This is a genomic window from Stutzerimonas sp. C6.4V (assembly GCF_058536345.1).
Genome location: NZ_JBZUBM010000001.1, coordinates 650,253 through 707,207, shown reverse-complemented (window position 1 = coordinate 707,207; position 56,955 = coordinate 650,253). Strand labels below are relative to the sequence as shown.

The window sequence follows — 56,955 nt, the reverse complement described above, 5'->3', positions numbered from 1 at the left end:
CAACGATGGCCATCCGGCGATATCGAAGCGGAAAAAAATGATAGCTAGCCGCTGGGCAGCAAAGTTCTCACGTGGCACTGAAGGCTTCATGACTTATCAGATACCCGATTGCGCAGCGAAGTGAGGCACAACAACTCGTAAATCTTCTGTCGAAGGCCAACTCAAAAACCATCGACAACAAACGAAACGTTAAACAAGTGCGGCGCCATTCGGCGCCGCACTGCTTGGCCACTTAGAAGTTATAACCCAGACCGACGCTATAGAAGAACGCGCCATCATCGTAACGATCCCGCGCGTCGCTTCCGCTCTTGAACAGAAACTGATACTCGGCCATTGCGGTGATGAAAGTTTTATCCTGCACCCAGTACTTGATACCCAGTTCAGGACCACCCATGAACGTCTCGTCTACTTCCTCCCCGTAGATACCGCCGAGGCTTACTCCGACGAAAGGACGGGTTTTGCCGCTGCCGAAGTGATAGTCGTAGAACACTCGGGTCGAGCCATCCCAACGCACGCTCTCGCCTTCTGAATCACTTGCGTTGACGGTCTGGCGCACCCCCCACATGGACGATTCATCGAGGTAAGTACCCCAACTGCCCTGCACGGAGAAAACAGTGTCGTCGAAGTTCTTATCGCTGCTGCCCGCGCCACTCAAAGTAACTTCCCGATCGCCAGCCACGGGAGCGGCGATTGCAACTGCGGGGAGCATGGCAGCTACCAACAGGGATGTTTTGAAAAGTCGGTTCATGACAATACCTCTTGTTCTGCGATGGCGGAATACGCAAAGAGCCAATGCAATGCGTAAGGTAAAGACCCAAGCGAGCTGAGACTGTTCAATTATTTTTAGAAGTAGGCCGCAACCATCTATCAGACAAGGATTTTTTTATTTCAAGCCGCCTCGCTAGTTTGCCCGGCTCAGTCGCCTGATGGCCTCCACACCTTCCAGATAACAAACAAGCGAAACGGTTTATTTGAGCGATTGAACAATTAACCACCTGCCTGAAACAGTTTCTAGGCCAGCGCGAAAGTTGCGCCGTTATTTGACGGGGCCGCCATGACCTACCACAACATCTTCCTCCAGCGTCTCGTTTACAGGGTCAGTATCGAACTCGTGCCCCATGGCGATGCGCAGCCACACGGGGACCAGCAACAAGCCCAGCGCGAGGCAGATCCAGCTGATAAGCGAATTTCCATCTGGCGGTGGGAACATCAGCCGGCCGACGCCTACCAACAGGGAAAACAGCGAAACAGCAGTCACCGCCACTGCAAACAGCCGGGTGCCCAACGCGCGCCTGGAAACATGCGCAGCCACTCCGTTGAGCGACGCTGCATGTCGCCAGAAGCCGAAAGGTCGCACGCGATGGTAGAAGCGCTTGAGTGTGGCGTCATCGGTCGCTGGCGTGATGAATGTCACCAGGATCGCAGCTGACGTGGTCGCCAGGGCCATGATGCCCAGGCGAATCCACTCGCGCTCCGGGTCAGTGCCCAGGTAGAAAAGCAACAGCGGCGCTGTGATCAGCGATACACCCATGGCGGTCAGCTCGGAATAGAGATTGATGCGTTCCCATAGCCAGCGCAGCACCAGCACCGAGCCCATTCCAGCCCCGAATAGCAGCGATATGAACCAGGCCGTCTGAATCGAGCCCAGGTTGGCCATGATGATCATTGCAATCGTCAGGATCAGCACATTGGACAGCCGCGCCACCAGAACCAATTCACGGTCCTTCGGTTTGCGCTTGAGGATATGCGGGGCGACAACGCCGCCGTAGACATCGTTGCTCCAGTACGAAGCGCCCCAGTTGAGGTGCGTATCGACGGTAGAAGCCAGCGCGGCGAGCAATCCCACCAACATCAGGCCTCGCACGCCGGGTGGCAGCAGATCCTCGATACCCTGTACAAACAGCGCCTCTCGACCTGCGGTAAAGCCCTCGGCCCCCATTTCCGCTGGGGTGAACGGATACAGCACCAGCAAGCCAACCGCGATCGCCATCCAGAACAGGCTGCGCAGGAAGATCTGCAACCAGGTGAACACCAGCCCCGCCATCCGAGCGTCCCGGTCGGTCGGACAGGCCATGCTGCGCTGCGCCAGATAGCCGGTTCCGTCCGAATTCATCTGGAAAAACCATTGCAGTCCAATGATTACCAGGAAGGGCATCAGGGCTTCCCCGGCATTCGCTGGCGGCGCAAAGGACAGCATCTTGCTCGCCTGATCGGCACCGTAAAGCTCGACCACGCGATCCGTGAGGCCACCCAACCCGCCCGCCGCATCGACAACAAACCAGGCATACAGCAACGTGCCGACCATCGCCAGGATGAACTGAACCACGTCGGTCTGCACCACTGCGCGCAGCCCGCCCGTGATCGAATACATCGCGGTGAACGCCAGGATAAGGAGGATTGAAATAAGATTGTTGGCGCTCATCATGTCCGGTTCGAGGCCGGTGATGCTTTCCCCAAGCTGCAAGCCGGAGTTCGCTACGAAACCCACAATGGGCTCGTAGATCCCTGCCGGCAGCCAGATATGCCATGGCAGGAACACCTCGGCGATGCGGATGGCGGCGACGAGAACCATCGCCAGCACGACGCAATTGATCACGGTGCCATAGTAGATCGCCTTGAGCAGGCGCAGCGGCATCACGCCCTTGCCGCTGTAGCGCACCCGAGTCAGCTCCGCATCGGTCAGCACACCGGCACGACGCCAGCCGACAGCGAAGACAAACGCCATCAACAGAAACGCAAGACCGTAAATCCACAGGCGCCAAAGTGCGAAAATACCGGCGGTCGCGACTAGACCGGTGACGAGCAGCGGCGTATCGGCGGCAAACTGCGTTGCGCCCATAGAAAAGCCGGCCTTCCAACCCTTGATCGTCTTTCCTGCCAGAAAGTACTCATCAAGACTCTGCGAGGCCTTGCCGCGTGCTCGCAGGCCCGAACTCAAACCGTACAGGACGAATGCCGCGACTATCAGAAGATCCAACATATTGTTATGTCCTTTTGTTGGAGGGCTGTTTTGCTTGAGAGCCCGGCAACCCGTCAAAATTGCAACATTTGGATGAACGGAACGTTCCTGCCAGGCTTCTCCCGGCGCCGCCCATCGCCCTGCCCCATCCATGCTCCCCTCGGACTTGTGAACGTCTGATGACGCCCTTCGACAGTGGCCGATGGAGAAGGGCTCGGCGCGCCGCTGATGCTATGCGCAAGCGCTTGACCCGGGCCCGGCCTGGCTCTTCTGCGCTCCAGGTGGGGGTGGATTCCGCTTCCTGCTGGGGCTCGGGTCTGACGGCAAGCCTGCCCGAACCGCACGCAAATGGCCTGCGGCGCTACAATCGAAGCAAGGTGCTCATGGCGCTTTGTCACCCAAACTGGAGAGGGCCATGCCCACCAAGCTGTTGAAAATCGCCACAGCCTGCCTTATCGATGACGACCACCGGGTGCTGGTGGTTCGCAAACGCAACACCCGTTTGTTTATGCTGCCGGGTGGCAAGGCCGACCCGGGCGAAACGCCAATCTGCACGCTGCTGCGTGAGCTCCGTGAAGAGCTGGATCTGAGGATGAATGCCTCCCAGCTGGTTTTTCTCGGCCAGTTTCAAGCACGTGCAGCCAACGAGCCGGGGCACTGGGTCATTGCCGAGGTGTTTGTAGGAAAGGCGCCAGAGGCAGTCAGAATTCAAGCGGAAATCGAGGAATCGGGCTGGATAACGCTGAAGACGGAAGAATCCCAAGCACTGGCTCCGCTGCTACGGGACAAGGTGCTGCCGGCATTGCGCCGGCACTTGGTAGAGACCGCATCAACGAAGGTCTAAGCGTGTAAGCGATCAGGGAGAGATCGGGTCGCTCGCCGGAAACGTTTCTTCAAGCGCCTCATCCAGCTGATCCTCATCGGCCTCCTCCGGATTGCGCTTGGCCTCATCATCCACATGCTGCCCGGGATGCTCAGGTTGTGCAGGGCTGTCGTTGTTCATGCTGTGCTCCATTGGATTACCAGGAACCTGTTAGGCAAGCCAAGCCGGAACTTGTTCGATAAGAATGACGCCTGAATTGCGGGCAAAAAAAGGGGCGGGGGTTTAAGCCCCCGCCCATCTTCTTCCATGCGTCCATTTACTCCGACTCATCGTCCTGATGAAACCGCGTCCGGCGGTTGTTCCTGACCGACTTCCTTGCCGGCTGTGCTCGTCCCTAGGCACGGAGGCGATATTAAGGGACTGAGCGACAACAGCAACCGGTGAAAATGCATGATGGCCAGATAGCCATCATCTAAGCGTCGTAAATAGCTTTTTAAAATCAAAGGGTTACAAATGTAACTTTTTGATTCAATCGTTGTTCGCCTTGGGTTTCGCTGGCATTGCTTACATCTCTTGTAAGTGAAGGCTTACAAAAACACGAGCAATCTCGGCATCGGCGAAAACCTTGGGTTAAGCCGTTGTGCTCAATCCCAACATGCCGACGGCCGGAGACACTAAAGAATCAAGAGATAGACCCCTGTTGGACAGGGGTCCTCGAGAAATCAGCGAAACAGGGATTCGCTGGACAGTCCGTTGCGTTCGAGAATCTCACGCAAGCGCTTCAGTGCCTCGACCTGGATCTGCCTGACCCTCTCACGAGTCAAGCCGATTTCCTGACCCACCTCCTCCAGCGTACAGCTCTCATGGCCGCGCAGACCAAACCGGCGAATCACCACTTCTCGCTGCTTTTCGGTCAGATCCGACAGCCACTGATCAATGCTCTCGGACAGATCGTCATCCAGCAAAAGATCACAGGGGTCACTTGGCCGATCATCGGTCAACGTATCAAGCAGGGTCTTGTCGGTATCCGGGCCAAGGGACACGTCGACCGAGGTGACGCGCTCATTCAACCCAAGCATTCTCTTGACCTCAGCCACCGGCTTCTCCAGCAGGTTGGCAATCTCCTCCGGGCTGGGCTCGTGGTCGAGCTTCTGGGTCAGCTCACGCGCTGCACGTAGGTAGACGTTCAGCTCCTTGACCACATGAATAGGCAAGCGAATGGTACGGGTCTGATTCATGATTGCCCGTTCTATCGTCTGCCTGATCCACCATGTCGCGTAGGTCGAAAAACGGAAACCCCGCTCGGGGTCGAACTTCTCGACAGCCCGTATGAGCCCCAGGTTGCCTTCCTCGACCAGGTCCAGCAAAGACAGACCTCGGTTGACGTAGCGTCGAGCGATCTTCACGACCAGCCGCAGATTGCTTTCGATCATGCGCTTGCGCCCCGCCGGATCGCCTTTTTGCGCGAGGCGCGCAAAATGCACTTCCTGCTCGGGGGTCAGCAGCGGAGAGAAACCGATTTCGTTGAGGTAGAGCTGAGTGGCGTCGAGCGCGCGGGTGTAATCGACGAACTTGTGTTGCTTGACCGTTGCGGCCTTGGACTTGGTGCCAGCTGAACCGGCGCGGGAGATCTCGGCGATCTTGTCAATTTCCGCGGACGGCTCCGTGAGTAGGACGGCATCGTCTACGTCAAACTCCGGCACTTCTTTTTTGAGAGCCATTATTGTTTTCCTGTTCTGAGTTCGACAACAGGCTCGGGCGGCACACGTTCCCTGGTATCGCTCAAGCCCCTCCTAGTGCCAGAACAGGCAGCAGCAAATCAACGCTTGGGCAGGTATTGCAACGGATCAACAGGCTTGCCTTGGCGGCGAATCTCGAAGTGCAGCTTCACCCGGTCAGTTCCAGTCGATCCCATCTCGGCAATGGTTTGCCCAGCTTTGACTTGTTGACCCTCCTGAACCAGCAGCCTGCGGTTGTGGCCGTAGGCACTTACATAGGTATCGCTGTGCTTGATGATCACAAGTTCGCCGTAACCCCGTAAACCACTGCCGGCGTACACAACAGCCCCATCAGAAGCAGCTAAAACAGGCTGTCCTAATTCCCCCGCGATATCAATTCCTTTATTCAAACTCCCGTTTGAGGAAAATCGACCAATTACAGTACCCCCTGCAGGCCAGGCCCAACCGCTTGCAGAACGGGCGACGGGTTTCACCGGAGTGCTCTGCACAGGAGGCTTGGCCACCGGTGCGGTCGGCCGCGTCAAGGGCGGTGGGGTGGGCACGGGGTTGGTAACGATGGTCGGCGTGCTGGGTGTTGCGGCCGGCGGCGGAGTTACCGGACGAGCGGCAACGCCACGAGAGCTTTGACCGCTGAAGCGAATCGTCTGTCCCGGATAGATGACATGAGGAGGCTGTATGTTATTGACCCGCGCCAGATCACGCCAATCCCAGCCAAAGCGAAACGCAATGGCCCAGAGAGTATCGCCACGGCGGACGACATACTGGCCGCTGGTTACACGCTCGCGGCTATTGCGATCGACAACGCTCACCCCACCTGACGGCGAACTGGCGCACCCTGCCAGTAACGTCCCCACGAGCATGACGACAAGCGCGCAGCGGCCTGAGGACCCGCATATCTGCCGCATGCTGACTCTGAGCTTCAATGCTCGCTCCCTATTCGACATGACTGTCAGGCACTTTGTGTGACTGGCTGGTGACGTCCGGCAAACCACTCCAGCCCCAGCACCAGAGCGATACCGGCAACCGCAAGAACAATGGCAAGCAGCACCTGCGGATCCTGCCCGGTCAGGTCGCCATAGGCACCCGGCAGCAGATTCTGCTCCAACAGCGGAACGCGCTCGCCATGCGAGTTGACGCGCCAGGTCAGCGTCTCTTTCCAGGGCCAGACCTTGTTCAGCGAGCCGAGCATCAGGCCGGTCAGAAATGCCAGTGTTAGGTCACGCCAGCGGCGCAGAACCAAACTCAGGACTCGCGCGAAGCTAAGCAATCCGACCAGGCAGCCCGCCGCGAACGTAAGCATGATGCCTAGATCCAGTGCTTTTACCGCGCCAAGCACCACGGGATATAGGCCGAGAAGAACCAGAATGAAGCTACCGGATATCCCTGGCAGGATCATTGCGCAAATTGCAATGGCGCCGGCAAAGAACAGGCTGATGCTACTTGCACTCCACTGCATGGGAGCTGCAACGGTAATCCAGTATGCCAAGCCAATGCCCAGGCAAAGGCTGACCAACCGCGACAGGTTACGACGCTGAATATCCTTGCTGACCAGATGCACGGAAACCAGAATCAGACCGAAAAAGAACGACCACACCGGAATCGGGTGCTGTTCCAGCAAGTAGGTGATCACCTTCGCCAGACTCAGCACGCTGGTGAGAATGCCGGCAAATAGAATCAGCAGGAAGCTTGCGTTGGCTGTGCGCCAAGCCTCTGTGACGCGACCTTTGAGCAGTGGCGCGATAGCGTTCGGTACCGCGCCGATGGAGCGCAGGAGCTCATCATAGATGCCTGTAATGAACGCCACGGTTCCACCGGAGACGCCAGGCACAACATCCGCTGCGCCCATGGCCATGCCCTTGGCGTACAGCAACAACGCGTTTTTCATGCTTCCTTCCGCTTGATCAAACTACAGGTCCATTGAGCAGCGGCACGAAGCGCACGGTATCCAGCAGATGGCGGGAAAAACCGTCTTCCTCTCGAATGATCAGCATCAGTTGCTGGACTTCGCCAACCCCGACCGGGATCACCAGCCGCCCGCCGGGAGCCAGTTGATCGAGCAGAGCCTGGGGTACGTCGGCTGCCGCCGCGGTAACGATGATGCCGTTATAAGGAGCCAGTGCAGGCCACCCTTCCCAGCCATCACCCCAGCGAAAGACCACGTTGCGCAACTTGAGTTCGACCAGGCGCTCCTTTGCTCGATCCTGCAGTGCCTGGATACGCTCCACCGAAAACACCCGCTCGACCAGCTGCGCCAGCACTGCGGTCTGGTATCCGGATCCGGTGCCGATCTCCAGCACCTTGTCCAAAGGACCGTCGGCGAGCAACAACTCGCTCATTCGCGCCACCATGAAGGGCTGCGAAATCGTCTGGTTATGCCCGATGGGCAATGCGGTGTCTTCATAGGCGCGATGAGACAACGCTTCATCGACGAACAAATGGCGCGGGGTGCGCCGGATCACTTCTAATACGCGAGGGTCGGAGAGCCCTTCTTCGTAGAGTCGCTGGATGAGTCGGTCGCGGGTGCGTTGCGAAGTCATCCCGGTGCCGTGGCGCAGCAGGTCATCGGATCCGCGGTTCACAGCACGCCCTCCAGCCAGCTGTCGAGGCCGCCGAAGGCCTCATGAAAGGTTCGGTCCAGCTGCAGGGGCGTAATCGAGACGTAGCCCTGCATGACCGCATGAAAGTCGGTGCCTGGCCCGCCATCTTCAACGTCGCCGGCCACCGAAATCCAGTAACCGTCCTTGCCACGCGGATTCGCCTGCTTCACCGGCGGCTTGGCCCTGCTGCGATGGCCCAGGCGGGTCAGCTGAATGCCGCGGATGTGGTCCAGCGGCAGGTTCGGAACGTTCACACTCAATACAGTACGCGGCGGCAGCTCGAGCGACCCTTGGTGCTCGACCAGCTTGCGGGCTACATAAGCCGCAGTCGGCAGATTATCGGTCAACCGCGACACCAGAGAAAAAGCGAAGGCGGGCCTGCCGGTGAATCTGCCTTCGATGGCCGCAGCAACCGTGCCGGAATACAGCACGTCGTCACCCAGGTTGGCGCCCAGATTGATACCGGAGACCACCATGTCGGGCGCGTCTTCCAGCAAGCCGTTCATGCCCAGATGGACACAATCGGTAGGTGTGCCGTTCACGCCGATAAAACCGTTCGGCATGGTTGTGGGATGGAGTGGGCGATCCAGGGTCAGCGCACTGCTGGCGCCACTCATGTCCTGGATTGGAGCTACCACCCTGCACTCGGCGTAATCCGCCAGCGCGTCATACAGCGCGGCGAGCCCGGGTGCATACACCCCGTCGTCGTTGGCGATCAGAATACGCATCAGATGTCCGTCTGCCCTGCCAGGCTGACCAGTTCACGCACCACAGCAGTGGCGAAGCATCCGGTCGGCAGGACGAATTCAAGTTGCAGAATGTCAGGCTCGGGATAATGCCACGACAAGCCGCCAATGGGGAGGCGAAGAATGCGCCGTTCATGCTTCATTCCGGCTTCTGCGAGCCACTTGGCGATTGACGGCTCGGCGGCAGCGACGGCAGCTTCCAGCTCCTGAATCTTTCCGCTTGCCGGCGATACACCCTCTCCCCACTGCGGGCCGGTGGGGTGCAGATCCAGTATCTCGAGCCGAGGGTCGCTGCATTCAGCCTCACCGGCGGGAAAGAAGCTGCGGCTGTCAGTAAATGCCAGCAGATCGCCAACACAGGCCTGGTCCCAACTGCCCGCGGCGACTCGCTGAGCCAACACCCGATTGAACAAATAGCTGCGTCCGGCTGAGAGCAGACGCGAGCGGAGGTTGCGCTGCACCGGCAGCTCCTGACGCTCGGCATAATCGCGGGCGCCAAGGACGTTGCCACCTTCGAACCCAAACCGTTGCAGACCGAAATAGTTGGGCACCCCGTGCCTCTTGATCTGCTCGAGGCGAGCTTCGAGTATCCCGCGATCGGCCTGCAACTCGGTCAGGCGCAAGGTGAAGCCATTTGCAGAATGCGCTCCGCGTTGCAGTTTGCGCTGGTGCCGGCCGCTTTTGAGAATCCTCAGGGCTTGGTCTTCAGCTTTCTCCAGGACAGGATCGGCTTTGCCGGGCATATGAAGGCTGAACCACTGGCGAGTCAGGGCATGACGATCCTTCAAACCGGCATAACTGATGTTGCGCACCGGAACGCCGGCTGCCCGTGCGATACGTCGTGCGGCTTCCTCGGTGTTCAGGTTGCGCTTTTCAACCCAGAGCCAGAGGTGTTCGCCGGCACCTGAAAGTGGAATGTCGAGCACCTCGTCAACCTGAAAGTCCTCCGGCACTGCCTTGAGCAGCGCCGAGCCGCAAGCGCCGCCGTGTGCACAGGGACCAAGCAACTGATCTTCGGTCATGCGCCGACCAGCAGGGCCACGGCGTGGACGGCAATCCCCTCCTCGCGTCCAACAAAACCGAGCTTTTCGGTGGTAGTAGCCTTGACGTTGACCTGATCCAGTTCGACCTGCAGGTCCTTGGCTATCAGGCAGCGCATCGATTCGATATGCGGGGCCATCTTCGGCGCCTGGGCGACGATGGTGGCGTCGACATTGCCAACCTTCCACCCCTTCGCCTGCACCTGCTCCAGCACGTGACGCAACAGCACGCGACTGTCGGCGCCCTTGAAGGCCGGGTCGGTGTCCGGGAAGTGCTTGCCGATGTCGCCAAGTGCCGCTGCACCGAGCAGCGCATCGCTCAAGGCATGAAGCAACACATCGCCGTCTGAATGCGCGAGCAGGCCGAACCTGTGCGGAATCCGCACCCCGCCGAGGGTGACGAAATCGCCCTCGCCGAAACGGTGCACGTCATAGCCATGACCGATACGCATAGTCACATACCCCAGTAGAGATCAGGCCGCGATTCTACAGGACAGCGCCACCTGTTGAAGCCGCAGCCATGACAACGCTGCGAATCAACGCAGGCGATAAGCACCATCAACCGAATCGATCTCGCATCGCCTCGAGGCGATATATAGTTCGCTTCATCTCGATATACGGACCGACCAAGGCAATGCCCGACGAACTCGACGACATCCTCAAGGCAATCGCCCACCCGTTGCGGCGGGACATCCTGAGATGGCTGAAGGAACCGCAACGCTATTTCTCCGAACAACACCACTCGCTCGATAACGGTGTGTGTGCCGGGCAGATCGACCAGCGCGCCGGGTTGTCGCAATCCACCGTATCGGCACATCTGGCAACCCTGCAACGAGCGGGACTTGTCACCAACCGCAAGGTTGGACAATGGCATTTCTTCAAACGCAATGAACCGGCCATCGAAGCCTTCGTCGCCCGACTTGGACACGAACTCTGAGCTTCACAGCCCTCACCGTGCAAAAGGAGCAGCATCGCTATGCCTACACTTTTCGACCCGATCAAGATTGGCGAACTCGAACTGGCCAACCGCATCATCATGGCGCCGCTGACACGCTGCCGCGCCGAGCCGGGCCGTGTTCCCGGGGATCTGATGGCCGATTACTACGCACAGCGGGCCGAGGCCGGCCTGATCATCAGCGAAGCCACATCGGTGACGCCAATGGGCGTCGGTTACCCGGACACCCCCGGCATCTGGTCCGCCGAACAGGTTCAGGGCTGGAAGAAGATTACCGATGCAGTGCACGCCAAGGGCGGCAAGATCGTGCTGCAGCTCTGGCACGTTGGCCGGATTTCCGACCCGATCTACCTTGACGGCCAGCTACCGGTCGCGCCAAGCGCCATCAAACCAGACGGCCACGTCAGCCTGGTACGGCCGATGAAGGGCTACGAAACACCTCGCGCCCTCGCTACAGAGGAAATAGCGGGCATCGTCGAGGCATACCGCAAGGGCGCCGAAAACGCGCGTGAAGCCGGTTTCGACGGTGTCGAGATCCATGGTGCCAATGGCTACCTGCTCGACCAGTTCCTGCAGGACAGCACTAACAAGCGCGCCGATCAATATGGTGGCTCGCTGGAAAACCGGGCGCGTTTGTTGTTGGAGGTAACGGACGCTGCAGTCGAGGTCTGGGGTGCTGGCCGCGTAGGTGTACATCTGGCACCACGCGCCGACGCTCACGCCATGGGCGACTCTAACCGTGCCGAGACCTTCGGGTATGTCGCACGGGAGCTGGGCAAGCGCGGTATCGCCTTTATCTGCACCCGAGAAAAGGCGGGCGAAGACAGTCTTGGTCCGCAACTGAAGGAAATCTTTGGAGGCGTCTATATCGCCAACGAGGGCTTCACCAAGGAGCAAGCCAACGCCTGGCTGGCTGAAGGCAAAGCAGACGCCGTAGCGTTTGGCATCCCCTACATCGCCAATCCCGACCTGGTTCAGCGACTGCATCAAGATGCGCCGCTCAACGAGCCGCGCCCTGAGCTGTTCTACGCCAAAGGTGCAGAGGGCTATACCGATTATCCGTCGCTCTAGCTCCTTGCGATGGAAGGCCCGACCGGATGTCCGGTCGGGCCTTTTTTGTTCGGCTCAGGCAGGGTTGAGCAATACGTCTGATGACCTGGCCGAGGTTTCTACTGATCACCCATCGTGCAAACGGCCCCGTGCCCGACGTGCGAGTGAGGCTTCGCCGGCATCCACCTAGGCCTTCAACGCTTCGGCGTGGTGTCGCAGATGGTCGTCAATAAAACTGCTGATGAAGTAGTAGCTGTGATCGTAGCCTGGCTGGATACGCAGCGTCAGCGGATGCTCAGCAGCTGTGGCAGCCGCTTCGAGCGCCTCGGGCTTGAGCTGGTTGGCCATGAAGTCGTCGCGATCTCCCTGATCGACCAGTATCGGCAGCTTCTCCTGCGCCTTGGCGAGAAGCGCGCAGGCATCCCAATCGCGCCAGCGTGAACGGTCCTCACCCAGGTAACCGGAGAATGCCTTTTCGCCCCAGGGACAATCGGCCGGATTGGTGATCGGCGCGAAGGCCGACACCGATTGATAACGCCCCGGGTTTCTCAAGGCACAAATCAGGGCTCCGTGGCCGCCCATGGAATGCCCGCTGACGCCGCGTTTGTCCGATACCGGAAAATTCGCTTCGATCAGCGCCGGCAGCTCGTCAACCACGTAGTCATGCATGCGGTAGTGCCGGGCCCAGGGTTCCTGCGTAGCGTTGAGGTAAAAGCCCGCTCCGAGCCCGAAGTCATAGGCGGCTTGCGGATCGTCGGGGACGCCCTCCCCCCGGGGGCTGGTGTCCGGCGCGACGATGATCAGCCCCAGCTCGGCCGCCAGGCGATGTGCCCCGGCCTTCTGCATGAAATTTTCGTCGGTACAGGTCAGCCCCGACAGCCAGTAGAGCACCGGCAGTTTCTTGCCCTGCTCTGCCTGGGGCGGCAAGTACACAGCGAACACCATGTCGCAGTTCAACGTAGACGAGCGGTGCCGATAACGTTTGTGCCAGCCGCCAAAGCTTTTCTGGCTGGCGATGATTTCGAGAGTCATAGGAAACCCTTTGGAAGTTGGAAGCTGGAAGCTGGAAGCTTTAGTCACGTTGATCGCCGCGTCGGCGCCGTTCACTTTCAGCTTCCGGTTTCAAGCCTCCAGCTGCTCCTTAAAAATGGATGACGGTTCGAATGCTCTTGCCTTCGTGCATCAAGTCGAAGGCCTGATTTATCTCATTCAGCCCCATGTTATGGGTGATGAAGGTATCCAGCGGGATCTCGCCGGACTGAGCCTTCTCGACGTAGCCCGGCAATTCGGTACGGCCCTTGACGCCACCGAACGCGCTGCCTCGCCAGACGCGACCGGTCACCAGCTGGAACGGGCGGGTGCTGATTTCCTGACCCGCACCGGCCACACCGATGATCACCGATTCGCCCCAACCCTTGTGGGCGCATTCCAGAGCCGCGCGCATCAGCTGGACGTTGCCGACACATTCGAAGGAATAATCCACGCCGCCATCGGTCATTTCGACGATCACTTCCTGGATCGGCTTGTCGTGTTCCTTGGGATTGACGAAGTCTGTTGCGCCCAGCTCTTCGGCGATGGCGAACTTCGATGGATTGATGTCGATGGCGATGATCCGGCTGGCCTTGGCCATCTTGGCACCTATGATCGCTGCCAGACCAATGCCCCCGAGGCCAAAGATCGCAACGGTCGCGCCCTCCTCCACCTTGGCAGTATTGAGCACCGCACCGATGCCGGTGGTTACGCCGCAGCCGAGCAGGCAGACCTTGTCCAGCGGAGCTTCCTTGGGGATCTTCGCCACGGAGACTTCGGGCAACACGGTGTATTCGGAAAAGGTCGAAGTGCCCATGTAGTGATAGATCGGCTCGCCGTTGTAGGAGAAGCGCGTGGTGCCGTCCGGCATCAGGCCCTTGCCCTGGGTCGCGCGGACCGAGCTGCACAGATTGGTCTTGCCAGATTTGCAGAACTTGCACTGGCGGCATTCGGCTGTGTACAGCGGGATCACATGGTCGCCAACGGCAACGGTTGTCACCCCTTCACCAACCGCCTCGACGATGCCGCCGCCTTCGTGTCCGAGAATGCAGGGAAACACGCCCTCGGAATCTTCGCCGGAAAGCGTATAGGCATCGGTATGGCAGACACCGGTTGCGACTATGCGCACCAGTACCTCGCCGGCCTTCGGCGGCTCGACGTCCACCTCGACGATCTGCAGGGGCTGGTTGGGGGCAAAGGCGACTGCCGCGCGGGACTTGATGGTCATGGAGTCTTTACTCGCGATGGGAAAGTATCATACGCAGTGTAGTTTCTATTGTGGGCAGGGTTAATAAGCCATTTATGGAAACATTATTGCTCTGCAGGGATAATCCCGTTCTGTGAGATCTGTTGCCTGGAGCTTGAATGAATCGCTGGGAAGGCCTCGATGAGTTCGTCGCCGTGGCCGAATGTGGAAGTTTCATGCGCGCAGCCGAGCAGCTGCGTGTCTCTTCATCACACGTCAGCCGGCAAGTAGCGCGTCTCGAAGAACGCATGCAGGCACGCCTGCTCTACCGCACGACCCGGCGAGTCTCGTTGACCGAGGCGGGTCACACCTTTCTGGCTCGCTGCCAACGGCTCATCGAAGAGCGCGACGAGGCCTTCAATGCCGTCAGCGATCTGCATGCCGCGCCGACCGGGCTGCTGCGCATGACTGCAGCGGTGACATACGGAGAGCGCTTCATCGTTCCGCTGGTGAACGAATTCATGGCGCAGCACCCGCAGCTACGGGTGGATATCGAACTGTCCAACCGCCCCTTGGACCTGGTTCAGGAAGGCTACGACCTTGCCATACGTCTCGGTCGTCTGGGCGAATCCAGATTGGTCGCCACACGCATCGCCCCGCGCGCCATGTATCTGTGCGCCGCGCCAAGCTATCTGGAACGCTACGGGAGGCCGCACACGCTCTCGGAGCTGGCGCGTCACAACTGCCTGGTGGGCACCGGGGATAGCTGGGTGTTGCAGGTCGATGGCCGCGAGCAGCTGTTCAAGCCATCCGGAAACTGGCGCTGCAACAGTGGGCAGGCGGTGCTGGACGCTGCGCTTCGGGGCTTTGGCCTCTGTCAGCTACCGGATTATTACGTTCAGGGCCCGCTGCTCCGCGGTGAGCTGGTGTCCCTGCTGGAAACCCACCAGCCACCGAATACGGCAGTCTGGGCGGTCTATCCGCAACGACGATACCCGTTGCCTAGGGTCAGGCTTCTGGTCCATGCCCTGAAGGAAGGCCTCGCAATCCGCCCCGAATACCGCACAGAACGCGATTGAGTTGCGACTGCGCCGCGCGTCCGACTGCCAAGTTCAGGCGGAACCCGGCTTAACCCACCACGTCGAAATTTTGAAGCCGGTGCCTCCGGCCCTCTGCTTGAGCGAGCCGGCGATCCAATCAGGAGGACATCATGCAGATTCTGGTGAACAGCAATCACAGCGTCGACGTGACCAGCATCCTTGAAGAGCACGTGAAAGCGACGGTCGAGAGCGAACTGGAACGCTTCGACGATCAGCTGACCCGAGTCGAAGTTCATCTCAACGACGAAAACAGTGGAAAAAGCGGCCCACAGGACAAGCGCTGTCAGATGGAGGCTCGGGTCAAGGGCCACGAACCCATCTCAACAAGCCACAAGGCTGACTCGCTCAACCTGGCCATCGAGGGTGCCGCCGAAAAGCTCAGCCATGCACTGGCTCATGCATTGGATAAAAAACTCAACCATCACTGATAGCCACCCGACACGACCTGCCCAAGCGGGCCGATGGAAACCCATGAGGGACCGCACCATTCAATAAACGAGAGGCCGTACATGAACAGATTGCTCGATCGTGAAACCATGTCGCAACTACTGGCAAAGCGTGAAGCCCCCTGCCTGTCGCTGTATCAGCCTACGCACCGCAGCTTTCCCGAGCGTCAGCAGGATCCCATTCGATTCAAACACCTGGTCCGCGAGCTGGAAGACTCGCTTAAACAGCAGGGCCGCGCAGAACAAGCCAAGACCCTGCTCAAGCCTTTCCATGACCTGATCGATGACGTCAATTTCTGGAATTCCAGCCGTGACGGGCTTGCAGTGTTCGGTGCCGCCGACTACTTCGAGGTCTTCCGACTGCAGCGCAGCGTGCCAGAGCTGGCTGTCGCCAACGATCGCATGCACCTTAAGCCTCTGCTGCGCATCGCCCAGTCCGCTGACCGTTACCAGATACTGGCGATCACGCTTGATGCGGTACGCCTGTTCGAGGGCAACCGCGACGGCATAGACGAAGTCAAGCTGGGTGAAGGCGTTCCAAAGACAGTCGAGGAGGCCCTGGGGCGTGAGCTCACCGAAAAGGGACAAACCGGTTTTCCGCAGGGCTACAGCCGCGCCAGCGAGCGTGGCGACCCGATGCAGGTTGAAAGCGGGGGCGCCGGGCGCCAGGATGAAATCGACCGAGACCGCGAACGCTTCTTTCGCGAAGTGGACCGTGCGATCCTCGAACACCACAGCCGCAAGTCACGACTGCCATTGATTCTCGCTGCACTGCCCGAACACCAGTTCCATTTCCGCAAGCTGAGTCACAACGAATTCCTGTTACCTGAAGGCATCGAGAACGACGCCTCTCTGCTGAGCCATGACGACCTTCGGCAAAAGAGCTGGATGGTGATGCAGCCGCGCTATATCAAGCGGCTCGAAGGCTTCATCAACCAATACGGGGAGTCGCGCGGCCAAGGGCTGGCCACGGATCAGCTGGACCAGATCGGCAAAGCTACGCTTGAAGGCCGGGTCGCAACGCTGCTGGTAGAAGCCGAGCGGCAGATTCCAGGCGTGGCAAACAGAGAAGAAGGCAAGGCAATCGCCGTGGAAGACGATTCGGCCACCACTCCCGACCTGCTCGACGAACTCACCATCTGGACCCTGGAACAAGGGGGGGAAGTCATTTCGGTGCCTACCGAACGCATGCCGACCGAAAACGGCGCCGCCGCAATCTATAGGTACTGATCTGCCACTCGCCACTGCAAGCTCTGCAGGGCGTACTGACGCTCTGCAGAGTATGAGAGCGTCAGGATTTCCAGTGCCGTTCCAGCCACTGAAGATCTTCGGGCCGGGTAATTTTCAGGTTATCGGCCCGTCCTTCCACCAGACGCGGATGATGCCCGGCATGCTCGAGCGCTGATGCTTCGTCAGTCACGGCGATGCCCCTGCCCAGCGCATTGGCCAGCGCCTCGCGAAGCGGTCCGAGCCGGAACATCTGTGGGGTGAATGCCTGCCAGATAAGGCTTCGATCGACCGTCTCCTTGACCCGCCCGTCCGGACCGGCACATTTGAGTGTATCGCGCGCCGGAACAGCGAGGAGACCGCCGACAGGATCGTCTGCGAGCTTCGCTAACAGAAGATTCAGATCATCGACCGCCAGATTGGGCCTCGCGGCATCGTGTACCAGCACCCAGTCGGAATCATTCGCCCCCAACTCGGACAGTCTTCGAAGCCCGCCGAGCACAGAGTCGGCTCGCTCGCTGCCGCCCTGTGCACGATAGACCCGCGCGTCGACCGCACAAGGGAGATGAGGCCAGTAAGAATCGTCACTCGCCACGCAGACGACCAGACCCTGCAGTCGGGCGTGGCCCAGAAAGCAATCGAGGGTGTGTTCGAGTATGGTCTTGCCCGCCAACTGCAGATACTGCTTGGGCCTATCGGCCCGCATGCGAGTACCGATGCCCGCGGCCGGGATGACCACCCAGAACGGTGGAAGCGCGGGACCATTCATTCGGTGAGCTGAAAGAGAGTTTCGCCCTCTTTGACCATTCCCAGTTCGTGGCGGGCGCGCTCCTCCACCGTCTCCATGCCTTGTTTGAGCTCCTTGACCTCGGCCTCGAGGATTCGGTTGCGCTCGAGCAAACGCTTATTTTCGCCCTGCTGTTCGGCGATCTGCTTGTTCAGCCCGCTGACCTGGGCGAGGCTGCCCTCACCAACCCACAGACGATACTGCAAGCCACCCAGTAGCAAAATCAGGACAACAAACAACCAGTAGGGACTGCGCATGGACGGCATGGATCGAATTCGCTTGGTTTCCAAAGACGTTACTTCAATAGCGGTCAACGACATGCCCTGGCTTTCCTTTGCTGACTAGCGCATCGCCCTGCGGCGACCTTAACAGCGCTGACCGATATCCACAAAAAAGGGCGACTAACGCCGCCCCTTTTCTAGCATGCCTCGCCTTTTCTAGCGAGCCCGGTTAGCCACGGAACTCGGCACGGCCTTTATAAGCAGCTTTTCCGCCGAGCTGCTCTTCGATACGCAGCAGCTGGTTGTACTTTGAGACGCGATCCGAACGGCACAGCGAACCAGTCTTGATCTGGCCTGCGGCAGTTCCCACCGCCAGGTCGGCAATGGTGCTGTCTTCGGTTTCACCGGAACGGTGAGAAATCACCGCGGTGTAACCGGCGGCCTTGGCCATCTGGATAGCTTCCAGGGTTTCGGTCAAGGAGCCGATCTGGTTGAACTTGATCAGGATCGAGTTACCGATGCCCTTCTCGATGCCTTCCTTGAGGATCTTGGTGTTGGTAACGAACAAATCGTCGCCCACCAATTGAACCTTGCTGCCGATCTTGTCAGTCAGAACCTTCCAACCGTCCCAATCGGACTCGTCCATGCCGTCTTCGATGGAAATGATCGGATAGCGCTCGGCCAGGCCGGCCAGATAATCGGCGAAACCTGCGGCATCGAATACCTTGCCCTCACCGGCCAGGTCGTACTTGCCGTCTTCGAAGAACTCGCTGGATGCACAATCGAGCGCCAGGGTAACGTCGTCACCAAGTTTGTAGCCGGCGTTAGCCACTGCTTCGGCGATGGCTGCCAGGGCGTCTTCGTTTGAAGCCAGGTTCGGCGCGAAGCCACCTTCATCACCGACCGAAGTGCTCAGGCCGCGGGCCTTCAAGACGGCCTTCAAGTGGTGAAAGATTTCAGCACCCATGCGCAGGGCATCGGCAAAGGTCTTGGCACCCACCGGCTGGACCATGAATTCCTGGATGTCTACGTTGTTGTCGGCATGCTCGCCGCCGTTGATGATGTTCATCATCGGAACCGGCATTGAATACTGGCCCGGCGTGCCGTTGAGATTGGCAATATGCGCATACAGCGGCAGATCCTGGTCCTGCGCGGCGGCCTTGGCAGCAGCCAGCGACACAGCGAGAATGGCGTTTGCGCCCAGCGATGCCTTGTTTTCGGTGCCGTCCAGCTCGATCATCGCGCGATCCAGCGCTTTCTGATCGACCGGGTCCTTGCCCAGCAGCAGCTCACGGATCGGACCATTGATGTTGCTGACAGCCTTCAGCACGCCTTTGCCTAGGTAACGGCTCTTGTCGCCATCGCGCAGTTCCAGCGCCTCGCGGGAACCGGTGGAAGCACCGGACGGCGCACAGGCGCTACCGATAATGCCGTTATCCAGGATAACGTCCGCTTCCACTGTCGGGTTGCCACGGGAGTCGAGAACCTCACGCCCTTTGATGTCGACGATCTTTGCCATTTTTATTAACACTCCGTAGATAGCTTCAAGGCTTCAAGCAGTTTCGATTGGCGCAAAATTCTTGATCAGCTCATCCAGCTGCTTGAGCTGGGTGAGGAAAGGTTCGAGCTTGTCCAGACGCAGGGCGCAGGGTCCGTCGCACTTGGCTTTTTCCGGATCGGGATGAGCTTCAAGGAACAGACCGGCAAGCCCCTGGCTGAGACCGGCCTTGGCCAGATCCGTGACCTGGGCACGGCGACCACCAGCCGAATCGGCACGGCCGCCGGGCATCTGCAGCGCATGTGTGACATCAAAAATCACCGGATATTGCATCCGCTTCATGATGTCGAAGCCGAGCATGTCGACCACCAGATTGTTGTAGCCGAACGAGGAGCCACGTTCGCAGAGGATCAGCTGATCGTTACCGGCTTCCTCGCACTTGGTGAGGATGTGCTTCATTTCCTGCGGCGCGAGGAACTGCGCCTTCTTGATATTGATCACCGCACCGGTCTTGGCCATGGCAACGACCAGATCCGTCTGGCGCGAAAGGAAAGCCGGGAGCTGAATGATGTCGCACACTTCCGCCACCGGCTGCGCCTGGTGCGGCTCGTGCACATCGGTAATCACGGGGACACCGAAGGTCTTCTTCACGTCTTCAAAGATGCGCATCCCCTCTTCCAGGCCCGGGCCGCGGAAGGAGTTGATCGAGGAGCGGTTGGCCTTGTCGAAACTGGCCTTGAAGATATAAGGGATACCGAGCTTCTCGGTGACCTTTACATAGGTTTCGCAGATCTGCAGAGCCAGATCCCGAGACTCGAGAACGTTCATGCCACCGAAGAGCACGAACGGCTTGTCGTTGCCGATCTCGATATTGCCGACGCGGATAATCTTCTGGGTCATGCCTTGCCCGCCTTGTAATCGAGCGCAGCTTTGACGAAACCGCTGAACAGCGGATGACCGTCACGCGGCGTGGAGGTGAATTCGGGGTGGAACTGGCAGGCTACGAACCAGGGATGGTCCGGCGCCTCGACCACCTCGACCAACGCGCCGTCGCCGGAGCGCCCCGTAATTTTCAGGCCGGCCGCCTGCAGCTGCGGCAACAGGTTGTTGTTCACTTCGTAACGATGGCGGTGGCGCTCGACGATACGCTCCTTTCCATAGCAGGCGAACACGTTGGAGCCAGCTTCGAGGCCACATTCCTGGGCTCCCAGGCGCATGGTTCCGCCCAGATCAGAGGCGTCGCTGCGGGTTTCCACTGCACCAGTGGCATCTTCCCATTCGGTGATCAGGCCCACGACCGGGTGACTGCTGTTCTTGTCGAATTCGGTGGAGTTGGCATCGGTCCAGCCCAGCACGTCACGGGCGAACTCGATGACCGCCACCTGCATGCCAAGGCAGATACCCAGATAAGGAATCTTGTTCTCGCGGGCGTACCTGACGGTGGCAATCTTGCCTTCCACGCCGCGCAGACCGAAACCACCGGGAACCAGAATCGCATCCATGCCCTCAAGCAGGCTGGTGCCCTGGTTCTCGATGTCTTCGGAGTCGATGTAACGAAGGTTCACTTTGGTACGGCTCTGGATGCCGGCGTGGCTCATGGCCTCGATCAGAGATTTGTACGCATCCAGAAGTTCCATGTACTTGCCGACCATGGCGATGGTCACTTCTTTCTCGGGGTTCAGCTTGGCATCTACCACGCGGTCCCACTCGGACAGATCGGCACCTCCGCACTCCAGGCCAAAACGCTCGACCACGAAGTCATCCAGTCCCTGGGCATGCAGTACGCCCGGGATCTTGTAAATGGTATCGACGTCTTCCAGGCTGATCACCGCACGCTCTTCGACGTTGGTAAACAGGGCAATCTTGCGACGCGAGGAGACGTCGATCGGGTGATCTGAGCGGCAAACCAATACATCCGGCTGCAGGCCGATGGAGCGCAGCTCCTTGACCGAATGCTGGGTTGGCTTGGTCTTGGTTTCGCCAGCGGTGGCGATATAGGGCACCAGCGTCAGATGCATCAGCATGGCCCGCTTGGCGCCGACTTCGACGCGCAACTGACGGATCGCTTCGAGGAAAGGCTGCGACTCGATATCGCCTACCGTGCCGCCGACTTCCACCAGAGCGACGTCAGCGTCACCGGCACCCTTGATGATCCGGCGTTTGATCTCGTCAGTGATGTGCGGAATCACCTGGATGGTCGCGCCAAGGTAGTCGCCGCGACGCTCACGACGCAGCACGTCTTCGTAGACGCGGCCGGTGGTGAAGTTGTTGCTCTTGGTCATCGTGGTGCGGATGAACCGCTCGTAATGACCCAGGTCAAGATCGGTCTCGGCTCCGTCATGAGTGACGAACACCTCACCGTGCTGGAACGGGCTCATGGTGCCCGGATCGACGTTGATATAAGGGTCAAGCTTGAGCATCGTGACCTTCAGGCCCCGCGCCTCCAGGATGGCCGCCAATGAAGCCGAGGCGATGCCTTTCCCCAATGAAGAAACAACACCACCCGTGACGAAGATGTAGCGCGTCATGAAAAACCCTAGAAGTCTGCGTTAAGCGGCTAGCGCCGCCGGGGGAAAGCGAAGGTGCCATTGCGCCGATAGCGGCAATAGCGCAACTGCCACGGTTTTCGAAGAAAGCCGCAGAAGCTGTATTGAGACGGGAGCGTAGTCTACTCGAAAGACCCCATCAGCTCAAACCTGCCATCCTCCGGCGGGGTCCAGATCAAAGACAGCCCCAGACAATCGAACTGTGGCAGGTTGGCTACCGCAACGAGCGCGTCGTCGAGAAACAGCAAAGGCAGACGCGTGCGGACGAAGCCCGGCACGCCGGTCTCATTGAGAAGCCTCTTGAGATCGCGTCGCCCTCGACCAGGCAGCACCATAACCTCCCCACCACGGCGATAGCGCACCTGCAGCGGCCCCTTGTCAGCGCAACCCACCAGGCGCAGGCAGCCGTTCCCCGGCAGCTGCAGGTCGGTGGCCGGATCCGACCAGTCCACCGCAGCTGTTGGCGTGACCAGCCAGGCGCCAGAAAGCCACCAGATTCGCTCATTCCCTCGATGCAGCTCACCCTTAGCCAGGCGCCAGACCGGTGCGGCATCCAGTGCAGCATCGCGCAACGCCTCCCAACCGGCCCAATGCTCACTGTCTGGAAGCGGCGTCATGCCCGCCAACCAGTGACGCATTGCATTGCGCTGACGCGCAGGACTAAGCGCTTTCAGAGATGGCAGACAGAGACTGGGCACCTTCAGCCATTGATGGTCCCCTCCCAGCCGCGCGGACTGAAGATCGGCATCGGCAAGCTCATCCAGCAAATGCTGCGCCTCGGCCAGATGCCCTGCGGCGCGAACCATGCTGCCCGACGCGCCCGGCCAGCGCTGCCTGATCATCGGCATGACATGGTGACGAAGGTAGTTTCGTGCGTGTTCAATGCTCTGGTTGCTTGGATCCTCTATCCAGGCAAGCCCCTGCTCCCGCGCATAGACCTCAAGCTCGTGGCGACCGACATCCAGCAGTGGCCGAACCAGCCAGCCATCGCCCAGCGGCCGCGCGGCCGGCATGCCAGCAAGCCCGCGTACGCCCGCACCACGAAAAAGACGGAACAGCAGGGTTTCCGCCTGATCGTCACGATGTTGCCCGGTTAACATTACCTCCAAGGAGCCCAGCAGTTCGCTGAACGCGGCATACCGCGCGTTTCGGGCAGCGCGTTCCAGGCTCGGACCTGCCTCGACCTGAACGCGCACGACCTGCAGACTGCACACCCAGCGCGTCGCAGATCGACAGACAGTGCGCCGGCCACTGGTCCGCGACAGGTTGCAAGCCATGATGAACATGGACCGCAGTAATCGGAGGGAGCTGCTCGCGACTGGATAGCCTGGCCAACGCATGCAACAGCACGGTCGAATCGAGTCCGCCGGAGAACGCCACGTGCCAGCGCGGCGCCCTACGCCAGGATTGCAATACGTCGAACAGGCGAGACTCGAGTGACATCGTTGGGAGCTCAGGAAATGCAGACATCAGCATAAACCGGGACAGGCCAGGCGCCAGCAGCGATTCCACCCCGTGTACGAAGCGGGCGGGCACCCGTAGCGACCATTCTCAAGACACAAAAAAAAACGGCGGGAGGCCCGCCGTTCCTGTTGCTCGCCCGGAGATGATCAGGCGATACCGTAGCTCATCAGCCGCTCATAGCGCCGCGCCAGCAAAGCATCGGTATCGAGCCCTTTGAGCATCTCGAGCTGCGCGGTCAGCTCTTCGCGCATTGAGGCAGCGGTTGCCGCGGGATTGCGGTGGGCCCCACCCAGCGGCTCGGAGATGACCTTATCGACGATCCCCAGATTCTTCAGCCGCTCGGCAGTCACACCCATGGCCTCGGCTGCTTCGGGTGCCTTGTCGGCGGTGCGCCAGAGAATCGAGGCGCAGCCTTCAGGCGAGATCACAGCGTAGGTGGAGTACTGCAACATGTTCAGCTGGTCACAGACACCGATGGCCAGCGCTCCGCCCGAACCCCCTTCGCCGATCACGGTGGCAATGATGGGGGTCTTCAGGCGCGCCATCACGCGCAGGTTCCAGGCAATGGCTTCGCTCTGGTTGCGCTCTTCGGCGTCAATACCGGGATAGGCGCCAGGTGTGTCAATGAAGGTAAGAATCGGCATCTTGAACCGCTCAGCCATTTCCATCAGGCGGCAGGCCTTGCGATAACCCTCGGGACGCGGCATACCGAAGTTGCGACGCACCTTCTCGCGGACCTCCCGACCCTTCTGGTGACCGATGACCATCACCGGTTCACCGTTCAGCCGGGCGGTACCGCCAACGATCGCAGCGTCATCGGAAAAATGGCGATCACCGTGCAGCTCTTCGAACTCGGTGAACAGATGGCTGATGTAGTCCAGCGTATATGGTCGCTGAGGGTGGCGAGCCAAGCGCGCAATCTGCCAGCTGGTCAAGTTGCCGAAGATGCTCTCGGTGAGCGACTCGCTCTTATCCTTGAGGCGGGCGATCTCATCGCCGATGTTCAGCGAGTTGTCGTTACCAACCAGGCGCAATTCTTCGATCTTGGCTTGCAGGTCGGCGATCGGCTGTTCGAAATCGAGAAAATTCGGGTTCATAGGCATCCGTCATGCGTCGACGGCCAGGCGGCCGGGAGCTGTTCCGTTTTTTGCGCCCTACCTTACGGGACGGACGCATTCAGGTCGAACAAAATGTTCAGATCAGACCCGATCCACGATCGGGCCGATTCGGAACGTAATCTGGATCACACGGCATCCCGCAGATCCGCCACGTCCCGCTATCGGTATTGCAGAAAGACGTTGTCGCGGCCGAACTGGTCACGCAACGCCTGAATCAAGTTGTCGGCAGGGTCGATTCGCCAGCTTTCGCCGAACTGCAACAGAGCCCTAGCGTCAGCGCCAGTGTATTCCAGCGTGATCGGGCATGCGCCACGATGCCGACCACAGACATCAGCCAGCCAGCGTACCCGGTCGCCCTTTAGCGCATCACTGGCAACCTTCACCCTCAGGCTCTCTGCCAGCCCCGTGCGCGCTTCCTCCAGGCTCATCACTCGCTTGGCTCGCAGGCGCAGGCCGCCCGAGAAGTCATCATTGCTCACCTCGCCCTCGACAACCACCAGAGCATCGGTCTGCAACAGGGCCTGGGCACTGTTGAAGGCTTCGGCAAATAGCGAGGCCTCGATGCGCCCCGAACGGTCATCAAGCGTAATGAAGCCCATCTTGTCGCCTTTCTTGTTTTTCATTACCCGCAGGTTGACGATCAGGCCAGCAATGGTCTGTTCGCCACGAGCAGGGCGCAGGTCGATGATCCGCTGGCGGGCGAAGCGGCGTACCTCACCCTCGTACTCGTCGATCGGATGACCTGTGAGATACAGCCCCAGCGTGTCCTTTTCCCCTTTCAGGCGCTCCTTCAAGGACAACTCGCGGGCTTTACGATGGTTGGCATAAACGTCCGCCTCCGGCTCGGCGAACAGTCCACCGAACAGGTCCGCATGGCCACTGTCCAGACTACGCGCCGTCTGTTCGGCGGCCTGGATGGCTTCTTCCATTGCCGACAGCAGCACCGCACGGTTACGGTCGATGTTGGCCTGGTAGGCCTTGGGCTCATCGGAGAAGTAAGGTCCCAGGCGGTCCAGCGCGCCGCCTCGGATCAACGCTTCAAGGGTGCGCTTGTTGATGCGTTTCAGATCCACTCGGCCGCAGAAATCAAACAGGTCCTTGAACGGTCCGCCCTCATTGCGGCATTCACAGATGGCCTCCACCGGCCCTTCGCCCACGCCCTTGATGGCACCGAGACCGTAGATGATCCGGCCTTCGTCGTTGACCGTGAACTTGAATTCGGAATTGTTCACATCCGGCGCGTCGATGCGCAGCTTCATGCTGCGGCACTCTTCGATCAGCGTGACCACCTTGTCTGTGTTGTGCATATCCGCAGACAGCACGGCGGCCATGAAGGGGGATGGATGATGTGCCTTGAGCCATGCAGTCTGGTACGAGACCAGGCCATAGGCCGCCGAGTGCGACTTGTTGAAGCCATAACCCGCGAATTTTTCCACCAGGTCAAAGATGTTGCCCGCAAGATCCGCATCAATGCCGTTGCTGGCACAGCCCTCGATGAAGCCACCGCGTTGCTTGGCCATTTCCTCCGGCTTTTTCTTACCCATGGCGCGGCGCAGCATGTCCGCCTGGCCGAGGGTATAGCCGCCCATGACCTGGGCGATCTGCATCACTTGTTCCTGGTACAGGATGATGCCGTAGGTCGGAGCGAGCACTGGCTTGAGGCCTTCGTACTGGTAGTCCGAGTGCGGGTAGGAAATTTCCGCGCGGCCGTGCTTACGGTTGATGAAGTCGTCCACCATGCCCGACTGCAACGGGCCCGGACGGAACAGCGCCACGAGGGCGATCAGGTCTTCCAGGCAGTCCGGCTTGAGCTTCTTGATCAGCTCTTTCATGCCGCGGGATTCAAGCTGGAACACCGCCGTGGTTTCGGCCTTTTGCAGCAGCGAGAAGGTCGGCTTGTCATCCAATGGGATGAAGTCGATATTCAGCGGTTCCAGGCCCTTCTTGGCCTGCTCCCGATTGATCGTCTCCATCGCCCACTTGATGATGGTCAGGGTACGCAGACCGAGGAAGTCGAACTTGACCAGACCGGCCTGTTCGACGTCGTCCTTGTCGAACTGGGTCACCAGGCTGCCGCCCTCGTCATCGCAGGCGATCGGAGCGAAGTCCGTGAGCTTGGTGGGCGCAATCACCACGCCACCGGCATGCTTGCCGGTGCCTCGGGTGATGCCTTCGAGCTTGAGCGCCATCTCCCAGATTTCACGGGCATCTTCATCTACGGCCAGGAAGTCGCGCAGCGGCTCCTCCATCTCGTAGGCTTTTTCGAGTGTCATGCCGACCTCGAAGGGAATCATCTTCGAGAGGCGATCGGCCAGTCCGTAGGACTTGCCCTGAACCCGCGCCACATCGCGCACCACGGCCTTGGCCGCCATGGTGCCAAAGGTGATGATCTGACTGACCGCGTTGCGGCCATATTTTTCCGCAACGTAATCGATGACCCGGTCACGACCGTCCATGCAAAAGTCGACGTCGAAGTCGGGCATGGATACCCGTTCAGGATTGAGGAATCGCTCGAACAGCAGATCGTAGGCCAGCGGATCCAGGTCGGTGATCTTCTGCACGTAGGCGACCAGCGAACCTGCACCCGATCCCCGGCCAGGCCCCACCGGCACGCCGTTGTTCTTCGCCCACTGGATGAAGTCCATGACGATCAGGAAATAACCGGGGAAACCCATCTGGATGATGATGTCGAGCTCAAAATTGAGCCGGTCGACGTAGACCTGCTTCTTCGCCTCGTAGTCCGGCGTATCCTTGGGCAAGAGCACTTGGAGGCGCTCTTCGAGGCCGTCGAACGAGACCTTGCGAAAGTACTCATCCATGGTCATCCCGTCCGGCACCGGGAAGTCCGGGAGGAAGTAGGTGCCGAGCTGCACCTCGATGTTGCATCGCTTGGCGATTTCGACGGTGTTTTCCAGCGCCTCGGGAAGATCACTGAACAGTGCCCACATCTCTTCGGGCGTTTTCAGGTACTGCTGGTCGGAGTAGTTGCGCGGTCGCCGTGAATCATCGAGGGTACGGCTCTCACCGATACAGACACGTGTTTCGTGTGCTTCAAAATCTTCCTGCCTGAGGAATCGAACGTCGTTCGTGGCGACCAGTGGCACCCCGCAGCGTTGTGACAGAGCCACGGCGGCATGCAAATGCTCTTCGTCATTGACGCGGCTGGTGCGCTGTATTTCCAAGTAGAAGCGTTGCGGGAAGACCGCCTGCCATTCGGCCGCTAGTGCCTCGGCCAGCGCATCCTCACCATCAAGCAACGCATGACCGATCTCCCCCTCCTTGGCGCCGGAGAGTGCGATCAAACCCTCCGCGCCAGCCTTGACCCAGTCTCGCTCGATGATGATCTGATCGTTGCGCTGCCCCTCGGTCCAGCCGCGCGAGACCAGCTCGGTAAGGTTGCGATAACCCTTGGCATTCATCGCCAGCAGTGTCAGGCGGGTGAGCGGACCATCCTCATCACGGCCGGCCAACCAGATATCGGCACCACAGATCGGCTTGATACCGGCCCCCTGGGCCGCTTTGTAGAACTTGACCAGCGAACACATGTTGCTCTGGTCCGTCACGGCTACAGCCGGCATGCCGGCGCCTGCCACCGTCTTGACCAGCGGCTTGACGCGAACCAGCCCATCGACGAGGGAGTATTCGGTGTGCAAACGGAGATGGACAAAAGAAACGGGCATGGCGGGACCTGGGACTGGCGGAACGACGGGGCAGGATTGTAGCGGAATAAGTGAGGAGCTGAAGACCTCAGGCTTCAAGCTCAAAACCTTCAGCTGCTTGCTCGAGCAGGACACGCACCGGCGCGAAGGAACGACGGTGGATGATGGTCGGACCCAGTCGACGCAAGGCTTCAAGGTGGGCAGGCGTCGGATAGCCTTTGTGACCTGACAGCCCGTAACCGGGGTAGCAGAGATCCAGAGCACACATTTCACGGTCTCGACTGACCTTGGCCAGAATCGAGGCGGCAGCAATGGCGGGGACCTGACCATCACCCTGGATCACCGGCGCACTCGGAACCGATAGCTTGGGACAGCGGTTGCCGTCGATCAGCGCCATCCGCGGCGTTACGCTCAAGCCTTCGACTGCCCGCTGCATCGCCAGCATGGTGGCATGAAGAATGTTAAGCCGATCTATTTCGTCAACTTCTGCTCGGGCAATGCACCAGGCCAGCGCCTTTTCACAGATCTCGTCAAACAGCGCTTCGCGCCGTGCTTCAGTCAGCTTCTTCGAGTCGTTGAGGCCCTTGATCGGGCGCCTGGGATCGAGAATGACCGCCGCGGTCACCACCGGCCCGCAGAGAGGGCCCCGCCCCACCTCATCCACCCCCGCCACCAGGTCTTCGACCAGTTTGAAATCCAGCCCGATTTGCATCATTGCGTCCCAGCAAGCTCAAGCACGGCAGCGGCCGCCTGGGTGGACGCATCGCAACGAAGCGTGCGGTGAATGGCGTCAAACCCCTCCGTCTGGACATCACCATTATCCAGCAGGGAGGACAGTCGCTGCGCCATCGCGTCTGGCGTCGCAGCATCCTGAAGCAGTTCCGGCACCAGCTGCCGTTGAGCGAGCAAGTTGGGCAAGGCCACGTATGGGCTTTTGACCATGCTTCGGAGAATACGGAAGGTCAGCGGTGCGACGCTATAGGCGACCACCATGGGCCGTTTGTACAACAGCGCTTCGAGGGTCGCCGTACCGGACGCGATCAATACCGCGTTACATGCCGCCAACGCTTCATGCGAATGGCCGTCAAGCAAGGTCAATGGCAGATCTCGACCCGCCAGCATTTGTTCCAGCTGAAGCCGGCGCTCTGGAGTGGCACAGGGCAACACGAAGCGGATACCCAGTCGCATGGAGCGAAGTCGATCAGCCGCATCGAGAAACAGGGGCCCCAGCCGCGCAACCTCCCCACCCCGACTGCCAGGCATCAAAGCCACGATCAACCCGGTCTGAGGCAGACCCAGCGCCTGGCGCGCAGCAGCTCGGTCAGTCGTCAGCGCAATGGTATCGGCCAACGGATGCCCCACAAAACGCACCTTTACCTGATGTTCGTCGTAGAACTTCGCCTCGAATGGGAACAGCGTCAACATGAGGTCACAGGCGTCGCGGATCTTCAGGACACGCTTCTGTCGCCACGCCCACACCGAGGGACTGACGTAATGTACGGTCTTGATTCCGGCGCGACGCAGCTTGTGCGCCAGATCGAGGTTGAAGTCCGGTGCATCAATGCCAACAAACACGTCGGGGCGCACCTCGAGCAGCGTACGCACCAGGCGCTTACGGCGAGCCAGCAACTCCGGCAAGCGTCCGAGCACCTCGACCAGCCCCATGACGGCGAGGCGTTCGAGGGGAAAGTAGGATTTGAGCCCCAGGGCCTCCATTCGCGGACCACCCACGCCAACGAATTCGACATCCGGCCTCTGGGCTCTGATGGCCTGCATCAGCCCCGCACCCAGGATATCGCCGGACGCCTCGCCAGCTACCAGTGCAACCGTCAATGGCCTGGACATGATCAGCGGGTGATGCCGCGGTTGGACGCCTGTATCGAGTCGCGAAACAGAGCGACCTCGGTGAAGATCCTTGCGTCGTCGGCCAATTCGGCAAGCGCCACGTCAACGGTCAATCCCCGGCGATACACGACCTTGTATGCGTTACGCAGTGCCATGATCGCCTCGGCACTGAACCCGCGCCGGCGCATACCTTCGAAGTTCATGCCGCGTGCCTCGGCCGGATTGCCAAATACCGTGACGAATGCAGGAACGTCCTTGCCAATTGCAGTCCCCATTCCGGAGAAACTGTAAGCGCCGATATGACAATACTGATGGACCAGCGTATAGCCGGACAGTATGGCCCAATCACCAACATGCACATGCCCGGCCAGAGCAGTGTTATTGACGAGGATGCAGTGATTGGCGATAACGCTGTCGTGGCCGATATGGGCATACGCCATGATCAGGTTGTGGTCGCCAATGGTGGTTTCACTTCGATCCTGTACGGTACCCCGATGGATTGTCACGCCTTCGCGGATAACGTTGTGATCTCCAATGACCAGCCGAGTCGGCTCGCCCTTGTACTTGAGATCCGGCGTGTCCTCGCCGACCGAGGAAAACTGAAAAATGCGGTTATGACGACCGATGCGCGTCGGCCCCTTGAGGACCACGTGGGAGGCGATCACTGTTCCCTCGCCTATTTCGACGTCCGGGCCGATGATCGACCATGGCCCGACCTGAACGTTATCAGCCAGTCGGGCAGCCGGATCGACGATCGCACGAGGGTCGATCAAACTCATATCTTCTGTTCCGCACAGATGATTTCTGCCGAGCAGACCGTCTTGCCGTCGACGCTGGCGCGACAGTCGAATTTCCAGATTCCGCGCTTGGCACTGATGAAGGAAGCCTCGAGAATCAGCTGATCACCTGGCACTACCGGCTGCCGGAAACGCAACTTGTCTGACCCGACAAAATAATAGAGCGTACCGTCGGCTGGCTTGACTCCCATCATCTTGAAACCGAGCAGCCCGGCAGCCTGGGCCATGGCTTCGATAATAAGAACGCCGGGCATGATGGGATGCTGCGGAAAGTGCCCGTTGAAAAAAGGCTCGTTGATGGTGACATTCTTATAGGCGCGAACCCGCTTGACTTCTATATCAAGCTCCACCACCCGATCAACCAGCAAGAACGGGTAACGGTGAGGAAGGTATTCGCGAATCTCGTTGATATCCATCATGGGATGAAAAAGCCTGTAATGAGTAGGAAGTGCTGGCACGCCATCAAAGCGGCAACTCGCCGGTCATGATGACCGGCGAGTAATCAGACGATAAGGTCAGGCATCTGAAGACGAATCCCCGCTCGAGGTCACGGCGGACAGGCGTTTTTCTACGCTCTGCAGGCGACGCGCCATGTCGTCAAGATGACGAATGCGAGCAGCGCTCTTGCGCCACTCGGAGGCTGGTTGCATGGCGGTGCCCGACGAATAACTACCGGGCTCCGTGATGGACCGGGTAACCATGGTCATCCCGGTAATGAATACGTTATCGCACACCTCGATATGCCCAACGAGCCCAACCCCCCCGGCGATCATGCAGTTGCGCCCGATCTTGGTGCTCCCGGAGATGCCCGTACAGCCAGCCATCGCCGTGTTGTCACCGATCTGCACGTTGTGGGCAATCATGATCTGGTTGTCCAGTTTCACGCCGTTTCCAATCAAGGTGTCGGAAAGTGCGCCCCGATCGATGGTGGTGTTCGCACCAATTTCCACATCATCACCGATACGCACCCCGCCTAGCTGGGCAATCTTCTCCCAGCTGCCTTGCTGATTGGCAAAACCGAATCCTTCGCCACCGATCACCGCGCCCGGCTGAATCACTACGCGCTCGCCTATCCAGACGTCGTGACAGAGGGTCACACGTGGCGAAAGGCGTCCGCCTGCACCAATCCGGCTGCGAGCCCCGACATAACATTGAGCACCAACGATTACATCAGGACCAATCCACGCCCCTGCCTCGATTACCGACTGAGCGCCGATAGTGGCCGAAGGATCAACATCAGCGCTGGCATCTACGATAGCGCTGGGGTGGACACCGGCAGCGGGCCGGGGTCTCGTTTCGAAGACGTGAGATATCTGCGCATAGGCAAGGTACGGATTGGCAACAATGAGCGCAGTGCCAGCGTAGTCTTCGGCATCTTTCTGGGTAAGCAGAACGGCGCCGGCGCGCGTGCTCTGGAGAAACTTGCGGTACTGGGCGTTGGCCAAGAAGGTCAGCTGGTCTGGGCCCGCGTCCTGCAGCGTTGCCAGGCCTGATACCCGCTGGCCTGCTTCGCCTCGCAAGGTGGCACCTAGCCGCTCAGCCAGGTCACCAAGGGTATAAGACACCTGCTCCATCAGCGCAGCTGATTCATGCGCTCGATGACCTGGCGAGTGATGTCGTACTGCGGCTTGACATCAACTACCGCACCGCGCTCGAGCACCAGATCGTAGTCGCCTTTCTTGATGACTTCTTCTACAGCCTTGTCGAGCTTCGGCTTGAGTTGCTTGAGCATGTCCCGGTCAGCGGAAGCCTTGGATTCGTTCAGCTCCTTTGACAAGAACTGGAAGTCACGTGCTTTTTGCTTGAATTCGAGCTCTAGACGCTCACGCTCGGCTTGCTGCATCTTATCACCGTCCTTGCCCAGGCGGTCCTGGATACGCTTGGCATCACTTTCCAGCCCCTTGAGTTTTTCCAGCTGCGGGCCGAATTTCTTTTCTGCGTCAACCGAGTAGCGTTTGGCAGCGTCAGATTCAAGCAAAGCCATCTGATAATTCATAACTGCGATTTTCATTTCCGCGAATGCGGGGGTCGCCACTAGAGCAGCGGCAACAACAAGCAGTTGGGTCAACTTACGCACGGTAAATACCACTCTTCATGAATGCGCTGGAGCAAGGCTCCAGATGATTAAAAGGTTTGGCCAAGCGAGAACTGGAATACCTGGGTATCAGCATCGTCCGGCTTCATTACTGGCATGGCCAAGCTGAAGCTCAAGGGTCCCATGGCCGTAATCCAGGTAAGGCCCACACCAACCGAGCTGGCCATGTCGCCGATATCTATGTCACTGCACTTGGCTGAGTCCGATGGGCAGTTCGTATCGTAGACGTTACCGACGTCCCAGAACACCGAAGTCCGCAACGAACGTTGATCCTTGACGAACGGCATGGGGAAAAGCACTTCGACGCCGCCCTGGATCAGCACGTTTCCGCCGAATGGAAGCGCATCTTGGTCCGGGTCAGCAATAGTTCCGGGCCTTCCGCCAGGATTACCCTCTCCCCGGCTAGGAGTACTGCGCGGACCGAGACTACTGTCTTCGAACCCACGAACCGAATTAAAGCCGCCGGCGTAGTAATGCTCATAGAACGGCAAGCGGGACGTCGAGCCATATGCATCGCCATAACCCAACTGGGTATGCAAGCGCATGGTGTAAGTTTGGGTCACTGGCAGGAACAACTGGGCGTTGTAATCCAGCTTGTAGAAGGATAAATCGCTGCCTGGAATGGTTGTTTCAAGGGAAAGGCTTTGCGAATGTCCCCGAGTTGCCAGAACGCCGCGGTTCAAAGTCGACTCAGACCACCCCACGGACGCCTTGAAATTGAGATAACTGTCGCCTTCTGCCTCCATGAAATCGAAGATTTCGTCGACCGTGTAACGGCCTGTATCAATCGTGTCTTGTTGTGCAGATAGACCAAACGACAACCGCGAAGTCTCGCTGATCGGATAGCCGATATTCACACCACCGCCCAAGCTGTCGACCGAGTAGCTGGAAACGTCGTAGTCCAGCTCGTCGTAATCGGTGGTTCGATAGAAGGCGTTATAGCCGAGGCTGACGCCGTCTTCGGTCCAGTAGGGGTCGACGAAACCGAAGTTGTAGCGCGACTGGTATTCGCTGCGCGTCAGTCCCAGGCTGACCCGGTTGCCGGTACCAAGGAAGTTATTCTGACTGATCGATCCACCGAGGATCAGGCCGGCGTTCTGGGCAAAACCGATACTCGCCATGATCGAACCAGAAGGCTGTTCTTCGACGCTATAGTTCACATCGATCTGGTCGTCGGTGCCCGGGACCTGTGGCGTTTCGACGTTAACTTCCTTGAAAAACCCCAACCGCTCGAGGCGCGTCTTGGACTGATCGATCAGGTAGGTCGACGCCCAGCCGCCTTCCATCTGGCGCATTTCGCGACGAAGCACTTCATCCTCAGTCTTGGTGTTGCCGCGGAAATTAATGCGATTTACGTAGGCGCGCTTGCCAGGATCAACAACGAAGGTGATCGAGACAGTATTGTTTTCATCGTTGGTTTCGGGCACGCCGTTGACGTTGGCGAAGGTATAACCCTCATTACCCAGGCGTCGCGTGATCAGCTCCGACGTGGTGGTCATGACTTTTCGCGAAAAAACCTGACCTCCCTTCGCCAGCAGCAGCGATTGCAGCTCTTCCTGCGGAACCTTGAGATCCCCGCTCAGCTTGACATCACTGACCGTGTAACGATCCCCTTCGGCAATGTTGACCGTAACATAGACGTCTTTCTTGTCCGGGGTAATGGAGACCTGGGTGGAGGTGATGTCCATGTTGATATAACCGCGATCCAGATAGTAGGAACGCAGGCGTTCAAGGTCGCCTGAGAGCTTTTCCCGGGCGTACTTGTCATCATTGCGGAAGAACGACAGCCAGTTGCTGGTCTTGAGTTCGAATAGATCAGTCAGATCTTCATCGGGGAAGACTGAATTTCCCACGACATTGATGTGCTTGATCGCAGCAACCGACCCTTCGTTGATATCTATCTTCAGGGCGACGCGGTTACGCGGCTGTGGCACCACTTCTGTCTCGATGGTGGCCGAATAACGTCCCTGGGCAACATACTGCCGCTGCAACTCGTTGCGCACACCTTCAAGGGTGGCCTGCTGGAATATTTCGCCCTCGGCAAGGCCGGACTGTTGCAGACCGGAAAGCAGATCTTCGGTCTTGATCGCCTTGTTGCCATCGATTTCGATGCCTGAGATCGAGGGGCGCTCGACAACGTTGATCACCAGCACGTCACCTTCACGACCGAGCTGAATGTCTTCGAAAAAACCCGTACGGAACAGAGCGCGGGTAGCATCGACCAGGCGACTGTCATCGGCAGCCTGGCCCACGTTCAACGGCAGCGCACCGAAAACACTGCCAGCAGAGACACGCTGCAGACCGTTGACACGTATATCGGAGATGGTGAAGGACTCGGCGTGAACTTCGGCAATCATCAGTGCGGAAATAACCGCAGGTAGCAGCAGACGTTTCATGAAGTCCTTTCTTTTCAAACCTGATAATTGAACCTGCGCTTGGCGCGGCGACATCAAGGTAAATGGCGGTTAAAGGCGGCCAAGGTCGTTGACCAACGCAAGCAGCATCACGCCGACAACCAGGCTGATACCGATCTGTACGCCCCATCCCTGAACTCTGTCCGACAAGGGACGTCCACGGACCCACTCGACCAGATAGAAGAGCAGATGCCCTCCATCCAGAACGGGGATAGGCAATAGATTGAGTACCCCAAGACTTATGCTCAGGTAGGCGAGGAAGTTCAGGAAGTCGCCCACGCCGGACTGTGCAGAAGCGCCCGCCACTTTAGCAATGGTTATCGGGCCGCTCAAGTTTTTTACCGAGAGCTCCCCAAAGAGCATTTTCTTCAGTGAATCCAGCGTCAGGATGCTCATTGTCCAAGTGCGGCGCAGCCCTTCACCGATGGCTTCGACCGGCCCGAAGCTGACGTTTCGAAGCATTTCATCCGGCCATTCACCTGCTGATACGCCCGCCCCCAGATAGCCTCTACGGTTTTCGCCGTCGCCGCGCTCAGCTAATGTCACTGGCAGCTCAAGGCGCTGCCCATCACGTTCAATCCCCAGCATCACTGACTGGCCGTGCAAGGGCCTGACCTGATCGATCACTTCCTGCCATTCACCAAGTGGTCTGCCGTTCAGTGTGGCGAGACGATCACCAAGAAGAACCCCGGCAGCCTGCGCCGGCCCTTCGGGGTCAAGCTGAGCTACGACAGGTTCGACAACCGGGCGCCACGGGCGGATACCCAGCGACTTGATCGGATCAGGCTCTTCGGCGCCTTTGAGCCAGTCGACCAGTTCGAGCTCGACGCTCTGCGCCTCACCTCCCTCTACGCTACGGACAAGCAGGCTCAGGGACCCGCTTTCACCGAGACGACGCACCAGCTGCAGGTTGACGTCAGCCCAACCCGAAATGGTCTTGCCATTGATTTCAAGAATTTCCTGGCCTGCCGCAAGACCGCCGCGTTCCGCGAGGCTGCCTACCTCGACCGCGCCAACCACCGGCCGAACCTGCTCGCTGCCCAGCATGGCAAGCGCCCAGAAGAACAACAGCGCGAGCAGGAAGTTGGCAATGGGTCCGGCCGAGACGATGGCAAACCGCTGTTTGACAGTCTTACGGTTGAAGGCCTGATCCATCAGCGCAGGCGGAACGTCGCCCTCGCGCTCGTCAAGCATCTTCACGTAACCGCCGAGAGGAATGGCTGCGACGACAAATTCGGTCCCCTGCCTGTCATGCCAACGAAGCAAGGGCCGACCGAACCCAACCGAAAAACGCAGCACCTTGACACCACAACGGCGCGCGACCCAGAAATGCCCGTACTCGTGGAAGGTAACCAGAACACCCAGCGCAACGAGGGTGCCAACGATCATGTACAACGCGCCCATAATGTCCTCTGCCCAAAAAGGCGGTTTATAAGCTGCAGGCTTCAGGCCCTGTCGAATCCGCCAAGGCGTCTTAGCTGAACGACGCGCGTAGCCTCTCTCTACCTATCGCGACGCTGCAACCAGCTACAAGCCAGTCGGCGAGCCTGCTGGTCCGCAGCAAGAACATCATCCAGGCAGCGAACCGGGACGGAAGCCTGGGCCTCAAGAGTGTCCTGGATCATACTCGCGATTTCAGTAAAGCGAATGCGGCCATCGAGGAAAGCGTCCACTGCCACTTCATTCGCTGCATTGAGCATGGCGGGCGCCGTCCCGCCCACCTCTGCTGCTTGCCTGGCGATGCGCAGGCAGGGAAACCGCTGTGGGTCAGGGGCCTCGAAATCCAGGCGCCCGATTTGCAGCAGATCCAATGCTGACACACCCGAATCGATACGTTCCGGCCAGGCGAGCGCATGAGCGATCGGCGTGCGCATGTCGGGATTGCCCAGCTGGGCAAGAACAGACCCATCGATGTAGTCGACCATCGAATGGATGACGCTCTGTGGGTGGACGACTACCTCCACCTGATCGGGCCGCGCATCGAACAGCCAGCATGCCTCGATCAGCTCAAGCCCCTTGTTCATCATGCTCGCCGAGTCGACAGATATCTTGCGTCCCATGGACCAGTTCGGGTGAGCACAGGCCTGCTCGACGGTGACAGTGGCCAGCTGGTCCTGAGGCATACCGCGAAACGGCCCGCCGGAGGCGGTCAGAAGGATCCGCCTGACACCGACCTTGGCGAGTCCTTGGGAATAATCGCCGGGCAGGCACTGGAATATCGCATTGTGCTCGCTGTCGATCGGTAGCAACACCGCCTTGCTCTCACGCAAGGCCTGCATGAAGAGCGCACCAGACATGACCAGCGCTTCCTTGTTGGCCAGCAGCACGCGCTTACCCGCTTGCACCGCAGACAGCGTTGGGCGCAAGCCTGCAGCACCTACGATGGCAGCCATCACTGCATCGACATCAGGGTGTGCGGCCACCTCGCTTAGCCCCGCCTCACCTATCAGCACCTCGGTTGCCAAGCCGTCTTCCTTCAGCTGGCCTTGCAGCATTAACGCCTGATCGCTTTCAGCAACCACCGCATACCGTGGTTGATAACGCCGGCATAGGTCGCGAAGCTCTGGAACCCGGCTGTAGGCGGTCAGCGCGAAAGCCTGATAGCGGTCGGGATGACGCGATATGACATCCAGAGTACTCAGGCCGATCGAGCCTGTGGCGCCTAGCACCGTGACCTGCAGGGGAGCTCTCACCACACGCCCCACCCAGCGAGCCACAGCAGAACGGTGAACACCGGAACGGCAGCGGTCAGACTGTCGATGCGATCCAGCACACCACCATGCCCGGGCAGCAAGTGACTACTGTCCTTGACCCCCGAACTGCGCTTGAACATGCTTTCTGTCAAGTCACCTACCACGGAAATCACCACCACCAAGGCGGCGCCCAGCAGGGCAAGTACCAATTCCCGTGCAGACCAGCCGTGATAGAGCCCGACGCCCGCAGTGATGAGCAGACTAGCGATCAGGCCGCCGATCAGCCCTTCCCAGCTCTTGCCGGGGCTGACCCGAGCCGCGAGTTTGCGCCTACCAAAGGTCTTGCCAGCGGCATAGGCGCCGATATCAGCCCCCCAGACCAGGACCATGACCGCAACGATCAACCAGTTGCCCTGAGGCCACTGCTTGAGCAGAACCAACCCTTGCCACGCGGGCAACAGAACCAGCAAGCCAATACCCAGACTGCCGAGACGACCACCCCAATGGCGCTGGCTCTCGGGGTAACCGAGGACCAAGGCCAACGCAAACAACCACCACAGCACACTGATTGCCAGCAGCCAAGGCGCCCATGAAGGGGCCAGATACAGCCCAGCCAGCAGTAAGGCGACAGCCAGCGCATACAGGACCCGCACCATCTGGTCGGTGAATCCCGCCAGACGCGCCCATTCCCATGCCCCCAGCACCACGACGACGCCGATGAACAGAGCGAAAGCCAGCCCTTCCAGAAGGAAGAAGCCAATCAGTGCGATCGGCAGAAGAATGGCCGCAGTGATGATGCGTTGCTTCAGCATTCTGCACGAACCTCGATTGCGACCTGGTCACCCGTCTTCCCGAAACGGCGCTGCCGACGGGCGAAGTCTGCTAGCGCCGTGCGCATCGCGTCGTGCTTGAAATCTGGCCAGAACAGATCGGAGAAATACAACTCGGCATAGGCAAGCTGCCACAACAGAAAGTTGCTGATGCGGTGCTCACCGCCGGTACGAATACACAGGTCAGGTAACGGCATGCCCCCGGTGGCAAGATATTCCTGGAATAACGCCGGCGTGACTTGGTCCGGATTCAAACGCCCCGCTTGCGCCTCTCGGGCCATTCGCTGCGCAGCCTGGAGAATGTCCCACTGCCCGCCATAGTTGGCTGCCACCTGCAGCACGAAACGACCGCTGCCTGCCGTCATCTCTTCAGCTTCAAGCATGGCGGCTTGCAGTTCGGGATGAAAGCGGGAACGGTCACCAATGATGCGCAAGCTGATGTCGTTATCATTCAGCTTCCGTGCTTCGCGCCTGAGGGCACTGAGGAAAAGCTCCATCAAGGCGCCTACTTCGTCGGCTGGCCGCTGCCAGTTTTCACTGGAGAACGCGAAAAGAGTCAGCACCTCGACTCCCGCTTCAGCGCAAACTTCGATCACCGCACGAACCGCGTCCACACCAGCCTTGTGACCGGCCACACCAGGCAATAGGCGCCGTTTTGCCCAGCGATTGTTGCCATCCATGATGATTGCGACATGACGGGGTACATTCCGCCCGGCAATCTGCCTGACCTTTTCCATGAAACGACTCTACCTGCGCTCAAACACGCTGCGAACAATAGGAGCAACTGCCAATGACAGTTCCCGGGGATACAGCTGGTTAACCCCTTGCGTGCCAGCTCCTGAACTGCTGACCCGCCCCGACATGAGCGATACGAACATGACCTGACGAAGCAATGTCAAACGGCCATCAGGTCGCTTTCTTTGCCTTCCAATGCCTTGTCGATCTCCGCAACGTACTTGTCAGTCAGCTTTTGAACGTCATCCTGACCGCGACGTTCCTCGTCTTCGCTGATTTCCTTCTCTTTCACCAGGTCCTTGAGCTGTGCGATGGCATCACGGCGAATGTTGCGCACGGCGACCCGGGCGTTTTCAGCTTCGGCGCGGGCCTGCTTGGTGTAGCCCTTGCGCGTCTCCTCGGTCAGCGCCGGCATCGGCACTCGAATGGTAGTACCAGCAGTGGCCGGATTAAGGCCGAGGTCGGAAGTCATGATGGCTTTCTCGACCGCCTGGATCATGCTGCGATCAAAAATCGTCAGCGCCAGGGTCCGCGAGTCTTCGGCTGTCACGTTGGCGATCTGGCGCAGCGGAGTATCGCTGCCGTAGTAGGACACCATCACACCATCCAGAATGCTTGGATGAGCCCGGCCGGTACGGATCTTGGCAAAGGCGTGACCCAGCGACTCCAGCGTTTTTTTCATGCGCTCCTGCGCATCCTGCTTGATCTCGTTGATCATTGTTTAGGTTCCTCGATCAGGGTTCCTTCAGCGCCACCGAGCACGATATTGAGCAGGGCGCCTGGCTTGTTCATGTTGAAGACCCGTAGCGGCATGTCGTGGTCACGACACAGGCAGATGGCCGTCAGATCCATCACGCCGAGCTTGCGGTCGAGTACGTCGTCGTATGTCAGCTGCTCGAATTTCTCCGCGTTCGGATCCTTGAACGGGTCAGCAGTATAAACACCGTCGACCTTCGTGGCCTTCAGCACGACGTCGGCATGTATTTCAATGGCGCGCAGACACGCTGCCGAATCGGTAGTAAAGAATGGATTGCCGGTACCGGCAGAGAAAATCACCACCTCACCACTTTTCAGGTGACGCATAGCCTTGCGACGATCGTAGTGATCGGTGACGCCTACCATGGATATGGCCGACATGACGAGTGCCGGAATATTCGAACGCTCCAGCGCGTCGCGCATGGCGAGGGAGTTCATGACCGTAGCCAGCATTCCCATGTGATCGCCCGTGACACGATCCATGCCGGCAGCCGACAGCGCCGCGCCACGGAACAGGTTTCCGCCGCCGATGACAAGCCCTACCTCCACGCCGATTCCGACCAACTGGCCGACTTCAAGGGCCATGCGATCCAGTACCTTGGGGTCTATGCCGAAGTCTTCCGAGCCCATCAGGGCTTCGCCGCTTAATTTGAGCAGAATGCGTTTGTAGCGAGGATTGCGTGCACTCATCTGCTGAGCCATTGGCGTTGTTTCTCCTGCGGCGTTTGTATGACTGACCTGGCCGTACAGCCAGAAAATATCTGCGCTATGACAGCGAAGCTGCGGCTTGGTGCCGAGCGATGACTATATCGTGACAAATAAACAATTTCCGGGCTTCAGTTCGACAAAGAGGCCGCGCGCGTGAGCGGGCAGCCTCTTCGAGGTCAACTAAGCGTATTACTGCTTGGTAGCAGCTACCTGAGCAGCAACTTCTGCAGCGAAGTCAACTTCAGCGCGCTCGATACCTTCGCCTACTTCGTAACGAACGAAGGAAACGATTTCGGCACCGGCCTTCTTCGCCAGCTCACCAACCTTGATTTCCGGGTCCTTGACGAAGGCCTGCTCGACAAGGCTGGCTTCAGCCAGGAACTTGCTGATGCGACCGGCGACCATCTTCTCGACGATTTCCGCTGGCTTGCCCTTGATCTTGTCCTCGTTCAGGGCCAGGAAGATTTCCTTCTCCTTGGCAACGGCCTCCTCAGATACCTGCGACGGATCCAGGAACTGGGGGTTGCTGGCCGCGACGTGCATGGCGATCTCCTTGGCCAACTCGACGCTGCCGCCCTTCAGGGCTACCAGCACACCGATGCGATGGCCATGCAGGTAGGCACCGACCAGATCGGCTTCAACGGTGGTCAGCCGGCGGATGTTGACGTTTTCGCCACACTTGGCCACCAGCGCTTCACGATCCGCTTCCTGGGCGGCGATCAGCGGAGCTGCATCGGTCATCTTCTCGGCGAAGGCTTTCTCGACACTGTTGCTGACGAAGTTCTTGAAGTCGTCCTGCAGAGCCAGGAAGTCGGTCTGCGAGTTGACTTCGATAATCACGGCGCGCTTATTGTCATCAGCGACCTTGACTGCAATGGCGCCTTCGGCAGCAATGTTGCCCGCCTTCTTGGCTGCCTTGATCGCGCCAGCGGCACGCATGTCATCAATGGCTTTTTCGATGTCGCCGCCAGCAGCGGTGAGTGCCTTTTTGCAATCCATCATGCCTTGGCCAGTGCGCTCGCGCAGTTCTTTAACCAGGGCTGCAGTGATCTCTGCCATGTTCGCAAATCCTCTCGATTCGATTTTCGATCATCGCCTCTTGGTCAGGCGATCAATTCGGAAGTGGCAAAAAGGGGGCATAGCCCCCTTCTTGTTCAACGGGTATCAGCTAGGCGACAGTCTCGCTCAGCCTTGTGCGGCCTCGGGAGCTGCCTCTTCGACGAACTCGTCAGCACCGCCAGCGCCATTCTGGCGACCGCGCAGGACTGCATCAGCCATCGAGCTCAGATAGAGTTGCACGGCGCGGATGGCATCATCGTTACCGGGAATGATGTAGTCGACGCCTTCCGGGCTGCTGTTGGTGTCGACGATACCAATGACCGGAATACCGAGCTTGTTGGCTTCGGAGATGGCAATGCGCTCATGATCGACGTCGACTACGAACATCGCGTCGGGCAGACCACCCATATCCTTGATGCCGCCCAGGCTGCGATCCAGTTTTTCCAGATCACGGGTACGCATCAGCGCTTCTTTCTTGGTCAGCTTCTCGAAGGTACCGTCCTGAGACTGGGTTTCCAGCTCACGCAGGCGCTTGATCGAGGCGCGAATGGTCTTGTAGTTGGTCAGCATGCCGCCCAACCAGCGATGATCGACGTACGGAGAGCCGCAACGCGTGGCTTCTTCGCGAACGATCTTGCCAGCGGAACGCTTGGTGCCAACGAACAGAATCTTGTTCTTGCCGGCCGCCAGCTTCTCAACGAAACGCAGCGCGTCGTTGAACATCGGCAGGGTTTTTTCAAGGTTGACGATATGAATCTTGTTGCGCGCACCGAAAATGTACTTGTTCATTTTCGGGTTCCAGTAACGGGTCTGGTGGCCGAAGTGCACACCGGCCTTCAGCATATCGCGCATGGTGACTTGAGACATGGGACTTCCTCAGAATAAGTCGGGTTAGGCCTCCACGCGTCCCGATATCCAACTCTTTCGAGCACCCAGGATACCGTGCCGACACGTGTGTGGGGTCAGGCTCGGCGGGTAGTCCCGCAGAGCGGCGCGTTTTATAGCACAAAGACCGGCAAGAGGCTAGCGCGGCCAACCATAACCGGCTCGCAACCACCAGAAGCAACGCATCGCATCGACTGATCAGCCTCCCCGGCCGCCTGCAGCTGCAGGGCTGTTTGGTTTATCATCTGCTCAATTTTTTCAGCCAGCGCCTCTTGGCGCCAAGAGGATTGCATGACCGTTTCCATCAAGACCCCTGAAGATATCGAGAAGATGCGCATCGCAGGCCGCCTGGCTGCAGAGGTGCTCGAAATGATTGGTGAGTACGTCAAGCCGGGTGTGACTACCGAAGAGCTGGACCGCCGCTGCCACGACCACATCGTCAACGTACAACAGGCCATCCCCGCCCCGCTCAATTACAAGGGCTATCCAAAGTCGATCTGTACGTCCATCAATCATGTGGTCTGCCATGGCATTCCCAACGACAAACCATTGAAGGATGGCGACATTCTTAACATCGACATTACCGTCATCAAGGATGGCTATCATGGGGACACCAGCAAGATGTTCCTGGTGGGCAAAGCGCCCGAGTGGGCAGAGCGCCTGTGCAAGGTCACTCAGGAATGCCTCTATAAAGGTATCGAGATCGTCCGGCCCGGCGCGCGGCTTGGCGATATCGGCGAAGTCATTCAGAAGCACGCCGAAAAGAATGGCTTCTCCGTTGTTCGTGAATATTGTGGCCACGGTATTGGCAAGGTCTTCCACGAAGAACCTCAGGTTCTCCACTATGGCCGTGCCGGGACCGGACTGGAGCTGGCGGAAGGCATGACCTTCACCATCGAGCCGATGATCAACCAGGGTCGGTCCGAGACCCGACTGCTGGGAGACGGCTGGACGGCCATCACCAAGGACCGCAAGCTGTCAGCTCAGTGGGAGCACACCATTGTGGTCACCTCCGACGGGTATGAAATCCTGACCCTGCGCAGCGACGATACCATTGCTCGCACTTCGGCCTGATCGCCTACCCGTTTCGCTGCTATGAAGGAGGGGCCTACCCATGCCTCAGGTTGACCCCGAGCTCTTCGACCCTAGCCAGTTCCAGGCGGAGCTTGCCCTCAAGGCCAGCCCTATTGCCGCGTTCAAGAAGGTTATCCGCAAGGCGCGCGAAGCACTCGATGCACGCTTCCTTGCCGGCGGAGATATTCGTCGACTGATCGAGGACCGGGCCTGGTTCGTTGACCAGATTCTTTGCGCGGCCTGGGAACGATTCAACCGGAGTGCCGATACCGATATCGCCCTGGTTGCCGTGGGCGGCTACGGCCGCGGCGAGCTGCATCCCTACTCCGATATCGATCTGCTGATTCTGCTTGAAGAAAGTGATCACGAGGTATTCCGCAACGCAATCGAAGGGTTCCTGACCCTGCTCTGGGACATCGGTCTGGAAGTTGGCCAGAGCGTACGCACGGTAGCCGAATGCGCCGAGGAAGCCCGCGCGGACCTGACCGTCATCACCAACCTGATGGAAAGTCGCACCATTGCAGGGCCCGAGCGGTTGCGCCAAAGCATGCTCCAGGTCACCGGCCCGTCCGAGATGTGGAGCAGCAAGGAATTCTTCCTGGCCAAGCGTAACGAGCAGGCGGCCCGGCATTCGAAATACAACAACACCGAATACAACCTCGAACCCAACGTAAAAGGCTCGCCAGGGGGGCTCCGCGATATCCAGACCATTCTCTGGATCGCACGGCGGCAGTTTGGCAGCCTCAACCTGAGCGCCATCGTCGACCAGGGGTTTCTCACCGAGGGCGAGTACGCCCTGCTGGTGTCCAGCCAGGAATTTATCTGGCGGGTTCGCTACGGTCTCCACATGCTTGCTGGACGCGCCGAAGACCGCCTGTTGTTCGACCATCAGCGAAGCCTGGCCGCCCTCCTCGGTTATGAGGACAGCGACGCCAAACTCGCCATCGAACGTTTCATGCAGAAGTATTACCGTGTGGTGATGAGCATCTCCGAGCTCAGCGACCTGGTCGGCCAGCATTTTGCCGAGGTGATCCTCTGGGACGGCGAGACCGGACCGGCCGTCTCGCTCAACAGCCGTTTTCTGCTACGCGATGGCTACCTCGAAGTCGCCGATGACTCGGTGTTCAAGCGTCGGCCCTTTGCGATTCTCGAGATATTCGTGCTGCTCGCACAGCACCCGGAAATACAAGGTGTCCGAGCCGAAACCATTCGCCTGCTGCGCGACCATCGCCACCTGATCGACGATGAGTTCCGCAGCGACATACGCAACACCAGCCTGTTCATCGAGCTGTTCAAGTGCAAGGAAGGCATCCATCGCAACCTGCGTCGAATGAACCGCTACGGGATTCTCGGGCGCTACCTTCCCGAGTTCGGCCACATCGTCGGCCAGATGCAACACGACCTTTTTCACATCTATACCGTCGACGCGCACACACTCAACGTCATCAAATATCTGCGCAAGCTCGGCAAGCCTGGCGTGGCGGAAAAATATCCGTTGGCCAGCAAGCTGGTCGAACGACTGCCCAAGCCGGAGCTCATCTATATAGCCGGCCTTTACCACGACATCGCCAAGGGCCGTGGGGGCGACCACTCCGAGCTTGGCGCTGTGGATGCCCAGGCCTTCTGTGCACGCCACAAGCTTCCAGCCTGGGACACCCGCCTGGTGGTCTGGCTGGTCGAGAACCATCTGGCAATGTCCACCACTGCGCAGCGCAAGGATCTGTCGGATCCCCAGGTGATCAATGATTTTGCCCAGCAAGTCGGCGACGAGACGCACCTGGATTATCTCTATGTACTGACTGTGGCGGACATCAACGCCACCAACCCGACCCTGTGGAATTCGTGGCGAGCAAGCTTGTTGCGCCAGCTCTACACCGAGACCAAGCGCGCCCTCAAACGCGGATTGGAAAACCCTCTGGATCGGGAAGAGCAGATCCGCCAGACCCAGCGTGCCGCGCTCGACAACCTGGTTCGCAATGGCACCGACCCGGACGACGCCGAGCAGCTCTGGTCGCAACTGGGCGACGATTACTTCATGCGTCACTCGTCTGCCGATGTGGCCTGGCATACCGAGGCCATCATCGAACATCCTGATGATGGCGGCCCGCTGGTATTGATCAAGGAGACCACCCAGCGGGAGTTCGAGGGTGGTACGCAGATATTCATCTATGCCCCGGACCAGCATGACTTCTTCGCCGTCACGGTGGCAGCCATGGACCAGTTGAACCTGAACATCCATGACGCGCGGATCATCACCTCAAGCAGCCAGTTCACGCTGGATACCTATATCGTGCTGGACGCCGACGGTAGCCCCATCGGCAACGATCCCGAGCGCACCGAGGAGATTCGCCAGGGGCTAATCGCCGCGCTACGCAACCCGGACGACTACCTGACGATCATCCAGAAGCGAGTGCCGCGGCAGTTGAAGCATTTCGCCTTTCCACCGCAAGTCACCATCCACAACGACATGCAACGGCCGCAGACCATCATCGAGGTCGTCGCCCCTGACCGGCCCGGTTTGCTGGCGCGCATCGGACAGTTGTTCCTGGACTTCGACCTTTCGGTGCAAAACGCCAAGATCGCCACCCTGGGCGAACGCGTCGAAGACGTATTTTTCGTGACCCAGGCCGACAACCAGCCACTGTCCGACCCGCAACTGTGCATCCAGCTGCAGCAGGCGATGATCAAGCAACTGTCCCAGGACAACGAGCATCAACCTTCCCCGAGCAGCATCGTCATCTGAGAGGTCTGTCCTGGCGGCATTGCGCCGCCAGGTTGGCTGTCAGTCCCAGGGTTTGCCGCGCGTCCTGGCCGTATAGGGCAGCTTTTGCTGCATCGCGGCCTTGGCCAGCACATGCGCGCTGACAGGCGCAGTGAGAAACAGGAAAAGAGTTATCAGCACTTCGTGCAGGCTGATGCCATCCCCCTGGTTGCTGAAGAAGATCATCGACGCCACGACAACCCCACCTACGCCCAAGGTTGTGGCCTTGGTCGGCCCGTGCAGACGCGTAAAGAAATCCGGCAGGCGGTAGAGCCCGATCGCGCCAATCAAAGCAAAGACGCTGCCTGTTATGAGAAACAGGCTAATCAACAATTCGGCCCAGAATGGCAATGGCATGGCAGATCCTTAGTCGATGATGTCGCCGTGGAGCAGGTGCTTGCCTACTGCCACGGTGCTGACGAAGCCCATGACCGCGATGAGCAGCGCAGCTTCGAAGAAGAGATCGGAAGCCAACCAGATCCCGAACAGAACAATCATTGCCAACGCATTGATGTACAGCGTATCGAGGGCCAGCACCCGGTCGGGCATGTCGGGCCCTTGAACCAGACGGACCACGTTCAATAGCGCCGCAAGTCCGATGATTGCCATGCACAGGGGAATCACGTACGAGAGCATTCGAATATCTCCAGCAACGGCGTTTCGTAACGGTTCTTCACCTCGGCCACTACGGCTTCGATATCGGGGGCGTCCAGCGCGTGTATCAACAGCACCCTGTGGTCGGCTCGCAACGAGGCGGATACCGTACCCGGGGTCAGCGAGATGATGCTGGTCAGCACCGCCAGGACGAAAGGATGCTCGATAGCCATCGGTACCTCGATGAAAGCCGGCTGCAGATTTCCGCGCGGGCCGAGCACCAGCTTCGCCACATGAAGGTTGGCCACGGCAATATCGTAGAAGACCTTTGCCGTGAAGCGGCAGAGCATCATCGGGCGACGTACCGCAGGGACATCGATGAGAAAGCCGCCAACCAGCAGCGGAATGGCCCAACCCAGGAACAGGCCGAGCAAGATGTGGCCCAGGCTGACGGTGTTGTTAAGCAGCAACCAGAGCGCCGCAAGCAGAAGCGTCAAAGGCAGGTTGGGCAGGATGCGTGACTTCAAGCGGCACCTCCCTGGATGATCTGCAGGTAGGGACCAAGATCGAACAACTGTGCGGCTGTCGCCTGGACATAGACGTGGATCGGATTGGCTGCGAGTACAAGCAACACGCTACCAAACAACAGACCAAAGCTCGCTGCCAAACGGACAGGATCTGCCGGCTTGCCGACGCTTGCCGCGTCACTCGAGCGCCAGAAGATCATGCTTCCGGCACGCCCCAGGGCGAGCACCATACCCAGCCCACCAATCAATACCACCGGCCAGAGCAGGCTGGCATCGACGCCGGGAGGGACAGCGCGTAGCAACATCACCTTGCCAAGAAACCCCGAGAAAGGTGGCAGCCCGGCCACCGATATCGCCCCGGCAAAAAACAAGGCGCCGAGCATCAGCGGCTGTCGCAGCGCGGGCGCCGAGATCAGTTCCGCAGCGCTATCGCCCCGCTGCCTGGCAATGACATCAGCAAGAAGAAACAGACCGCCGGCGACCAAGGTGCTATGGATGAGGTAATACAGGGCGGCGGCAAGGCCTTCCAGCGTTCCCAGCGCAACCCCTGCCAGCAGCGTGCCTACCGACACCACAACAAGATAGGAAAGGAGTATCTGCAGGTTGCGAGCCGCAAGCGCTCCCAGAACGCCGCCGGCCAGGGTGAGCATCGAAAGTGGCCATAGCCAGTCGAGCGCCATGTCGGTCAGCACACCTGCCTGGCTGCCATAAACAAGCGTGAACACCCGCACAATCGCATACAGGCCAAGCTTGGTCATGATCGCAAAAAGCGCGGCGACGGGAGCCGTGGCACTGGCATAGGCTCGCGGCAGCCAGAAGTACAACGGCAAGATGGCTGCCTTCAACGCAAAGACCACCAACAGCAGATAACCCGCCGCAGCCAAAAGAGGCGCTTCGGCAGGATCGGCCGCACCCACCCGAACCGCCAGGTCGGCCATGTTCAAGGTCCCGGTCAGCCCATAGAGCATGCTGACGCCGATGAGAAAAAGTGAGGAGCCCAGCAGGTTCAACACGACGTAATGGATCCCCGCCTGGACCCGTTTCGCACCGTGCCCGTGCAGGAGCAAGGCGTAGGACGAAATCAGCAGGATCTCGAAGAAGACGAACAGGTTGAACAGATCGCCGGTGAGAAAAGCGCCATTGATTCCTGCGAGCTGAAACTGGAACAAAGCGTGAAAGTTAGGCCCGCGCCCGTCATCACCTCGTGAGGCATACAGCACTGCAAAGGCAGCGAGGATAGCAGTCACCAGCAACATCAGCGCACTCAGACGATCAAGCAGCAGCATGATGCCGAACGGTGGCGGCCAGTCGCCCAGGCGATACACAGACAGCACACCGGAATCGGCTTGCGTCAGCAACCAGAGCGTCAGTGGCAAGAGCAGCCAGGTCGCACTGACGGAAAGCACGCGCTTGAACTGCTCAGCTCGGCGATGAGTCAACAGCAGCACACAACCGGCAAACAGCGGCAACAGGATCGGAAGGATCAACGCATGATTCATTCGCGCGGCTCCCGCCCGTCTACATGATCGGTCCGCAGCTCGCCTAGACCACGCAACGCCAAAATCACCACGAAGGCGGTCATCGCGAAACCGATGACAATCGCCGTCAATACCAATGCCTGCGGCAAGGGATCCCCGTACTCGGCGCTCTGTCCGATTACCGCCGGCGCACCGGTACTGAGACGCCCCATGGCGAAGATGAAAAGGTTCACTGCGTATGAAATCAGGGTCAGCCCCATAACAACTGGAAAGATGCGCGCCCGCAGCAGCAGATACACACCACTGGTCATCATCACGCCCAGGGTAATCGCAAACACAGCCTCCATCAGAGCACCTCCTTGCACGACTCGTCCTGACTGACATGGGCGATGTTGGCGAGAATCAACAACGTTGCCCCCACCACCGTCATGTAAACGCCCAGGTCAAAGATCATCGCGGTAGCCAGTTCGAACTCACCGATCAGCGGAAGATGGAAATGGCCGAAGGCCGACGTCAGGAACGGGCGGCCGAATACCCAGCTACCCAGTCCGGTCAGTCCAGCGATCAGCACGCCCAGCCCCGCCATGCCGTGGTAGCTGAACGGCTGACGCTGCTGCGCCCAGACGACACCGTGCGAGATGTACTGCAGTATCAATGCGACTGCAGTGATCAGGCCGGCAATGAAACCGCCACCGGGCAGGTTATGCCCACGCAGGAAGATGAATACCGAGACCAGCAATGCCATCGGCAAGAGCGCACGCGACAGCGTGTCCAGCACCATGGGATGCCGATCCGTCGACCACAGCCGGCCACCGTAATCGCGGACCGGGTGGGGCAAGCGCAACCCGTGCAACAGGCCGTAGATCCCTACCGCAGCTATCGCCAGCACAGCGATTTCACCCAGCGTATCGAAGCCGCGGAAGTCCACCAGAATGACGTTTACCACATTGGTCCCGCCGCCCCCGGACACGCTGTTCTCGAGGAAGAACGACGCGATGCTGTCGTAGGGACGCGTAAGTACTGCGTAGGCCAGCAAGGCGACCATGGTGCCGAAGGTCGCGGCCAGTACCAGGTCGCGGAAGCTGCGCAGGCTACTGGATTCAACGGGTGTACGGTCCGGCATGAAGAACAGTGCGAGAATCAGCAGGATGATCGTCACCACCTCGACAGACAGCTGGGTCAGGGCCAGATCGGGAGCGGAAAAACGAGCAAACACCAGCGAAACCAACAGCCCCACCACACTGAGCACCATCAGTGCCATCAGACGCCTGCGGTGGAAGATCACGGTCAGCACCGAGGACAATCCTAGGAGCGCCAGGCCCAATACCGTAATACCATCCAGCGGTGTGAGCCCGACGGGTCCGTGCAGCGCTTCGAGTGGGGTCAGGGCGTAAACCACCAGTATCAGTGAGCTCAGCAGCATCAATGCCAGATAGCGCTGCAGAGACCCATTTTCGAGCCGCTCGGTAACCCAGCGGGCGACACCAGCAATGTCGCTGACAACGCGGGCAAACACCTGCAGCGAATCGACACGCGGCAAGCCCTCGTACCAGCGAAACGCATACTTGCGCATCGAATAGATAAGCAGGCCACCACCCAGGGCGACAAAGCTCATGGCCAGCGGCAGGTTGAAGCCGTGCCAGATGGCCAGGCTGTACTCGGGCACCGGTCCGTTGAGGCTGCCCGCGACTGCCGCGGCCAGCAATGGCGCCACCGTGTAGGCTGGCAGAGTGCCGACCAGCAGGCAGAGCAGGACAAGGATCTCCACCGGGATCTTCATGTAGCGTGCCGGCTCATGGGGCGGATACTTGGGCAGGTCGACCGGCTCGCCATTGAAGAATACGTCATGTACGAAACGCAGCGAGTAGGCCACCGAGAAAGCGCTGGCGAGCGTTGCGAGCGCGGGAATCGTCCAGTAGAAGCTGCCGAGCAGATGCTGATCGAGCGTTTCCGCAAAGAACATTTCCTTGCTCAGGAAGCCGTTGAGCAGCGGCACGCCTGCCATCGCCAACGACGCAACCATGGCCAACGCAGCCGTGTGCGGCATGTATTTGAGCATCCCGTTGATGCGTCGCATGTCCCGCGTTCCGGTCTCATGATCGATAATCCCCGCAGCCATGAACAACGAGGCCTTGAACGTTGCGTGGTTGATGATGTGGAAGATGGCCGCCACCGCACCCATCTCCGAATCGAGACCGAACAGCAGCGTGATCAGCCCCAGGTGGCTGATGGTCGAATAGGCCAGCAAGCCTTTCAGATCATGTTGAAAAAGCGCCATCACAGCGCCCAGCAGCAAGGTCGAAAGTCCGGTCAGGCTGACCAGATAGAACCACCATTCCGAATCCGCCAATGCCGGGTACAGCCGCGCCAGCAGGAACACGCCTGCCTTGACCATGGTTGCCGAGTGTAGAAAGGCGGAAACTGGCGTCGGGGCCGCCATGGCCTGTGGCAACCAGAAGTGAAAAGGAAACTGCGCCGACTTGGTAAAAACGCCCAGCAATACCAGGATCAAGGTGATCGGGTAGAGCGCGCTGGAGCGGATCAGATCGCCAGATGCAAGCACGGCGCTCAGTTCGAAGCTACCCACGATATGACCGATCAGCAGAATTCCGGCCAGCAGGGCCAGACCGCCACCGCCGGTAATCGCGAGCGCCATCCGCGCACCCTGTCGCGCATCCGAGCGGTGATTCCAGAAGCCGATCAGCAGGAACGACGAAAGACTGGTCAGCTCCCAGAACATCAACATCAACAGCAGGTTTTCAGCAAGCACTACACCAAGCATGGCGCCCATGAACATCAGGAAGAAGCCGAAAAATCGGCCCATGGGCTCGCTCTTTGACAGGTAGTAACGCGCGTAAAGGATGACAAGCAGGCCGATCCCAAGGATCAACAGGGCGAAGAGAAAGCCCAGGCCGTCCAGCCTGAGGCTAAGGTTCAACCCCAACTCGGGAAGCCAGGGCAACACCAGTACTTCGGTGTCTCCGCCAAATACGGCCTCGCGTTTGGATAACAGCAGTACCAATGCGATCAATGGCGCCAGGCCCGCACCAAATGCGCAGGCGGATCTTCCGAAACGCTCAAGCAACAGCGGCAGGCTGATCCCCAGAAACGGCAGAGCAATTATCAGCGCAAGCGCCATGAGCAAAAACCCCTATAGCCGCGCAAGAGCACGGCAGTTATATCCCTTGGTACACCTCATTTCAGCCCAAAGAGGCACGGCGGTGTGCGTGGATTATCCATGCCGACCGCTCTAACGTCATGATTTGATGTATTTCCAAACACGAAAAAGACGCGGCTCCAGCTGCCTTCCGGCGGCAGCCAGGCTACGCCTACACTCACGCCTGGCTCCAAGGGGGCTCGGCAAGCAGCTGTCGCAGGATGCAGCTCACTCTGCTTCGCAAGCGGACATCTCCCCGGTGATGGCCGCGTTTGCCGCCCGCACGTCAGGGTGCGATACGACTGGTGCCGTTCACAGTCATGATTCGCACACGCTGCCCAACCTGGAACACCTGATTAGGCTCTACTTCCTGCACGTAGGCGCGCATATTGCCATCATCCTCTCGAACGGTGATTTCTACGCCCTGGGTGCGGGTGATGCCCTCTTCAGCTGCCGAGCCGAGCATGCCACCAGCAAGCGCACCGATTACGGCCGCAACGGCACTGCCTCGACCGCCACCAACCCCGCTACCGGCAATACCGCCGACGACAGCACCCGCCCCCGTACCGATCGGAGTCTTGGTGCCCTCGAGCTTGACCGGACGCAAGGATTCAATCGTGCCATAACGCACCGTCTGGACAGTTCGGGCCTCATCACGCGAATAGCTATCGCCCGTAAGATTTGATGTGCAGCCGCTCACGGCAAGCGTCACGGCGATAAACGAAACAGCAACGATGGAGTTGCGCATCTGTACCCTCCAGGGAAACGAGTAGTGATCCCGACGGTGTAGTCGGCCGCGGCAATTGATTGCTTGGCAACCACCTCGGCCTGACTCAGCATTCAGTAACTAGGACCGTACTTTACGCGAGGCTATCCCGCATCGCATGCAGTAAGCCTGTTCAAACCGCACAGAGACCCATACATGGATTACTTCATCATCGCTGTCACCACCCTTGCTGGGTTGGCATTTCATGGCTGGCTGTTTGTCCGCTTCAGGCGCTGGGCTGATCGTGACCTGGCCCTGTCACTGGCAGGGAAGGATCCGGACAGGCGCGACTGGGTACTGCAGCGACTGGGACAAGCTCGAGCAGCAAAGGTCAAGCGGCGCGATCTTCAGGCCTGGCTGGAGCGCGAGCTGGAGCAATACGAAGCCAATCGATAAGGAGGCGGAGGCCAGGAGTCCAGCCTCCAGGTGCAGATTTACCAACAGGGCTGGCCGACGTTCAGGGCGCCAGGCGCTCGCGCTGCCAAGCGCTGGCAACCCGCCGGTAATTGAGTCGATCATGCAGACGACTCGGGCGCCCTTGCCAGAATTCGATCCGGTCGGGCAACAAGCGATACCCGCCCCAGTGCGGCGGGCAGTGTGGAGCCGTGTCGAGAAAACGCTGCTCAGTCTCGGCAAGCAGTCGCTCGAGCTCGGCGCGGTCGCGAATCACTCGGCTTTGCGGTGATGCCCAGGCCCCGAGACGACTGCCTAGCGGGCGCATTTGGTAATAGGCGTCCGACTCAGCGGCACTGACCTTTTCCATTCGCCCTTCGATGCGCACCTGGCGCTCGAGACTAGGCCAGAAGAACGTCATCGCCCCAAACGGGCAGGCTTCCAGCTGCTCTGCTTTGGCGCTGTCGTAGTTGCTGAAAAAAGTAAACCCATGCTCATCCAGCGCCTTGAGCAACAACACTCGACAGTGCGGCCGTCCTTCGGCGTCGACGGTTGCCAGCGTCATGGCATTCGGCTCGACAGGCGATTGCTCGGTCTGCAGGGCATCGTCGAACCATTGCCGGAAAAGGCTGAACGGCTCGTCCGGTGCATTCGCTTCGCTGAGTCCTTCACGGGTGTAATCGCGGCGCATGTCCGCCAGGGTCTGTGTCATCGCAGGGCTTCCTGTATCAGTCGATACATGAGCTTAACCGCTTTGTTGCTCGTCCTTGCTTGATTCAGCGCAAAGCTGATCGGTGCCGGTGATTCACTTGGCCTTGGCTACTTCCGCAGTGGCGACCTGGGTCGGTGTGGCTGGCGTCTCGCTGTATTGAGCTATCAGCGACAGCAGCGTTGCCTGAGGGGCCAGCACCATCTCCACCCTGCGATTCAAAGCGCGCCCTTCTTCATGCTCGTTGGAGGCGCGCGGCATATCCGAACCCAAGCCGCGAATCCGCAGCCGGTCGTGTTTCAAACCGCTAAGACGAAAGATCGCCGCGATCGCACCGGCCCGCTTACGGCTGATGTCACGGTTGATATCCACCGAGCCGGTGCTGTCGGCGTGCCCCAACACCACCACGGCGGTCTTTTCGTCGTTTTCGACGAGCTTCGCTACCCGGCTGATCGGGCCCAGCGTAACAGGCAGAAGCATGCCAGGACGATCAGGATTGAAAGAGGCATCGACCGGCGCGGTGACGATCAGCAATCCATCACGACGCTCAAGTTCGAAACTGCTGTTTTTCACCGCATCGCGCAGGCGCGGCTCATAGTCATCGAGCCAGGCCTGATCGACTATCGGCTGCGCAGGCACCACCACTTCGACCGGCTTCTCGCTTGTTGAACTACAGCCAGCAATGGCCATGCAAAGGATCAGGGAGGCGCGCTTCAGCAGGTTCATGCAACAGGTTCCGTTAATGAAAGGTTACGCCAGGCAGGCCACGTCGGATCGGTCTGCAGCTTAAAGCAAGGATTCGCTTGAAATTGTGGACGCAGGTCATTGTTATGAAAAGTCGCCGCATGGCAATTAGACGAGCGGTTCAGCCCAGGCAGGTCTTTACCGAGCGTGCCAGCGCCTGGGCCCGAGGGTCCATCAGCACATAGGGTCCCAGGGTGTTGGTGACAAACCCAAACGCAAGGTCGCGCTGCGGATCAGCGAAACCGATGCAGCCACCTGCTCCGGGATGACCAAAGCTGCCCACGCCCATGCCGAAGGTTGCGTTCTCCACATCCGGCTGGTCCAACCAGCAGCCAAGGGCAAAGCGTGTCCGCGTGAGCAGGGTGCGATCCTCGCCCAAGCAGTGTTCGCGTGTCATTTCCATCAGCAGTGCCGGGTCGAGCAGCTCGCCTTTGAGCAGCCCGTCATAGAAGCCCGCCAACGAGCGTGCGTTACCGTGCCCGTTGGCAGCAGGTTGCGACATGCGCCGCCATTCCGGCTTGTTGCCGCTGTTCATGATCGAGGGCGGGTTGGTGAATGCCCGAGCAGTCAGCGAGGCTGGATCACCAGTCATCGCGCGGAACAGGCGCTGCGCAGCCGCGTCGCCAAAATTGTTCTTTTGCCGGGTCAGGTAGCCGACCCTATCGAACTCGGAATCGGCCAGACCGATATGAAAGTCGAGCCCCAGCGGCCGGGCAGTTCGAGCAACGATGGCTTGCCCCGGCTCGCGTCCATCGGCACGGCGAATCACCTCGCCCAGCAGCCAACCGTAGGTGATCGCCGCATAACCATGGTTCTCGCCCGGGGTCCACCATGGGTTTTCCGCGGCCAGCGCAGCCGTCATGACGTCCCAGTCATACAGGGCCTCGGCGGGCAGTGGCTGACGGATCGCCGGGAGGCCTGCCTGATGGCTGAGCAATTGCCGCAGCGTGACGGCCTGTTTGCCATTGGCCGCGAACTCGGGCCAGATCCGCGCGATGGGTTCATCGAGCTGCAGCTTGCCTTCGTCCACCAGCTGCAATGCCGCGACGGCGGTAAAGGTCTTGGTGCAGGAGAACAGATTGACAAGGGTGTCAGTTTCCCAGAGCTGCTCGCCAGCGTTGTCAGCTACGCCTGCCCAGAGGTCGATTACCGTTTCACCGGCAATCTTTACGCACAGCGCGGCGCCCCGCTGCTGTGTCTGTTCGAATAGTTCGGCGAACCTGTCCCTGACCTGCTCGAAACGAAGATCGAAGTAACCCTGGATCTGCACGTTCACGCCCTTTTGGAAGTTGTTGTTCCCGGTATCTTCCTCGCCACAACGGGCCAAGGGAACCGTTAGGAAGACGATGGGCAATCCCATCAGTCAACCGAATGGTGATTGAAAGCGGCAAGGAGTTTAGGCGCTAGCCGATCTCTCGTCGAAAGGGTGGCAACGCGTTGAGGATAGCCTTGCCGTAGCGCTGGGTGACGACGCGGCGATCCAGCAACGTAATGGAACCCCGATCTTCTTCGGTACGCAGCAACCGCCCGCATGCCTGTACCAACCGCAGCGATGCATCCGGCACGGCGATTTCCATGAACGGATTGCCACCACGCGCCTCGATCCATTCGGCAAGCGCCGCCTCGACCGGATCGTCCGGTACCGCAAAGGGAATCTTGGCGATCACCACATGTTCACAATATGCGCCTGGCAGATCGACGCCTTCAGCGAAACTGGCCAGCCCGAACAATACGCTTTCCTGGCC

53 protein-coding genes and 2 pseudogenes (1 of these 55 cut by a window edge) are annotated in these 56,955 nt (G+C 59.4%); 9 read left to right on the top strand and 46 right to left on the bottom strand.

The genetic code is table 11. The features are described from left to right. Window positions 1-232 precede the first annotated feature (232 nt). Both AC4LFW_RS03350 and AC4LFW_RS03345 read right to left on the bottom strand, forming a co-directional pair. A complete protein-coding gene (locus AC4LFW_RS03350) occupies window positions 233-748 on the bottom strand; it encodes a hypothetical protein (RefSeq protein WP_491817785.1) in 516 nt (171 codons plus the stop codon). A gap of 288 nt (window positions 749-1,036) precedes the next feature. Beyond that, window positions 1,037-2,980 (bottom strand): sodium:solute symporter family protein, encoded by a 1,944-nt coding sequence (locus AC4LFW_RS03345; protein WP_491817783.1) that lies wholly within the window; start codon window positions 2,978-2,980, stop codon window positions 1,037-1,039. Window positions 2,981-3,374: 394 nt separating this feature from the next. Here AC4LFW_RS03345 and AC4LFW_RS03340 point away from each other — a divergent pair, with 394 nt between their 5' ends. Continuing rightward, complete coding sequence (locus AC4LFW_RS03340; protein WP_491817781.1) at window positions 3,375-3,803, top strand: NUDIX hydrolase; 429 nt, start codon at window positions 3,375-3,377, stop codon at window positions 3,801-3,803. Window positions 3,804-3,815: 12 nt separating this feature from the next. Here AC4LFW_RS03340 and AC4LFW_RS03335 read toward each other — a convergent pair whose 3' ends face one another. From AC4LFW_RS03335 to ispF, 8 genes are all read right to left on the bottom strand, one after another. After that, entirely contained in the window at window positions 3,816-3,962 is a 147-nt protein-coding gene (locus AC4LFW_RS03335; protein WP_491817780.1) for a hypothetical protein, read from the bottom strand. A 542-nt stretch (window positions 3,963-4,504) separates the two neighbouring features. Further along, the gene (rpoS, locus tag AC4LFW_RS03330; protein WP_491817778.1) at window positions 4,505-5,503 is read right to left on the bottom strand and encodes an RNA polymerase sigma factor RpoS; all 999 of its coding nucleotides are present in this window, start codon (window positions 5,501-5,503) and stop codon (window positions 4,505-4,507) included. Between the two features lie 98 nt (window positions 5,504-5,601). Beyond that, complete coding sequence (locus AC4LFW_RS03325) at window positions 5,602-6,381, bottom strand: peptidoglycan DD-metalloendopeptidase family protein (RefSeq protein WP_491820115.1); 780 nt, start codon at window positions 6,379-6,381, stop codon at window positions 5,602-5,604. A gap of 89 nt (window positions 6,382-6,470) precedes the next feature. Further along, entirely contained in the window at window positions 6,471-7,406 is a 936-nt protein-coding gene (locus AC4LFW_RS03320; protein WP_491817776.1) for a polyprenyl-phosphate transporter, read from the bottom strand. Window positions 7,407-7,422: 16 nt separating this feature from the next. Next, window positions 7,423-8,058, bottom strand: coding sequence for a protein-L-isoaspartate(D-aspartate) O-methyltransferase (locus tag AC4LFW_RS03315; protein WP_029404859.1), 636 nt, complete (start codon window positions 8,056-8,058; stop codon window positions 7,423-7,425). Between the two features lie 38 nt (window positions 8,059-8,096). Further along, window positions 8,097-8,846: a 5'/3'-nucleotidase SurE gene (surE, locus tag AC4LFW_RS03310; RefSeq protein ID WP_491817775.1), complete on the bottom strand. Its 750-nt coding sequence runs from the start codon at window positions 8,844-8,846 to the stop codon at window positions 8,097-8,099. Then, window positions 8,846-9,886, bottom strand: a complete 1,041-nt coding sequence (gene truD / locus AC4LFW_RS03305; RefSeq protein ID WP_491817774.1) for a tRNA pseudouridine(13) synthase TruD — start codon at window positions 9,884-9,886, stop codon at window positions 8,846-8,848. Before truD ends, surE begins: the two co-directional genes overlap by 1 nt. Continuing rightward, entirely contained in the window at window positions 9,883-10,356 is a 474-nt protein-coding gene (gene ispF, locus AC4LFW_RS03300) for a 2-C-methyl-D-erythritol 2,4-cyclodiphosphate synthase (protein WP_491817772.1), read from the bottom strand. The genes truD and ispF overlap by 4 nt, the downstream gene beginning before the upstream one ends. Window positions 10,357-10,538: 182 nt before the next feature. On the opposite strand from ispF, the gene AC4LFW_RS03295 reads away from it, so the two are divergent. Continuing rightward, a complete protein-coding gene (locus AC4LFW_RS03295; protein ID WP_491817770.1) occupies window positions 10,539-10,841 on the top strand; it encodes an ArsR/SmtB family transcription factor in 303 nt (100 codons plus the stop codon). Between the two features lie 39 nt (window positions 10,842-10,880). Further along, window positions 10,881-11,930 (top strand): alkene reductase, encoded by a 1,050-nt coding sequence (locus AC4LFW_RS03290; protein WP_491817768.1) that lies wholly within the window; start codon window positions 10,881-10,883, stop codon window positions 11,928-11,930. A 165-nt stretch (window positions 11,931-12,095) separates the two neighbouring features. Here AC4LFW_RS03290 and fghA read toward each other — a convergent pair whose 3' ends face one another. Together fghA and AC4LFW_RS03280 are read right to left on the bottom strand one after the other, a co-directional pair. Continuing rightward, entirely contained in the window at window positions 12,096-12,941 is an 846-nt protein-coding gene (fghA, locus tag AC4LFW_RS03285; protein ID WP_491817767.1) for an S-formylglutathione hydrolase, read from the bottom strand. Window positions 12,942-13,050: 109 nt separating this feature from the next. After that, window positions 13,051-14,166 carry an S-(hydroxymethyl)glutathione dehydrogenase/class III alcohol dehydrogenase gene (locus tag AC4LFW_RS03280; protein WP_491817765.1) on the bottom strand — a complete coding sequence of 372 codons (1,116 nt, stop codon included), beginning with the start codon at window positions 14,164-14,166 and terminating at the stop codon, window positions 13,051-13,053. Window positions 14,167-14,303: 137 nt separating this feature from the next. On the opposite strand from AC4LFW_RS03280, the gene AC4LFW_RS03275 reads away from it, so the two are divergent. The 3 genes and pseudogenes from AC4LFW_RS03275 (at window position 14,304) to AC4LFW_RS03265 (ending at window position 16,900) form a co-directional block, all read left to right on the top strand. Continuing rightward, on the top strand, window positions 14,304-15,203 hold the full coding sequence (locus tag AC4LFW_RS03275; protein ID WP_491817763.1) for a LysR family transcriptional regulator: 900 nt from the start codon (window positions 14,304-14,306) through the stop codon (window positions 15,201-15,203). Between the two features lie 131 nt (window positions 15,204-15,334). Beyond that, window positions 15,335-15,634: pseudogene (gene hpf / locus AC4LFW_RS03270) on the top strand (ribosome hibernation-promoting factor, HPF/YfiA family); the annotation flags it as partial. A 99-nt stretch (window positions 15,635-15,733) separates the two neighbouring features. Beyond that, the gene (locus AC4LFW_RS03265; protein WP_491817762.1) at window positions 15,734-16,900 is read left to right on the top strand and encodes a baeRF3 domain-containing protein; all 1,167 of its coding nucleotides are present in this window, start codon (window positions 15,734-15,736) and stop codon (window positions 16,898-16,900) included. A gap of 61 nt (window positions 16,901-16,961) precedes the next feature. Here AC4LFW_RS03265 and ispD read toward each other — a convergent pair whose 3' ends face one another. The 23 genes and pseudogenes from ispD to rpsB all read right to left on the bottom strand — a co-directional run bounded on the left by ispD (window position 16,962) and on the right by rpsB (window position 42,989). Continuing rightward, a complete protein-coding gene (ispD, locus tag AC4LFW_RS03260) occupies window positions 16,962-17,666 on the bottom strand; it encodes a 2-C-methyl-D-erythritol 4-phosphate cytidylyltransferase (protein ID WP_491817761.1) in 705 nt (234 codons plus the stop codon). Next, entirely contained in the window at window positions 17,663-17,941 is a 279-nt protein-coding gene (ftsB, locus tag AC4LFW_RS03255) for a cell division protein FtsB (protein WP_491820113.1), read from the bottom strand. Before ftsB ends, ispD begins: the two co-directional genes overlap by 4 nt. A gap of 193 nt (window positions 17,942-18,134) precedes the next feature. Further along, entirely contained in the window at window positions 18,135-19,424 is a 1,290-nt protein-coding gene (eno, locus tag AC4LFW_RS03250) for a phosphopyruvate hydratase (RefSeq protein WP_491817760.1), read from the bottom strand. 33 nt (window positions 19,425-19,457) lie between these two features. Next, window positions 19,458-20,303, bottom strand: coding sequence for a 3-deoxy-8-phosphooctulonate synthase (gene kdsA, locus AC4LFW_RS03245; RefSeq protein ID WP_491817758.1), 846 nt, complete (start codon window positions 20,301-20,303; stop codon window positions 19,458-19,460). Next, the gene (pyrG, locus tag AC4LFW_RS03240; RefSeq protein ID WP_491817756.1) at window positions 20,300-21,931 is read right to left on the bottom strand and encodes a CTP synthase; all 1,632 of its coding nucleotides are present in this window, start codon (window positions 21,929-21,931) and stop codon (window positions 20,300-20,302) included. The genes kdsA and pyrG overlap by 4 nt, the downstream gene beginning before the upstream one ends. A gap of 140 nt (window positions 21,932-22,071) precedes the next feature. Continuing rightward, window positions 22,072-23,392: pseudogene (gene tilS / locus AC4LFW_RS03235) on the bottom strand (tRNA lysidine(34) synthetase TilS). 167 nt (window positions 23,393-23,559) lie between these two features. After that, entirely contained in the window at window positions 23,560-24,510 is a 951-nt protein-coding gene (locus AC4LFW_RS03230) for an acetyl-CoA carboxylase carboxyltransferase subunit alpha (protein ID WP_491817755.1), read from the bottom strand. 179 nt (window positions 24,511-24,689) lie between these two features. After that, window positions 24,690-28,211 carry a DNA polymerase III subunit alpha gene (gene dnaE / locus AC4LFW_RS03225; RefSeq protein WP_491817754.1) on the bottom strand — a complete coding sequence of 1,174 codons (3,522 nt, stop codon included), beginning with the start codon at window positions 28,209-28,211 and terminating at the stop codon, window positions 24,690-24,692. A gap of 67 nt (window positions 28,212-28,278) precedes the next feature. After that, window positions 28,279-28,902 (bottom strand): ribonuclease HII, encoded by a 624-nt coding sequence (gene rnhB / locus AC4LFW_RS03220; protein ID WP_491817752.1) that lies wholly within the window; start codon window positions 28,900-28,902, stop codon window positions 28,279-28,281. Next, a complete protein-coding gene (gene lpxB, locus AC4LFW_RS03215; RefSeq protein ID WP_491817750.1) occupies window positions 28,902-30,035 on the bottom strand; it encodes a lipid-A-disaccharide synthase in 1,134 nt (377 codons plus the stop codon). Before lpxB ends, rnhB begins: the two co-directional genes overlap by 1 nt. Window positions 30,036-30,037: 2 nt before the next feature. After that, on the bottom strand, window positions 30,038-30,814 hold the full coding sequence (gene lpxA, locus AC4LFW_RS03210; protein WP_491817748.1) for an acyl-ACP--UDP-N-acetylglucosamine O-acyltransferase: 777 nt from the start codon (window positions 30,812-30,814) through the stop codon (window positions 30,038-30,040). Next, a complete protein-coding gene (fabZ, locus tag AC4LFW_RS03205) occupies window positions 30,811-31,251 on the bottom strand; it encodes a 3-hydroxyacyl-ACP dehydratase FabZ (RefSeq protein ID WP_491817746.1) in 441 nt (146 codons plus the stop codon). The genes lpxA and fabZ overlap by 4 nt, the downstream gene beginning before the upstream one ends. Window positions 31,252-31,347: 96 nt before the next feature. Continuing rightward, window positions 31,348-32,409, bottom strand: coding sequence for a UDP-3-O-(3-hydroxymyristoyl)glucosamine N-acyltransferase (gene lpxD, locus AC4LFW_RS03200; protein WP_491820111.1), 1,062 nt, complete (start codon window positions 32,407-32,409; stop codon window positions 31,348-31,350). Next, window positions 32,406-32,909, bottom strand: coding sequence for an OmpH/Skp family outer membrane protein (locus tag AC4LFW_RS03195; RefSeq protein ID WP_484598849.1), 504 nt, complete (start codon window positions 32,907-32,909; stop codon window positions 32,406-32,408). Before AC4LFW_RS03195 ends, lpxD begins: the two co-directional genes overlap by 4 nt. A 47-nt stretch (window positions 32,910-32,956) precedes the next feature. Next, window positions 32,957-35,323, bottom strand: a complete 2,367-nt coding sequence (gene bamA / locus AC4LFW_RS03190; protein ID WP_491817743.1) for an outer membrane protein assembly factor BamA — start codon at window positions 35,321-35,323, stop codon at window positions 32,957-32,959. A 69-nt stretch (window positions 35,324-35,392) separates the two neighbouring features. Further along, window positions 35,393-36,745, bottom strand: coding sequence for an RIP metalloprotease RseP (gene rseP, locus AC4LFW_RS03185; protein ID WP_491817741.1), 1,353 nt, complete (start codon window positions 36,743-36,745; stop codon window positions 35,393-35,395). A gap of 98 nt (window positions 36,746-36,843) precedes the next feature. Further along, window positions 36,844-38,034 (bottom strand): 1-deoxy-D-xylulose-5-phosphate reductoisomerase, encoded by a 1,191-nt coding sequence (gene ispC, locus AC4LFW_RS03180; RefSeq protein ID WP_491817739.1) that lies wholly within the window; start codon window positions 38,032-38,034, stop codon window positions 36,844-36,846. Then, window positions 38,031-38,846 carry a phosphatidate cytidylyltransferase gene (locus AC4LFW_RS03175; RefSeq protein WP_491817737.1) on the bottom strand — a complete coding sequence of 272 codons (816 nt, stop codon included), beginning with the start codon at window positions 38,844-38,846 and terminating at the stop codon, window positions 38,031-38,033. Before AC4LFW_RS03175 ends, ispC begins: the two co-directional genes overlap by 4 nt. Beyond that, window positions 38,840-39,601 carry a polyprenyl diphosphate synthase gene (uppS, locus tag AC4LFW_RS03170; RefSeq protein WP_491817735.1) on the bottom strand — a complete coding sequence of 254 codons (762 nt, stop codon included), beginning with the start codon at window positions 39,599-39,601 and terminating at the stop codon, window positions 38,840-38,842. Before uppS ends, AC4LFW_RS03175 begins: the two co-directional genes overlap by 7 nt. A gap of 158 nt (window positions 39,602-39,759) precedes the next feature. Beyond that, a complete protein-coding gene (gene frr, locus AC4LFW_RS03165) occupies window positions 39,760-40,317 on the bottom strand; it encodes a ribosome recycling factor (RefSeq protein ID WP_491817733.1) in 558 nt (185 codons plus the stop codon). Next, window positions 40,314-41,057, bottom strand: coding sequence for a UMP kinase (gene pyrH / locus AC4LFW_RS03160; protein WP_491817731.1), 744 nt, complete (start codon window positions 41,055-41,057; stop codon window positions 40,314-40,316). Before pyrH ends, frr begins: the two co-directional genes overlap by 4 nt. A gap of 195 nt (window positions 41,058-41,252) precedes the next feature. Beyond that, window positions 41,253-42,122 carry a translation elongation factor Ts gene (gene tsf, locus AC4LFW_RS03155; protein ID WP_491817729.1) on the bottom strand — a complete coding sequence of 290 codons (870 nt, stop codon included), beginning with the start codon at window positions 42,120-42,122 and terminating at the stop codon, window positions 41,253-41,255. Between the two features lie 126 nt (window positions 42,123-42,248). Then, the gene (gene rpsB / locus AC4LFW_RS03150; protein WP_491817727.1) at window positions 42,249-42,989 is read right to left on the bottom strand and encodes a 30S ribosomal protein S2; all 741 of its coding nucleotides are present in this window, start codon (window positions 42,987-42,989) and stop codon (window positions 42,249-42,251) included. Between the two features lie 309 nt (window positions 42,990-43,298). Between rpsB and map the strand changes: the two genes are divergently transcribed. Together map and AC4LFW_RS03140 are read left to right on the top strand one after the other, a co-directional pair. Further along, window positions 43,299-44,081 carry a type I methionyl aminopeptidase gene (gene map / locus AC4LFW_RS03145; RefSeq protein ID WP_491817726.1) on the top strand — a complete coding sequence of 261 codons (783 nt, stop codon included), beginning with the start codon at window positions 43,299-43,301 and terminating at the stop codon, window positions 44,079-44,081. A gap of 40 nt (window positions 44,082-44,121) precedes the next feature. Further along, window positions 44,122-46,824, top strand: a complete 2,703-nt coding sequence (locus tag AC4LFW_RS03140) for a [protein-PII] uridylyltransferase (protein ID WP_491817724.1) — start codon at window positions 44,122-44,124, stop codon at window positions 46,822-46,824. Between the two features lie 39 nt (window positions 46,825-46,863). Here the strand turns inward: AC4LFW_RS03140 and AC4LFW_RS03135 are convergent, their stop codons facing one another. The 7 genes from AC4LFW_RS03135 to AC4LFW_RS03105 form a co-directional block, all read right to left on the bottom strand. Beyond that, on the bottom strand, window positions 46,864-47,193 hold the full coding sequence (locus AC4LFW_RS03135; protein ID WP_491820110.1) for a Na+/H+ antiporter subunit G: 330 nt from the start codon (window positions 47,191-47,193) through the stop codon (window positions 46,864-46,866). Between the two features lie 15 nt (window positions 47,194-47,208). Beyond that, window positions 47,209-47,478 (bottom strand): K+/H+ antiporter subunit F, encoded by a 270-nt coding sequence (locus AC4LFW_RS03130; RefSeq protein WP_491817722.1) that lies wholly within the window; start codon window positions 47,476-47,478, stop codon window positions 47,209-47,211. Then, on the bottom strand, window positions 47,463-47,963 hold the full coding sequence (locus AC4LFW_RS03125; RefSeq protein WP_491817721.1) for a Na+/H+ antiporter subunit E: 501 nt from the start codon (window positions 47,961-47,963) through the stop codon (window positions 47,463-47,465). Before AC4LFW_RS03125 ends, AC4LFW_RS03130 begins: the two co-directional genes overlap by 16 nt. After that, window positions 47,960-49,462: a monovalent cation/H+ antiporter subunit D gene (locus AC4LFW_RS03120; protein ID WP_491817719.1), complete on the bottom strand. Its 1,503-nt coding sequence runs from the start codon at window positions 49,460-49,462 to the stop codon at window positions 47,960-47,962. The genes AC4LFW_RS03125 and AC4LFW_RS03120 overlap by 4 nt, the downstream gene beginning before the upstream one ends. Then, the gene (locus AC4LFW_RS03115; RefSeq protein WP_491817717.1) at window positions 49,459-49,788 is read right to left on the bottom strand and encodes a Na+/H+ antiporter subunit C; all 330 of its coding nucleotides are present in this window, start codon (window positions 49,786-49,788) and stop codon (window positions 49,459-49,461) included. The genes AC4LFW_RS03120 and AC4LFW_RS03115 overlap by 4 nt, the downstream gene beginning before the upstream one ends. After that, window positions 49,788-52,580: a monovalent cation/H+ antiporter subunit A gene (locus AC4LFW_RS03110; protein ID WP_491817716.1), complete on the bottom strand. Its 2,793-nt coding sequence runs from the start codon at window positions 52,578-52,580 to the stop codon at window positions 49,788-49,790. The genes AC4LFW_RS03115 and AC4LFW_RS03110 overlap by 1 nt, the downstream gene beginning before the upstream one ends. Window positions 52,581-52,884: 304 nt before the next feature. Continuing rightward, entirely contained in the window at window positions 52,885-53,346 is a 462-nt protein-coding gene (locus AC4LFW_RS03105) for an outer membrane lipoprotein (protein ID WP_491817714.1), read from the bottom strand. A 174-nt stretch (window positions 53,347-53,520) separates the two neighbouring features. Between AC4LFW_RS03105 and AC4LFW_RS03100 the strand changes: the two genes are divergently transcribed. Next, on the top strand, window positions 53,521-53,760 hold the full coding sequence (locus tag AC4LFW_RS03100; protein WP_491817712.1) for a hypothetical protein: 240 nt from the start codon (window positions 53,521-53,523) through the stop codon (window positions 53,758-53,760). Between the two features lie 61 nt (window positions 53,761-53,821). Here the strand turns inward: AC4LFW_RS03100 and pdxH are convergent, their stop codons facing one another. The 4 genes from pdxH to dinG all read right to left on the bottom strand — a co-directional run. Then, window positions 53,822-54,469 carry a pyridoxamine 5'-phosphate oxidase gene (gene pdxH, locus AC4LFW_RS03095; protein ID WP_491817710.1) on the bottom strand — a complete coding sequence of 216 codons (648 nt, stop codon included), beginning with the start codon at window positions 54,467-54,469 and terminating at the stop codon, window positions 53,822-53,824. Between the two features lie 93 nt (window positions 54,470-54,562). Next, on the bottom strand, window positions 54,563-55,192 hold the full coding sequence (locus tag AC4LFW_RS03090) for an OmpA family protein (protein WP_491817708.1): 630 nt from the start codon (window positions 55,190-55,192) through the stop codon (window positions 54,563-54,565). A gap of 139 nt (window positions 55,193-55,331) precedes the next feature. Then, entirely contained in the window at window positions 55,332-56,480 is a 1,149-nt protein-coding gene (locus AC4LFW_RS03085; RefSeq protein WP_491820109.1) for a serine hydrolase domain-containing protein, read from the bottom strand. Window positions 56,481-56,613: 133 nt separating this feature from the next. Then, window positions 56,614-56,955 carry the 3' end of an ATP-dependent DNA helicase DinG gene (gene dinG, locus AC4LFW_RS03080; protein WP_491817707.1) on the bottom strand. The gene runs 1,803 nt beyond the window's last position, so the window shows 342 of its 2,145 coding nt (coding positions 1,804-2,145); the start codon falls outside the window, past its right edge; its stop codon occupies window positions 56,614-56,616.

What these genes read in the sequence shown, in the direction of transcription:
- lpxB (WP_491817750.1), bottom strand. Translation starts at nt 30,035, where the DNA reads ATGTCCAGGCCATTGACGGTTGCACTGGTAGCTGGCGAGGCGTCCGGC.
- eno (WP_491817760.1), bottom strand. Translation starts at nt 19,424, where the DNA reads ATGGCAAAGATCGTCGACATCAAAGGGCGTGAGGTTCTCGACTCCCGT.
- tsf (WP_491817729.1), bottom strand. Translation starts at nt 42,122, where the DNA reads ATGGCAGAGATCACTGCAGCCCTGGTTAAAGAACTGCGCGAGCGCACT.
- rpoS (WP_491817778.1), bottom strand. Translation starts at nt 5,503, where the DNA reads ATGGCTCTCAAAAAAGAAGTGCCGGAGTTTGACGTAGACGATGCCGTC.
- surE (WP_491817775.1), bottom strand. Translation starts at nt 8,846, where the DNA reads ATGCGTATTCTGATCGCCAACGACGACGGGGTGTATGCACCCGGGCTC.
- AC4LFW_RS03345 (WP_491817783.1), bottom strand. Translation starts at nt 2,980, where the DNA reads ATGTTGGATCTTCTGATAGTCGCGGCATTCGTCCTGTACGGTTTGAGT.
- AC4LFW_RS03340 (WP_491817781.1), top strand. Translation starts at nt 3,375, where the DNA reads ATGCCCACCAAGCTGTTGAAAATCGCCACAGCCTGCCTTATCGATGAC.
- frr (WP_491817733.1), bottom strand. Translation starts at nt 40,317, where the DNA reads ATGATCAACGAGATCAAGCAGGATGCGCAGGAGCGCATGAAAAAAACG.
- kdsA (WP_491817758.1), bottom strand. Translation starts at nt 20,303, where the DNA reads ATGACCCAGAAGATTATCCGCGTCGGCAATATCGAGATCGGCAACGAC.
- AC4LFW_RS03175 (WP_491817737.1), bottom strand. Translation starts at nt 38,846, where the DNA reads ATGCTGAAGCAACGCATCATCACTGCGGCCATTCTTCTGCCGATCGCA.
- AC4LFW_RS03335 (WP_491817780.1), bottom strand. Translation starts at nt 3,962, where the DNA reads ATGAACAACGACAGCCCTGCACAACCTGAGCATCCCGGGCAGCATGTG.
- truD (WP_491817774.1), bottom strand. Translation starts at nt 9,886, where the DNA reads ATGACCGAAGATCAGTTGCTTGGTCCCTGTGCACACGGCGGCGCTTGC.
- fabZ (WP_491817746.1), bottom strand. Translation starts at nt 31,251, where the DNA reads ATGATGGATATCAACGAGATTCGCGAATACCTTCCTCACCGTTACCCG.
- lpxA (WP_491817748.1), bottom strand. Translation starts at nt 30,814, where the DNA reads ATGAGTTTGATCGACCCTCGTGCGATCGTCGATCCGGCTGCCCGACTG.
- ispD (WP_491817761.1), bottom strand. Translation starts at nt 17,666, where the DNA reads ATGAATGGTCCCGCGCTTCCACCGTTCTGGGTGGTCATCCCGGCCGCG.
- AC4LFW_RS03275 (WP_491817763.1), top strand. Translation starts at nt 14,304, where the DNA reads ATGAATCGCTGGGAAGGCCTCGATGAGTTCGTCGCCGTGGCCGAATGT.
- AC4LFW_RS03120 (WP_491817719.1), bottom strand. Translation starts at nt 49,462, where the DNA reads ATGAATCATGCGTTGATCCTTCCGATCCTGTTGCCGCTGTTTGCCGGT.
- AC4LFW_RS03315 (WP_029404859.1), bottom strand. Translation starts at nt 8,058, where the DNA reads ATGACTTCGCAACGCACCCGCGACCGACTCATCCAGCGACTCTACGAA.
- AC4LFW_RS03130 (WP_491817722.1), bottom strand. Translation starts at nt 47,478, where the DNA reads ATGCTCTCGTACGTGATTCCCCTGTGCATGGCAATCATCGGACTTGCG.
- AC4LFW_RS03290 (WP_491817768.1), top strand. Translation starts at nt 10,881, where the DNA reads ATGCCTACACTTTTCGACCCGATCAAGATTGGCGAACTCGAACTGGCC.
- pyrG (WP_491817756.1), bottom strand. Translation starts at nt 21,931, where the DNA reads ATGACGCGCTACATCTTCGTCACGGGTGGTGTTGTTTCTTCATTGGGG.
- dnaE (WP_491817754.1), bottom strand. Translation starts at nt 28,211, where the DNA reads ATGCCCGTTTCTTTTGTCCATCTCCGTTTGCACACCGAATACTCCCTC.
- AC4LFW_RS03110 (WP_491817716.1), bottom strand. Translation starts at nt 52,580, where the DNA reads ATGGCGCTTGCGCTGATAATTGCTCTGCCGTTTCTGGGGATCAGCCTG.
- fghA (WP_491817767.1), bottom strand. Translation starts at nt 12,941, where the DNA reads ATGACTCTCGAAATCATCGCCAGCCAGAAAAGCTTTGGCGGCTGGCAC.
- rseP (WP_491817741.1), bottom strand. Translation starts at nt 36,745, where the DNA reads ATGGGCGCGTTGTACATGATCGTTGGCACCCTCGTTGCGCTGGGTGTT.
- AC4LFW_RS03280 (WP_491817765.1), bottom strand. Translation starts at nt 14,166, where the DNA reads ATGACCATCAAGTCCCGCGCGGCAGTCGCCTTTGCCCCCAACCAGCCC.
- AC4LFW_RS03350 (WP_491817785.1), bottom strand. Translation starts at nt 748, where the DNA reads ATGAACCGACTTTTCAAAACATCCCTGTTGGTAGCTGCCATGCTCCCC.
- AC4LFW_RS03090 (WP_491817708.1), bottom strand. Translation starts at nt 55,192, where the DNA reads ATGAACCTGCTGAAGCGCGCCTCCCTGATCCTTTGCATGGCCATTGCT.
- AC4LFW_RS03140 (WP_491817724.1), top strand. Translation starts at nt 44,122, where the DNA reads ATGCCTCAGGTTGACCCCGAGCTCTTCGACCCTAGCCAGTTCCAGGCG.
- ispF (WP_491817772.1), bottom strand. Translation starts at nt 10,356, where the DNA reads ATGCGTATCGGTCATGGCTATGACGTGCACCGTTTCGGCGAGGGCGAT.
- rnhB (WP_491817752.1), bottom strand. Translation starts at nt 28,902, where the DNA reads ATGCAAATCGGGCTGGATTTCAAACTGGTCGAAGACCTGGTGGCGGGG.
- ftsB (WP_491820113.1), bottom strand. Translation starts at nt 17,941, where the DNA reads ATGCGCAGTCCCTACTGGTTGTTTGTTGTCCTGATTTTGCTACTGGGT.
- AC4LFW_RS03320 (WP_491817776.1), bottom strand. Translation starts at nt 7,406, where the DNA reads ATGAAAAACGCGTTGTTGCTGTACGCCAAGGGCATGGCCATGGGCGCA.
- AC4LFW_RS03230 (WP_491817755.1), bottom strand. Translation starts at nt 24,510, where the DNA reads ATGAACCCGAATTTTCTCGATTTCGAACAGCCGATCGCCGACCTGCAA.
- AC4LFW_RS03295 (WP_491817770.1), top strand. Translation starts at nt 10,539, where the DNA reads ATGCCCGACGAACTCGACGACATCCTCAAGGCAATCGCCCACCCGTTG.
- AC4LFW_RS03100 (WP_491817712.1), top strand. Translation starts at nt 53,521, where the DNA reads ATGGATTACTTCATCATCGCTGTCACCACCCTTGCTGGGTTGGCATTT.
- AC4LFW_RS03115 (WP_491817717.1), bottom strand. Translation starts at nt 49,788, where the DNA reads ATGGAGGCTGTGTTTGCGATTACCCTGGGCGTGATGATGACCAGTGGT.
- uppS (WP_491817735.1), bottom strand. Translation starts at nt 39,601, where the DNA reads ATGGAAAAGGTCAGGCAGATTGCCGGGCGGAATGTACCCCGTCATGTC.
- pyrH (WP_491817731.1), bottom strand. Translation starts at nt 41,057, where the DNA reads ATGGCTCAGCAGATGAGTGCACGCAATCCTCGCTACAAACGCATTCTG.
- pdxH (WP_491817710.1), bottom strand. Translation starts at nt 54,469, where the DNA reads ATGACACAGACCCTGGCGGACATGCGCCGCGATTACACCCGTGAAGGA.
- rpsB (WP_491817727.1), bottom strand. Translation starts at nt 42,989, where the DNA reads ATGTCTCAAGTCACCATGCGCGATATGCTGAAGGCCGGTGTGCACTTC.
- AC4LFW_RS03105 (WP_491817714.1), bottom strand. Translation starts at nt 53,346, where the DNA reads ATGCGCAACTCCATCGTTGCTGTTTCGTTTATCGCCGTGACGCTTGCC.
- AC4LFW_RS03265 (WP_491817762.1), top strand. Translation starts at nt 15,734, where the DNA reads ATGAACAGATTGCTCGATCGTGAAACCATGTCGCAACTACTGGCAAAG.
- bamA (WP_491817743.1), bottom strand. Translation starts at nt 35,323, where the DNA reads ATGAAACGTCTGCTGCTACCTGCGGTTATTTCCGCACTGATGATTGCC.
- AC4LFW_RS03325 (WP_491820115.1), bottom strand. Translation starts at nt 6,381, where the DNA reads ATGCTCGTGGGGACGTTACTGGCAGGGTGCGCCAGTTCGCCGTCAGGT.
- map (WP_491817726.1), top strand. Translation starts at nt 43,299, where the DNA reads ATGACCGTTTCCATCAAGACCCCTGAAGATATCGAGAAGATGCGCATC.